This is a genomic window from Pseudoalteromonas sp. NJ631, from assembly GCF_000276645.1.
Lineage (GTDB): Bacteria > Pseudomonadota > Gammaproteobacteria > Enterobacterales > Alteromonadaceae > Pseudoalteromonas > Pseudoalteromonas piscicida.
The window spans coordinates 173,015-230,685 of the sequence record NZ_AKXJ01000003.1 but is presented as its reverse complement, the minus strand read 5'-3'; the positions used below and the strand labels follow the sequence as shown (position 1 = coordinate 230,685).

51 protein-coding genes and 2 pseudogenes (2 of these 53 running past the window's edge) are annotated in these 57,671 nt (G+C 39.4%); 49 read left to right on the top strand and 4 right to left on the bottom strand.

Going from position 1 to position 57,671, the window contains the following annotated elements; all coding sequences use genetic code 11:
- From A587_RS0107880 to A587_RS0107815, 14 genes and pseudogenes are all read left to right on the top strand, one after another.
- Positions 1-197, top strand: the 3' end of a protein-coding gene (locus A587_RS0107880) for a GspE/PulE family protein (RefSeq protein ID WP_017217149.1). The gene continues 1,444 nt to the left of window position 1, outside the view; only the last 197 of its 1,641 coding nucleotides appear in the window; the start codon falls outside the window, past its left edge; its stop codon occupies positions 195-197.
- Positions 197-1,393, top strand: coding sequence for a type II secretion system F family protein (locus A587_RS0107875; RefSeq protein ID WP_017217148.1), 1,197 nt, complete (start codon positions 197-199; stop codon positions 1,391-1,393). Before A587_RS0107880 ends, A587_RS0107875 begins: the two co-directional genes overlap by 1 nt.
- Positions 1,394-1,396: 3 nt before the next feature.
- Positions 1,397-1,822: a prepilin-type N-terminal cleavage/methylation domain-containing protein gene (locus A587_RS24470; protein ID WP_017217147.1), complete on the top strand. Its 426-nt coding sequence runs from the start codon at positions 1,397-1,399 to the stop codon at positions 1,820-1,822.
- A complete protein-coding gene (locus tag A587_RS0107865; RefSeq protein WP_017217146.1) occupies positions 1,809-2,219 on the top strand; it encodes a PulJ/GspJ family protein in 411 nt (136 codons plus the stop codon). The genes A587_RS24470 and A587_RS0107865 overlap by 14 nt, the downstream gene beginning before the upstream one ends.
- Positions 2,206-2,895 (top strand): PulJ/GspJ family protein, encoded by a 690-nt coding sequence (locus A587_RS0107860; protein WP_017217145.1) that lies wholly within the window; start codon positions 2,206-2,208, stop codon positions 2,893-2,895. The genes A587_RS0107865 and A587_RS0107860 overlap by 14 nt, the downstream gene beginning before the upstream one ends.
- A gap of 37 nt (positions 2,896-2,932) precedes the next feature.
- On the top strand, positions 2,933-3,778 hold the full coding sequence (locus tag A587_RS0107855; RefSeq protein ID WP_157234634.1) for a type II secretion system protein GspK: 846 nt from the start codon (positions 2,933-2,935) through the stop codon (positions 3,776-3,778).
- 113 nt (positions 3,779-3,891) lie between these two features.
- Entirely contained in the window at positions 3,892-4,890 is a 999-nt protein-coding gene (locus A587_RS0107850; protein WP_157234632.1) for a hypothetical protein, read from the top strand.
- Positions 4,887-5,456, top strand: coding sequence for a hypothetical protein (locus tag A587_RS0107845; protein ID WP_017217142.1), 570 nt, complete (start codon positions 4,887-4,889; stop codon positions 5,454-5,456). Before A587_RS0107850 ends, A587_RS0107845 begins: the two co-directional genes overlap by 4 nt.
- Before the next feature lie 2 nt (positions 5,457-5,458).
- On the top strand, positions 5,459-6,034 hold the full coding sequence (locus tag A587_RS0107840) for a hypothetical protein (RefSeq protein ID WP_017217141.1): 576 nt from the start codon (positions 5,459-5,461) through the stop codon (positions 6,032-6,034).
- Between the two features lie 5 nt (positions 6,035-6,039).
- On the top strand, positions 6,040-8,103 hold the full coding sequence (locus A587_RS0107835) for a secretin N-terminal domain-containing protein (protein ID WP_036964699.1): 2,064 nt from the start codon (positions 6,040-6,042) through the stop codon (positions 8,101-8,103).
- 435 nt (positions 8,104-8,538) lie between these two features.
- Positions 8,539-10,239 carry a hypothetical protein gene (locus A587_RS0107830; protein ID WP_017217139.1) on the top strand — a complete coding sequence of 567 codons (1,701 nt, stop codon included), beginning with the start codon at positions 8,539-8,541 and terminating at the stop codon, positions 10,237-10,239.
- A gap of 527 nt (positions 10,240-10,766) precedes the next feature.
- Positions 10,767-10,967, top strand: a pseudogene (locus tag A587_RS24465) (transposase); the annotation flags it as partial.
- A gap of 217 nt (positions 10,968-11,184) precedes the next feature.
- Positions 11,185-11,616: pseudogene (locus A587_RS0107820) on the top strand (sulfotransferase family 2 domain-containing protein); the annotation flags it as partial.
- A gap of 11 nt (positions 11,617-11,627) precedes the next feature.
- On the top strand, positions 11,628-13,499 hold the full coding sequence (locus A587_RS0107815; protein WP_017217136.1) for a tetratricopeptide repeat protein: 1,872 nt from the start codon (positions 11,628-11,630) through the stop codon (positions 13,497-13,499).
- A 158-nt stretch (positions 13,500-13,657) separates the two neighbouring features.
- On the opposite strand, the gene A587_RS0107810 is transcribed toward A587_RS0107815, so the two are convergent.
- Genes A587_RS0107810 through A587_RS0107800 form a run of 3 tightly spaced genes read right to left on the bottom strand, consistent with a single transcriptional unit; the run spans position 13,658 to position 16,716 of the window.
- On the bottom strand, positions 13,658-14,329 hold the full coding sequence (locus A587_RS0107810; protein WP_017217135.1) for a sulfotransferase family 2 domain-containing protein: 672 nt from the start codon (positions 14,327-14,329) through the stop codon (positions 13,658-13,660).
- Position 14,330: 1 nt separating this feature from the next.
- Complete coding sequence (locus A587_RS0107805; protein ID WP_026000916.1) at positions 14,331-15,530, bottom strand: lipopolysaccharide biosynthesis protein; 1,200 nt, start codon at positions 15,528-15,530, stop codon at positions 14,331-14,333.
- Between the two features lie 31 nt (positions 15,531-15,561).
- Positions 15,562-16,716, bottom strand: coding sequence for a glycosyltransferase (locus tag A587_RS0107800; RefSeq protein WP_017217134.1), 1,155 nt, complete (start codon positions 16,714-16,716; stop codon positions 15,562-15,564).
- Positions 16,717-16,803: 87 nt separating this feature from the next.
- Here A587_RS0107800 and A587_RS0107795 point away from each other — a divergent pair, with 87 nt between their 5' ends.
- Both A587_RS0107795 and A587_RS0107790 read left to right on the top strand, forming a co-directional pair.
- Positions 16,804-17,451: a sulfotransferase family 2 domain-containing protein gene (locus A587_RS0107795; RefSeq protein ID WP_017217133.1), complete on the top strand. Its 648-nt coding sequence runs from the start codon at positions 16,804-16,806 to the stop codon at positions 17,449-17,451.
- A complete protein-coding gene (locus A587_RS0107790) occupies positions 17,444-18,637 on the top strand; it encodes a glycosyltransferase family 4 protein (protein WP_017217132.1) in 1,194 nt (397 codons plus the stop codon). The genes A587_RS0107795 and A587_RS0107790 overlap by 8 nt, the downstream gene beginning before the upstream one ends.
- Before the next feature lie 52 nt (positions 18,638-18,689).
- Here A587_RS0107790 and A587_RS0107785 read toward each other — a convergent pair whose 3' ends face one another.
- Positions 18,690-20,258, bottom strand: coding sequence for an Ig-like domain-containing protein (locus tag A587_RS0107785; protein WP_017217131.1), 1,569 nt, complete (start codon positions 20,256-20,258; stop codon positions 18,690-18,692).
- A 247-nt stretch (positions 20,259-20,505) separates the two neighbouring features.
- Here A587_RS0107785 and A587_RS0107780 point away from each other — a divergent pair, with 247 nt between their 5' ends.
- The 33 genes from A587_RS0107780 to A587_RS24460 all read left to right on the top strand — a co-directional run.
- Positions 20,506-21,897 carry a lipopolysaccharide biosynthesis protein gene (locus A587_RS0107780; protein WP_017217130.1) on the top strand — a complete coding sequence of 464 codons (1,392 nt, stop codon included), beginning with the start codon at positions 20,506-20,508 and terminating at the stop codon, positions 21,895-21,897.
- 2 nt (positions 21,898-21,899) lie between these two features.
- The gene (locus A587_RS0107775; RefSeq protein ID WP_232288036.1) at positions 21,900-23,072 is read left to right on the top strand and encodes a glycosyltransferase; all 1,173 of its coding nucleotides are present in this window, start codon (positions 21,900-21,902) and stop codon (positions 23,070-23,072) included.
- Positions 23,069-24,634 carry an asparagine synthase family protein gene (locus tag A587_RS23890; protein WP_017217128.1) on the top strand — a complete coding sequence of 522 codons (1,566 nt, stop codon included), beginning with the start codon at positions 23,069-23,071 and terminating at the stop codon, positions 24,632-24,634. Before A587_RS0107775 ends, A587_RS23890 begins: the two co-directional genes overlap by 4 nt.
- A 258-nt stretch (positions 24,635-24,892) precedes the next feature.
- Entirely contained in the window at positions 24,893-25,975 is a 1,083-nt protein-coding gene (wecB, locus tag A587_RS0107765; RefSeq protein ID WP_017217127.1) for a non-hydrolyzing UDP-N-acetylglucosamine 2-epimerase, read from the top strand.
- Positions 25,975-27,051: a glycosyltransferase gene (locus A587_RS0107760; RefSeq protein WP_017217126.1), complete on the top strand. Its 1,077-nt coding sequence runs from the start codon at positions 25,975-25,977 to the stop codon at positions 27,049-27,051. The genes wecB and A587_RS0107760 overlap by 1 nt, the downstream gene beginning before the upstream one ends.
- Before the next feature lie 19 nt (positions 27,052-27,070).
- The gene (locus A587_RS23885) at positions 27,071-27,844 is read left to right on the top strand and encodes a WecB/TagA/CpsF family glycosyltransferase (protein WP_017217125.1); all 774 of its coding nucleotides are present in this window, start codon (positions 27,071-27,073) and stop codon (positions 27,842-27,844) included.
- 7 nt (positions 27,845-27,851) lie between these two features.
- Entirely contained in the window at positions 27,852-29,132 is a 1,281-nt protein-coding gene (gene tviB / locus A587_RS0107750; protein ID WP_017217124.1) for a Vi polysaccharide biosynthesis UDP-N-acetylglucosamine C-6 dehydrogenase TviB, read from the top strand.
- Between the two features lie 16 nt (positions 29,133-29,148).
- Complete coding sequence (locus A587_RS0107745; protein ID WP_017217123.1) at positions 29,149-30,096, top strand: Gfo/Idh/MocA family oxidoreductase; 948 nt, start codon at positions 29,149-29,151, stop codon at positions 30,094-30,096.
- Positions 30,096-30,674: an acyltransferase gene (locus A587_RS0107740; RefSeq protein WP_017217122.1), complete on the top strand. Its 579-nt coding sequence runs from the start codon at positions 30,096-30,098 to the stop codon at positions 30,672-30,674. The genes A587_RS0107745 and A587_RS0107740 overlap by 1 nt, the downstream gene beginning before the upstream one ends.
- A 12-nt stretch (positions 30,675-30,686) precedes the next feature.
- Positions 30,687-31,769, top strand: coding sequence for a DegT/DnrJ/EryC1/StrS family aminotransferase (locus A587_RS0107735; protein ID WP_017217121.1), 1,083 nt, complete (start codon positions 30,687-30,689; stop codon positions 31,767-31,769).
- Between the two features lie 24 nt (positions 31,770-31,793).
- Positions 31,794-32,723 carry a glycosyltransferase family 2 protein gene (locus tag A587_RS23880; RefSeq protein ID WP_017217120.1) on the top strand — a complete coding sequence of 310 codons (930 nt, stop codon included), beginning with the start codon at positions 31,794-31,796 and terminating at the stop codon, positions 32,721-32,723.
- A gap of 2 nt (positions 32,724-32,725) precedes the next feature.
- Complete coding sequence (locus A587_RS0107725) at positions 32,726-33,877, top strand: hypothetical protein (RefSeq protein ID WP_017217119.1); 1,152 nt, start codon at positions 32,726-32,728, stop codon at positions 33,875-33,877.
- 52 nt (positions 33,878-33,929) lie between these two features.
- Entirely contained in the window at positions 33,930-35,096 is a 1,167-nt protein-coding gene (locus A587_RS0107720; protein ID WP_017217118.1) for a nucleotide sugar dehydrogenase, read from the top strand.
- A gap of 74 nt (positions 35,097-35,170) precedes the next feature.
- Complete coding sequence (gene rfaH / locus A587_RS0107715) at positions 35,171-35,650, top strand: transcription/translation regulatory transformer protein RfaH (protein WP_017217117.1); 480 nt, start codon at positions 35,171-35,173, stop codon at positions 35,648-35,650.
- A gap of 1,304 nt (positions 35,651-36,954) precedes the next feature.
- Positions 36,955-38,070 carry a polysaccharide export protein gene (locus A587_RS0107710; RefSeq protein ID WP_017217116.1) on the top strand — a complete coding sequence of 372 codons (1,116 nt, stop codon included), beginning with the start codon at positions 36,955-36,957 and terminating at the stop codon, positions 38,068-38,070.
- Positions 38,071-38,081: 11 nt separating this feature from the next.
- Positions 38,082-38,516: a low molecular weight protein-tyrosine-phosphatase gene (locus A587_RS0107705; protein WP_017217115.1), complete on the top strand. Its 435-nt coding sequence runs from the start codon at positions 38,082-38,084 to the stop codon at positions 38,514-38,516.
- 14 nt (positions 38,517-38,530) lie between these two features.
- Positions 38,531-40,762 (top strand): polysaccharide biosynthesis tyrosine autokinase, encoded by a 2,232-nt coding sequence (locus A587_RS0107700; protein ID WP_017217114.1) that lies wholly within the window; start codon positions 38,531-38,533, stop codon positions 40,760-40,762.
- Between the two features lie 99 nt (positions 40,763-40,861).
- Positions 40,862-41,776, top strand: coding sequence for a sulfate adenylyltransferase subunit CysD (gene cysD, locus A587_RS0107695; protein ID WP_017217113.1), 915 nt, complete (start codon positions 40,862-40,864; stop codon positions 41,774-41,776).
- A gap of 100 nt (positions 41,777-41,876) precedes the next feature.
- A complete protein-coding gene (locus tag A587_RS0107690) occupies positions 41,877-42,224 on the top strand; it encodes a four helix bundle protein (RefSeq protein WP_017217112.1) in 348 nt (115 codons plus the stop codon).
- A gap of 382 nt (positions 42,225-42,606) precedes the next feature.
- A complete protein-coding gene (cysN, locus tag A587_RS0107685; protein WP_017217111.1) occupies positions 42,607-44,052 on the top strand; it encodes a sulfate adenylyltransferase subunit CysN in 1,446 nt (481 codons plus the stop codon).
- Entirely contained in the window at positions 44,049-44,792 is a 744-nt protein-coding gene (locus A587_RS0107680; RefSeq protein WP_017217110.1) for a hypothetical protein, read from the top strand. Before cysN ends, A587_RS0107680 begins: the two co-directional genes overlap by 4 nt.
- A complete protein-coding gene (locus A587_RS0107675; RefSeq protein ID WP_017217109.1) occupies positions 44,785-45,315 on the top strand; it encodes an acyltransferase in 531 nt (176 codons plus the stop codon). Before A587_RS0107680 ends, A587_RS0107675 begins: the two co-directional genes overlap by 8 nt.
- Positions 45,315-46,040, top strand: a complete 726-nt coding sequence (locus A587_RS23875; protein WP_017217108.1) for a glycosyltransferase family 2 protein — start codon at positions 45,315-45,317, stop codon at positions 46,038-46,040. Before A587_RS0107675 ends, A587_RS23875 begins: the two co-directional genes overlap by 1 nt.
- On the top strand, positions 46,019-47,242 hold the full coding sequence (locus A587_RS0107665) for an O-antigen ligase family protein (RefSeq protein ID WP_017217107.1): 1,224 nt from the start codon (positions 46,019-46,021) through the stop codon (positions 47,240-47,242). The genes A587_RS23875 and A587_RS0107665 overlap by 22 nt, the downstream gene beginning before the upstream one ends.
- A complete protein-coding gene (locus tag A587_RS0107660) occupies positions 47,229-48,323 on the top strand; it encodes a glycosyltransferase (RefSeq protein ID WP_017217106.1) in 1,095 nt (364 codons plus the stop codon). Before A587_RS0107665 ends, A587_RS0107660 begins: the two co-directional genes overlap by 14 nt.
- Position 48,324: 1 nt before the next feature.
- On the top strand, positions 48,325-49,575 hold the full coding sequence (locus tag A587_RS0107655; protein ID WP_026000914.1) for a WcaI family glycosyltransferase: 1,251 nt from the start codon (positions 48,325-48,327) through the stop codon (positions 49,573-49,575).
- Positions 49,568-50,686 carry a GDP-mannose 4,6-dehydratase gene (gene gmd / locus A587_RS0107650; protein WP_017217104.1) on the top strand — a complete coding sequence of 373 codons (1,119 nt, stop codon included), beginning with the start codon at positions 49,568-49,570 and terminating at the stop codon, positions 50,684-50,686. Before A587_RS0107655 ends, gmd begins: the two co-directional genes overlap by 8 nt.
- 68 nt (positions 50,687-50,754) lie before the next feature.
- Positions 50,755-51,720 carry a GDP-L-fucose synthase gene (gene fcl / locus A587_RS0107645; RefSeq protein ID WP_026000913.1) on the top strand — a complete coding sequence of 322 codons (966 nt, stop codon included), beginning with the start codon at positions 50,755-50,757 and terminating at the stop codon, positions 51,718-51,720.
- A gap of 10 nt (positions 51,721-51,730) precedes the next feature.
- Positions 51,731-52,204: a GDP-mannose mannosyl hydrolase gene (locus A587_RS0107640; protein WP_017217102.1), complete on the top strand. Its 474-nt coding sequence runs from the start codon at positions 51,731-51,733 to the stop codon at positions 52,202-52,204.
- Between the two features lie 5 nt (positions 52,205-52,209).
- Positions 52,210-53,619 (top strand): mannose-1-phosphate guanylyltransferase/mannose-6-phosphate isomerase, encoded by a 1,410-nt coding sequence (locus A587_RS0107635; protein ID WP_017217101.1) that lies wholly within the window; start codon positions 52,210-52,212, stop codon positions 53,617-53,619.
- 3 nt (positions 53,620-53,622) lie between these two features.
- Positions 53,623-55,038: a phosphomannomutase gene (locus tag A587_RS0107630; protein WP_017217100.1), complete on the top strand. Its 1,416-nt coding sequence runs from the start codon at positions 53,623-53,625 to the stop codon at positions 55,036-55,038.
- A gap of 186 nt (positions 55,039-55,224) precedes the next feature.
- Positions 55,225-56,616 carry an undecaprenyl-phosphate glucose phosphotransferase gene (locus tag A587_RS0107625; protein WP_026000912.1) on the top strand — a complete coding sequence of 464 codons (1,392 nt, stop codon included), beginning with the start codon at positions 55,225-55,227 and terminating at the stop codon, positions 56,614-56,616.
- Between the two features lie 34 nt (positions 56,617-56,650).
- Positions 56,651-57,671, top strand: the 5' portion of a protein-coding gene (locus A587_RS24460) for an oligosaccharide flippase family protein (RefSeq protein ID WP_017217098.1). The gene runs 278 nt beyond the window's last position; only the first 1,021 of its 1,299 coding nucleotides appear in the window; its start codon is at positions 56,651-56,653; the stop codon falls past the right edge of the window.

Genomic DNA, 57,671 nt, shown 5'->3' with positions numbered 1-57,671 from the left:
TTAAAGGTCGGCTTGCCATTATCGAATATTTACCTTGTGACGATTTTATAAGAAGTACTCCAAAAGACAGTAACTTCGTTACAGTTGCAAGACAACATAATTTAGCTTCAGGTAGAAGAACACTTGTTGAAGACGGATTATTAAAAGTTATTAAGGGACAAACGACGATTGCGGAAGTACTCAGGGTTGCGGGTTAATGAACTATATATATCGAGGCTATGATGGCAGTGGTGCAAAGCTTAAAGGGAATGTAGAGGCAGAAGACAAAACTCAAGCCATTGAATTGTTGGAAGCGCAAGATATAACCGTAATTGAATTAAAGGAAGAGCGAAAAGGGATAACTCTTTTTGGAGGCAGTAAAGTTGGCTTGTCAGAACTTGAATTTATGACATCTGAACTCAGCTTACTTTTGGCCTCTGGAGTCAAAATAGATAAGAGTTTAGAGATTATTAAAAACTCTAAATCTGAGCCTCAATTAGTCAGATTAATTGAAAAAATATTAAGCGCAATTAAGTCGGGTGAAAAGCTATCTGAAGCATTTAAAAAAAGTTCACCGATATTTGATGACCTCTATTGTAACCTTATTCAATTAGGTGAAGAGTCGGGGATGTTGAGTGCAGTCTTTAAGGACCTAGCGGACGATTTAAAGTTTAAAAAGCAGCTAAAAGATAAGATCATATCTTCACTTACGTATCCTGCAGTTATTTTTGCTGTCTGTATACTCAGTGTATTTTTTATATTTAACTTTATTATTCCTAAAATGGCAGTGATGTTTGAAGGAATGAAAGAGCTGCCTTGGTATACCTCTCTCATGTTAGATGCCAGTCAATGGATGCAAAATTATCAGTTTTATTTAATTGGTGGAGTTTTGTTATCAGCTTACGGGATAGTTAATTTCACAAAAAAAAACAATGCCTTCAAATCGTGGCTGAACTTAAAGTCTTTAAGAATCCCGGTGCTCTCCCATTTTATCTTATTGGTCGAACGTATTCGCTTTAATAGTGCTTTAACGATGATGATAAAGTCAGGGGTCGTCGTCGACAAGGCGATAGGGTTTGCACAAAAAAACTTACGTAATATCGAGTTAGCCAATCAAATAGAAGTGGCGAGAAAAAAGGTTAATGAAGGTGAAAAACTATCTTCTTCCTTAAATCAAACTGATCTCTATCCTGCATTTTTTGTTTCGTTATTGGAAGTAGGTGAAGAATCCAATAATTTAGAGCTGATCTTTAATGAAATTGCTGATCGTTCAAAAAGTGAGTTTGAATCCTGGACTCAAAAACTGACGTCTTTACTAGAGCCTATTATGATATTGATTATGGGCCTACTCGTTGGGGGAGTTGTAGTTGTGATGTTACTGAGTATGGTATCAATGAATGACATTGGGATTTAGATAATGTCTACGAGCCGTGGCTTTACTATGGTTGAATTGCTGGTCGTCTTAGTATTGATTGGGTTACTTAGTAGTTTTGTAGGTCCAATGGTAATTTCTCAGGTAGAAAAAACAGAAGCTAAAATAGAAGCTGCTCAAATCCTCAAGCTATTTGAGAATGCCAGTCAAACAGCATTTTGGCTTAATGAGAGAGTATTATTTCGCACCGAAGCAAATAACATTCTGGTTGTTAGAGAGATAAGTGGGAAACAGATTGTTAAAAAAGAGTTTAGAGTGCTTCGATTTAAAACTGGAGAAATTGAGATTGGGGCTACAGGGGATAGCAGTGCAAGAAGTTTGAATTATTACGTGAATGACCAAATGCGTACCATCGAACTTGTCTCAATGTGGCCTGAATATAAAGGACTGCCTGTAAATGCATTCAATTAAGGGTTTTACACTGATCGAAGTATTAATTGCGTCCATAATTCTTTTTTCGACTATCGCGTTAAGCACACAAGTTTTTCAAGGGGCAATTATCTCATCGGAGAAAGCTGCGGACCATATAAAAATCTCAGCGATTAAGATGCTATCGTTGGATTTCATTTCAAGTGAAGTTAGGAAAGGAGAAAGAAAAGGAAGCTTTTCGAATATGGGCGTTATGGTGAGCTGGGAAGCTAATGTGATTAAGAAAGGAGCACCTCCGGCGGTATTTAATTTTGACGAAAACCAAATGCAATATTTTGAAGACAAATTTGAAGTGCTAGAAATTTCTGCCACTTTTCAGTTTGGAAGGTTAGTTGACACAATGAAATTCAAAGAGCTGTATTGGCATGAAAAGTCTTAAAGGCTACACACTTGTGGAGCTGCTAATAGCTATGGCGGTTATGTCAAGTTTGATGCTAGTAGGTAGCTTTAGCTATCAGTTTTTTGCAAACCGTTGGAATAAAGAGTTAGGCTCTTTCTCAAAAGTTGAATCACTGTCTTCTGGTCTTATTGCTTTACAATCTATTTTTAAAGGCATATCTCCCTTTGTTATCTATAATACTTCAACCTCACCTCGGACCCCTACTATCTTATTTGAAGGTAACAACGACGCTTTGTTAGGATATACAAAAAGAGGTCTGATGTATGAAGAGGAAATTTTTCGCATACTCATAGAGCCAGAAGGTGAGGGCTTTCAATTAGTTTATCAGTACAATAACTTTAATAAAATGAGGCTTTTAGAGACTACAGATACAATTGAATTTGAGAAAAGTGTTGTATTGCTAAGTAACATAAAGCACGTCACCTTTCAATATTATGGTTGGAATAGCATTACCGAAAAAGTAGAATCGGGAAGTACTGGCACAACCCCTAATTTAATGGAAAAGTACTCTTCAAGTACCACTCAATTGCTGCCTTTATACATCCTTGTGAGCATAGTAACCGAGGAGGGAAGTGCCGTAATAAAGGTGGATACGGAAAAAGGGGCGCATCGACATATCTCTCCTTATATCGGGAGGCTACTGGATGAAGTCTAGAATGTGTTGTGGCATCGCATTAGTACAGGTCCTTATCATGGTAGCCATGATTTCGCTCTTCCTTTTGTACATTCAGCAAGTTAATAGCGCTAAAATCAAGCAGACTGAAAGAGTAAAGCTCAGAGCAAATGCAGAAGCTGCATTGCAATCAGCTAAAGCAGAAGTTGAGTTTCAATTGTTGACGAATTCGAAGCAGTTGGTCGATGCTCACAATAATTTTGACCAAGAAGACAACCGACGAAACTGGAATCTACATGGAAAGAGATTTCCGCTAGAGGGAAATGTGTATGCCTCTATTCAAGACCATGCAGGGTTAATTAGTATACATCACTATAGTTCATTGAGAATGACACGTGCATTAAAGGCTCTAGGGATGAACGAAACTCAAGCGCTAAAGTTAATAAGCGCTCTGCGAGATTGGCAAGATGAAGACTCTTCTACCGCTGATGTCGGTATCGATGGAGTAGTAGACTATAAAATAAGAAATGGATTGGTGAGTCAGATTAGTGAACTAAGCTGGTTTAGTTCTTTAGATGAGAAAATGCTCAAGCAGGTAACTTCGTTATTTACTACCCACTTTAATGGTGAGTTCAATCCGTTAACAGCGCCTGACAACCTTTTGAGAGCAGAGGTGGGCGAAGATTATGGTGATAATATAGTAGCTTTAAGGGATAATGGTCAGCTGACGGTTAATCAATTTCAAAATTTGACTGGGGTCGTCAGGGGGGATGGTATTCGTTTTTCTCCTTCAAACTGGTTTAGCGTTTTATTAGAATATTCTGAACAGGACATCACTATCAGAAGAAAGTATGTATTGAATGTGAGTCCATACAGTAAAAGCAAAAAACCGGTCGTGTTATTAGAAGAGTCCAGCATAAGGTAGTGATTAAGTTGTTAAGCAAAATAAAAAATCTGTGCAATAAATTGCTAAGTAAAGGAGTTTACTATTTTGATGGTGAACTAAAGGCAATTGACTTTAATAAAAAGCAGCTATGTGTGGTTGAGCAAAAAGAGATAACTCCTTTAGTGGTGATCGTGTCTAGTGACCATTACAAAACAGAGTTGAGAACGGTTCCTTTTACCACGGATGCTGACGTAAGAAGAGCATTAAAGCTTAAGCGCAACACAGGGCAATTTTGGACTGTTGGTAAAAAGCTCTCTCAAAAAACTGAGGTAAACTATTGGCGGTTCAGTGAAGCAGTGCCAAAAAGTGTATTCTCTGTACCAGAAGCGCTATTTTATTTGTGTGCAAATAAGCTTAGATTTCTGGAGGTCGAAGGGCATCGCAGCAGTTACTATATGAGCTTTTCAGAAGGAAGTTTTCAGGTTACGAGGAAATTTGGCCTTATTAATTCAGCCGAAAAATTTTTGCTTTCAATCGGTGAACCCCAGCACTTTTCTCAACAGTTTAAATCAGCTGACAACTCACTTTTAATAAATAGTCTTACTAATTTTGCGAGCTTTAACTCACTTAGACTTTGCTTGTCATTTTTTAACAGTCAAGCGGCTGGGATTGACAAGATCAAGCTTACAAATAGCGTTATACTACCGCTTTCTTTGGTTTTGTTTATATATTTGTCTGCATCTAGTTTATATCTAATCGGGAAAGAGCTTTATGTCACTTCTAAATACCAATCGATCGAGTCTTCTGCTTTTTCATTAATTGAAAATCAAAATAAGTTTGATGAAACCAAAACGAAGTTAGATGCAATTAACAGTCTTGTATCTCAAGATGCAAACTATCCAGCTGCACTTTATGTCATGACAAATGTATTTAACAAGGTAAAAATGTCGAACCTATTGTTTGAGTCAGGGCGGTTTGTGTTTAGAGCTGAAGCCGAAAAGGCAACAGATATATTGGCTATTGTTAAAGAGCACCCTAGCGTTCGTGATGCCAAGTTTGATTTACCTGTAGTCCAAAGTCGGGCAAATGAAAGGTTTACTATTAGTTTTACGTTAAGCAACACACATGTTATTGAAAAGGTAAATAAATGAAAGAGTTATATAAATACCGTGTTTCATTAACTATAATCGCGTGTTTGGTTATATTAAACTTCGTTGTGGTGCCAGTATTAAGTTGGCAAGAATCAAAAGGGGAAGCGCTCCTTTTGGCTCAAAAGAAGTTGAACAAGGCAAAATCAGTTATAGAGAATAAAGAACATATTAATGCAACCTCAGAGCAACTCCAAGTTGTTGCTGATGATGTTGAGCGCTTACTGTATAAAGTAGAAAATATAGAAGACTTTAAGTTAGAAGAGCAAACTAGATGGCAGTCTTTAGCTGAAAGTCAAGAGTTGCGAATTAAACGTTTTGGTTGGAAAACGCCTTTTATCGAACCAATTTCTGGACTTGGCCGATTAGATTTAGAGCTTCAAATAGAAGGGGATGGCGATAAAATTGTTGACTATTTGCTCGATATAAAAGCTAAAGATAAGTTAGCAATTGACTCAGAGTTTAGATTATCTTTTCGGGGTCAAAGAGAACAACAGCTTGGCATTTTTAGTGTATACCTTAATCGTAAGTTTTATTTTGATCCCAATAGTGCCGGTTTTCAGGAGTAATCATGGTTCTAGCTAATATGAGTGCCAAAGTGGGCGGGATTTATCCAAAAATTGTTATGCTAGCCATGAGTCTAACCATAATATTTTGTGTTATAGACTTCAGTGATAAAGCCTTTTGGGCATCAAGCGAAGTATCGCCTAATGAAGTGGATATTAGCGCATTGGCACGAGTTCAGTGGGGGATTTCAAACCAAACTATATCTAAGTATAAAGAAAGTTTTGATGGATATAGATATGAAGAAGTCGAATCGTCTGAGCCGGTAGAAAAACAGTTTACAAAAGAAGACGAATACACCCAAAGTGGTTCGTTGACAGAAGTTTTTGTTGATAACAATGTTCTAAAGTTGAAGGCAGTTATCAGTAAAGGCGAAAGTTTTCAGGTTATTATTGAAGTGGAAAATAAGCAAACTGGTGAGTTATCTATTTCACAGGTGACAAATAATAGTGATTTGTTTAGTTTTAAAGTCAGAGTGATCAACTCATTGAGTATAGAACTAACTCGAACAATTGAAAACCGTGAACAAAAAATACAGTTAACGATGTTCCAACTTCCAACAGCTTCACAAGAGGTGCAGTAAAGCTCATGAAACAAATTAATAAGTCATTCTGCTTTAGTATGATCACGGTACTCACTCTTTCGGCATGTAAGTCCACAAATCCCAAAGATGTCGGAGTGTATAATGTTGACAAATCCTATATCGAGCAAAATATTCGTAATACTGAAGTTGAGGGGGCTGAACTTCTTGGCGAAACAAGCGTTAACAATAAAGAAAAGATAGCGGATGGTTCGCTACAATTTTTGCCAAAATATCGTACATACATCAACGAATCAAAAGTAACAGATGATGTTATCGATAGGTTTTCAAATACAGAAATGCTCTCTGTTAGTGCAGAATCGCTTAGGATAATTCACTTTTTACATTATGTTTTAGGCGATCAGCTGAAACTAAATTATGTGTTATCTGATGAGCTTAAAGATGATAATCAAACGATAACGCTTAATATTCAAGATCAAGTGAGTGAAAGAAAGTTATTTCTACTTTCACGCGAGCTGTTGGAAGAAAAAGGCTACGTGTTAAGGTTCCGAGATAATATTTTTTACGTGCATCAAAAAGAAGACAGTAATAGCACGCTTAAAGATGTAGTGTTTGGATATGGAAAGTCTGTAGATGATGTACCTCAAACCAGTAATGAAATTATTCAAATGGTGCCATTCACTTATGGTATGCAAATGGGAATGGCGAACACATTAAGGCAAATGCTCGGTATAAAAGCCTCTTCTGATGTAGAGAGAAATGCCATAAATGTATACGGAAAAAGAAACGAGATCATTAGAGCGCTTGAGCTCATAAATATGTTCGACAGGCCTAGTCTTGCTAACCGTGAAATAGGTGTATACCAATCTGTATATATGCCAACAAAGAAAATGTTAGACAGTTTGACAGAGCTGCTTAAACAAGAAGGGATCACCCTACAGACCGGGAGTTCAACGGCTGGCACCGTAACCGTGGTTAATATAGAGCAGCAGAATCGCTTGATCATGTTTGCGAATGAGCGCTCATTATTAGACAGGGTCGTGTTTTGGGCTGAAGAACTGGATAAACCGATTAATACGGCTGAAAAACAGTATTTTATTTACCAACCTAAATATTCACGTGCAGTGGATATGGGAGAAAGCCTTGAAGCGTTAATTGGTAATGGAGGGAGTTTCTCCAACTCAACTTCTGTCGCCAATGAGGCCTCTTCAAGCGCGTCACGCCCAAGTGTCACAAGCGCATCGAATAAAGACCTGAAAATGGTTATTGACGAACGCTCTAATTCCGTTATTTTTTATACAACGGGGGAAAGCTACCAGCAAATTCTACCACTAGTTAAGCGATTAGATATATTACCAAAACAAGTGATGCTTGAGATGGTAATTGCTGAAGTGTCTATGACGGATGAATTTAAACAAGGGGTGGAGTTTCTACTTAAAGGAAGCAATAATTATAGCTTAAGCACGGAAGGTGCCTTTATGGGGGAAGGCGGCTTTGGCGGATTATCCTATGCCCTGACCGGAGATAGAGGGAAAGTCGCCGTTAATTTGTTTGAGAAAAACTCGCTTGTGAATATTTTATCCCGCCCATCTATCGTTGTAAGAGATGGTGTGCAAGCATCGATCAATGTAGGTAAAGATATTCCAATTATAGGCCAGACAACGTCAGACCCAATTAATGGAGAGCGACAAACCACATCGATTGAATACCGAAAGACAGGTCTGCAGCTTGATGTAAAGCCAACGGTGAACGCGCAAGGTGTTGTACTCATGGAGATATCTCAGAAAGTCTCAAATGAATTACAGCAGACTACCTCGACAAGTGGAAATCCATCACTTTTTGACAGAACCATAAAGACAGAAGTGGTTGCTGAAAGTGGCCAAACTATTGTGCTTGGTGGAATTATCAGTGAAAACCGCTCATTAAATGACTCTGGTGTACCCATACTTAAAGATCTGCCAATTTTGGGCGAATTATTCTCCGCAGATACCAAAGATGGCGATAAGACGGAGTTGGTTATTCTTGTTACGCCACGTGTTATTCAATCTAACGACGAATGGAAAGACATAAAAGAAGCGTTTAGGACTAAGTTTGAGCAACTTTCGTTTTAGGTGTTCACTACTTGTCATAATAATGATCTAGACTTGTCGTAGTATTTTTACGTGTAGAAATACAGATAGCTGTACACATAGGTTCGAATAGCTTCAAAATTAGGAAAATTATATATTTATTACGCTATTTTCGCTTGATAGCTGGGAGAAACTTGAGTACACTCAGTACGATTCTTGTTTTGTTAACTAACTTATAACTAACAAAGCAAATTGAAAGCAACTGAAAAATGGATAATTTAGTAAGTTGTTTACTTTGTAGTCGAAAAGTGGTGCCGATGTTGACTAATTTACAAAACAATGGTTACACTCTCGATTGCTTAATTTGTTTGGTTGTTGCTTAGGCGACGGCCTAAGTACAATAACAAGTAAATTATTTGAAATGATAGAACACTCTAAACTATTATTTCAGTTTCATGAAACTTGGAGAATGGAAATATGTTCAAAAGAACTCTACTAGCGCTAGCAGTATCTGGCGTAGCAGTATCTGCAAACGCTGCAACAATTTACACAAAAGCATCAACATCTGTTCAAGCTGACGTTGAAAAAGCAATCACAGCAAACGCGAAAGGCGAAGCTGGTGAAGCACTAGGTACTGATAAAGTTTTTGGTGGTGCAAACACTGACAACTGTACAGCTTTAGCGTCAGCTTTAGGTGTTTCACTTTCTAATGACGGTAAATTTGCTGTGGCGGCTTCTGGTAAAGCTGGCGATACAGCAGCATTTGCAGCATTAAGCGGTCTTAATAAAACAGAAGTTAAAATGACTGCAGATAATGTATGTACAGCTTCTGTTAAACCAGGTCTATCTACATCAAGCGTTAAAGATGGTCTAGAGTACTCTTCAGTTAAAGCGATTGAAATCAAGCCTGTTATCGTTGCTGGTATCGGTGGTTACAAAGATGAAGATACTATCACTGTAAACCTTTCTGGCGCTAAAGTTGACCTTACTAAGACAACTGCTCCAACAATCACTGTTGGTAACGATGGTCTGAGCACTGCTCCAGGTAACTTCTCTTTTGATATCCTAGATATCACAGCAGACCGTGTACGTTTTACTGTTCAAACAGTAAACGCGAAAAACGACTTTGTTAAAGGTGGTGCAGTACTACAATTAGGTGGTATTTTCCTTGACTCTAAAGGTCTTTCTTCAGACACAGCAGTAAGTGTTGATTCTTTCGCAACTAACACTTCTGGTACTGACTTCGATGTGGCTTCAGCTCGTGTTATTACTACACTTGTGAACCAATACACTGCGTCAGTTTCATCTCTTCTAGATGCAGCTATCGATGTAGGTAAAGATCGTCAAGAGTTTGCTACTGGTACTAGCGATGCACTAGTAGTTGCAATGAAGAAAAACACTGACAACCTAGAGCTTACTCCAGCTGAAGTACATTACACTATCACTGGTGACTTCTCTTGGATGCTAGATGATGACATCGATACCAACAAAGATGGTAAACTAAGCTCTGCTGAACTTGGTAAAGCTGTGAAAGTTGCTGGCTTAACAGACGACGCTGCTAAGTCTTACGCTGTAAATACAGATCTTACTAAACTAACAGTAGTTAGCACAGTAAGTGGTGCAGTTGATACTTCTGCAACAATCACATTCACCGTTCCTGGTCACGATGAAGGCAAACTTGAGAATCTAATGATTCCAGTTCAAGACTTCACTGTTGCTGTTGATGTTAAAGACAACAAAGCATTCTCTACAGCTGCTGTAAACATGCCAGCGCTATCTGCTACAAACGCAGGTGCGTGGACGCTTAATGGTTCTGTAGTTATCGTTCCTTACATGCCGTTTGGTCCGAACACTCAACCAATTCTACGTCACACTAACGCTGGTACTCGTACTGGTGATATCACTGTACGTTACATGGTTGAAGACGAGCACAACGCATGGCAACCACTAGCGGCTGCAGGTGTTAAAGACGCTAAACCAGGTGTAAGAAACATGCTTAACATCGTTACTGATGCACTTAAAGCTGAAGGCTACGATTCAGAAAAGTCTGGCTTCAAAGTAGCTCTAGAAATCGTTACTAACGTTCCTTCAAGAGACGTTCACGTATACGGCGGTGCTAAGGTTGATGTTGACGGTCAAGACCGTATCCACTTAGGTACTTTCAAAACTAACAACTAATATTTGATATTAGTTCTAGTTTATAAAAGGCGAGCTTAGCTCGCCTTTTTGTTATTAGAGAAAAATAAAACTAGGTCATAAATTTAAACAGTTGCTTTTTGCTACAAGATACCTAGCACGGAATAATTACTCGTGCCTGAAACCAATTTAATTTATTGAATTAGTTGAAGATCTAAACAATCTTGCTACCTTTAAATTGCAGCTTTTTTGAATCACACAGCCAAAACATTGCAATTTGAGTGTAAAAATAAAAATAAAAATAAAAATAAAAATAAAACCTACCATGCAAGCACCACAAAAACACCTGTTTCAAGTCGAGCTTATTGATATCGTTTCATCGCGTTATGAACTCGCGAAACTAGTAAAACTCATTGATTGACTGCGCCTAGAGGCCGATTCAAACAGCACTATGGCGATAAAGGTGCTGGTGCTAAGCCTATCCGCCTACTCGGGGCCTCGAGTACCAGAAACAAATTCACAAATTGTCTGATGAAAACACGGTGGCCATGTGATGCGAAAACCCATATTGGCAATATTTCTGTGGCATGCAATTTTTCACCCATGAGCCGCCTTGCTGCCCAAGTTCAATGACACGCTTTCGCAAGCGAATTGGCGAAGATGGGGTTGAATTGGAGTTTTCGTTAACTGCTGAAGCGGGTCTTAAAAGTAATACCATCAAGTCTTCAAGCTTACGAGGGGGGTTGTGTCAACATGATATCAAAGCTTGATAAAACCATATTTATTCATATTCCGAAGACAGAAGGTCAAAGCATTGAGCGTGTATTCCTACGCAGAGTAAACCTTGGTTGGGAACGGTGCGAACGACTTTTGCTCAAAAAATCATAATCCAAAATGCGGACCCCGAGGTTGGCGCATTTTACTATTAGTGAGTATTTTGACTAAGGGTATATTTCTCGAGAACAATAATGGCGAGAGTTCTTCAAATTTGCCTTTGTTAGGAATCCTTGGCAAAGAGCTTGGTCTGAATATTGTTATCGCCAGCATGATTGTAGTCTTGATGACTTCTTGCTAAAAGGGTCTCCAACGGAAACACACGACAATTACGCTAATGGAGGTGATTTATATCGGCATATTATTCCTCAAAGTGAGTTTATATTTGATCACAGAGATGTATTTAAAGTTGATTTCATCGGTCGATTTGAAATGATAAATGAAGACTTTAAGGCATTATCTCTACAACTTTTTGGTAATGATGAACTTTTACCTCATGTAAATAAGTCTTCACCTAATAAAGTGTTAAACTTATGTAATAAGAATAAGGTAGACTATCAGAGTGCATACAGCGATAAAGGGGCTCAGTTTATTGCAAGGTTCTCTGCTCGTGATATAGAGCTGCTCTCTTATCGCTTTGAATAACAGGAAAAAAAATGAAAGATTTAGCCCAGCTAGAGTTGTTAATAGAAAAACAGAAGTATAAAAAAGCACTTCCGCTAGCAAAAAAATTAGTTAATCATGACAGTGGTTTTAGAGTTACAGAGCTGCTTGGCATGGCTCAACATGGTGTGGGGCAATATGGTTTAGCCGCCATAAATCTCAAAAAAGCCGCAGAGTTAGCTGCTACATCGAGCCAAAAAGCTGTTTTGTATCGAAATGCAGGGATTTGTTATCAAAACTTAGGTGATAAGTATCAACTGCAGGCCCTGCAAGCTTTCGAGCTATCACTTCAGTTTGCCCCTGGCTTCGATAATATACAAATGCGGGTCGTAGCTGCGGAGTTAGCTTTTAGCCTAAATCAATACGATTTAGCGCTCTCATTAGCTGCCAAGCTTATGGCCTATTCGGATTACGCTGCATTAGGCTTAGTGATTACGTTAAGAGCACATTTGGCTAAAGGCGATCAAACTAGCTTTGAAAAGCAAATGTTGATTATCGAAGGAGAAAGTAACGCTTTTCCTGAACAAGAGGCAAAAAACCTATTAGTAACGCTAAAAGAGGCTGATAAACAAAGTTGGTTTATGAATATGTTGGGGTTATTTTCCAATAGATTTTCGCATCAAGATTGGTTTCAATATTTGCAAGGCTTGCAAATTCAGCAACAACTCACAGCAGAAAAGCCTGAGGAGTTGATTGTATCCGATAGCAATGAAGTTGCAGAAATCATTAGACAGTTAGTTGAAGAAATCAAGCGTTACGGTGGAAGTGTTTCAGAGGATTTAAGATTAGTTGCCTGCCAAGGTAATTTAAGTATTAAAGCCTTTAATCAGCAACCTAAGGTACTTATTGATATTCCACTGGAATGTATGCCTTTACTAGACGATTTTGAGTTTGAAGTAAATGGAAATACACTAATCTCGATACCAAAAAAAGAGCTATTAAATCCAACAGCGGTCAAAACGATGTCACTGATGGTAGAGCTTTACAACAAAGCAGATAAAGTAACGCAATGGAAGCTATCCTCTCCTTTTTTTACCTTAAGTAAAGATAGAGCTTTATTAGAGAAGCTTTGCGATGGTAAAAAATTAAATACTAAAGTGAATAAAGATAAGCGGCTTGCCTTAGAAGAAAAGTGGGGTGAGTTATTTCTATCGAGCTTTTTCGGCTCGCGAAAATTTGCGTATAAAAATGACTTTTTCAACATAGGAAAAGAGGGCTATACCTCTGGATTATTATCTATAATTGATTTCTTTAACCATAGGTGTGGGGCGTCGCCATATAAATTAAGTAACAAAGGTATATCAGTGGAGGGAACACCGGGTAATGCTGAAGCCGAGGTTTTCGTTAATTACAACCAATTTGACCCGCTTTTAACGTATTTAATTTATGGGTTTGTTGATTGCGCAAGCGACTATTTGTTTTCTATTCCTTGTCATATCTCATTAGCAGAACTCGAGTTTGAAGTATTTGGAAATACAGCAGTACTTGACGTAGAGAATCGATCAAATAGAACATCTCATTTAGCGGCATTTTTGCCTAACATTGCAGTAAAGGAGCAAAGCGTCGGTATCGATAAACTACTTATCACACCGAAGCATCCAGAATTACTAAGAGAAGCTATACAGACCGTTCTCTTAAGTGTAATGGATAAAGATAAAATCAATGACGTAATACTTGCCGACTTAGTGAAGAGTTTCGAAAAGCAGTTGCTGACGCAAAATATTAGCTATTGGCGAGAAGTTGAAGCACTGGCTGCTGAAAGTGCACTAGAGAATAGCGTTATTGATAGTGTCAACCTGCTTTGTAAGGAGTCTAAATCCATGATTCAGAGATATGCGAGTAAACATTCAATAACTTTATTCTAGATAGTTAAATAAGCTAATGATGCGGAATAACATGATGCCAATCGCTCAATAACACCGATTGCGCTCACAATCTCTCACGATTGTCGACCTCGTAAAAATCTAACTGACGTGATTGGCATCAATGTTATTTGGTGATCGCGATGCATAAAAATATGCATTTATTCAAACTGGTACTTAAACAACTCAATATCCCTTTTGTAAAAGTCAGCAACAAATTCAACTGTTTCATTGTCAAAGTAGGATTGGTAAGAAGGTTTTACTTTCTTACCAATTAACTTTTCTAGCAGTGGGTGTCTTTTTGTTGTTTTATTTCTGTATGGCAAATCGACAACATGTCCAAAAACGCGTTGGCTGATAGTTTCAAAATCATTCATTAAGTTTTCGAATTTACCAACAGCATCTACTAAACAATCATTTCCTTCATAGAGAAAACAATGTTGTGGAACTAAGTGCCTTAAGTTCCCTATATGGTTCTGATAATCATCAGAGTCGCAGCTAGGCAGGTAATCCAGTACAAAGTGCTTAAAGCTAAACGGGTGCTGCTTGTATGTATATTCTGATACCAACCTACTCCAAGGGTTGCGCACAAAACTAAATTTATAGTAATCGTGAAATTGCTCAGGAGTTATGTAGCCAAGTTGCACATATTCGCTGGCGGTTAAATGAGCGAGTCTAGGAGGACCTTTCTTGGGGTTACTGTTTTTTTTGAGTAAAAGTGGCGCTCTTTCTTCCCAGGTTAAGGAAAGTTCATTAAGAAATGCACTTTCAATACTTTGACCTGCAACTTTTGGTATGTGAACAAAGATGCAGCGATGTTGGTGAGATATCATGTTAATGATTCCTAAGTATTTTGTATCTTGCGAAGTAATATCCGAGGAGGTTTTGCGTGCTCATTGCAATGGCTGTTGTAATAGCAGCGCCCAGTGGACCATGATTAGTAATGAGGTGCATGGCCAATATAACAGTAATAGCAGCAGTGAATATGCTAATATTTTGGTAGGTTTTTTCTTGGCCACTCATCGTTAACAGTGTGATTGCAGGTCCCGTAATAAGGTTGATAACTTGACCAGCTATAAGTACCAGTAACCATAATTCACCCTGTTTATAATCCTCGCCAAAAATACCTAATAAATATTCTGAATAAAAATAGAACAGTAAAACCGTGATTGCGGCGACGAAAATAGATGTTGATTGACTAAGTGAAAACAGTTGCTTTACTTCATCTAGACGGTGTTGTGAGTAGCTTTTTGCGAACTTTGCGGCCGTTACACTATTTAAGGCAAACAAAAAAATACTTGGGAGCATCGCTAGCTTGGTTACGATGGCATAAACGCCAAGTTGCGAAAGAGATACTTGTGTACTTAGGTATAGTTGGCTCCCTTGTTGCACCACTAAATAAACTAAACCACTAATCCAAAACGCTTTTGCACTTATCCAGAATGAATAGCGTGGTTGGGGTGTCGTGGTGCTAGGGGGACGAAGTTTAATTACAATAAATAGGCTAGTAATAGCTGTAATGCACAGTGTGCTAGTCACAAGATACAATACCAAAGTAAGAGTGCTCAAATGCATGATTGTAGCACCAAAGAGCAGTATACATAGGCTAGCAAATCCACTGAATGTGGTAAATAAGCTGGGTTTTGATAAGCCTTTGAAAATGCATGCGTTTAGATTGATTATTGCAGTGGCAAATGAGGCTATATGCAGTAATGTCCAAAATTGAAAGGTAGAGATACCTGAAATGGATAATAAACTATAAAAGTGACAGAATAATCCAGTTGTCACTACCGTGATAGAAATGCAGGTAAAGAAAACAGCATATACACGCGGTAAAAACCTTGCAATATCAGCCTGTTGCTGTGAAGCAATGAAGCGAACCGCAGCTTGGTCCAGTCCACATTTACTTATTGCTACAATAAACAGAATGAGTAGTTGAAATAAGGCAAATAGGCCAAAATCATCTGTTGATAATTTTTGAGCAAAGTACCAATTAACTAGAAAGCCTAGTGCCGTTGTAAGTAGTTTTAGCAATAGTGGAAGCCTTATTTGGCTTAGGAAATTATTACTTAACAATTGCGTTATACTCTCGTATTAATTGTTGTGCGATTGCGTCTCTACTGAAGTTGCTATCGATGTAAGCGTGTCTTTGATTGTGCTCATTTAAGCCACACGACGTCTTTTTCAGTACTTCAAACATGAGTTTGGTGAGGGTATCAATCGTGGCGTCTTCGGCAACTTTCCCATTTAGCTTCTTAACGACGTATTCAGGCCCTTCACACGGAGAGCTAATGACTTCTAATCCACAAGATAGTGCTTCATGTACAGCAACAGAAAAGGTTTCATATTCGGACCAATTAACATAGCAGTCGCTGGATTGCATCAGTTTAGCGACGGTTTCTCTAGAGCTATCGCCAATAAATTTAACTTGTTTTAATTTTAACGACTCACACAGTGTTTTAAGTTTTTGTTTATCTTCTCCGTCTCCAACTATTAATAGTTTGGCTTTTGGGTGTTCTTCAGTGATGTATGAAAATGCGCTAATAATGCTAGCAACTCGTTTAACTGGCCTTAGGTGTGCCACAGTAATAAAAGTGAAATCATCTTGTATTTTTTCTTTAGGAGTGAATAACTCTGAGTCAACCACATTGCCAATGATCTCAATAGTCCTATCTAACTCAAATCTGTCCCGTAAGATGCTAGCTAGGCTCTCCGAGACGCAAACTAATTGATTTGCCGCACGGTAGGCTTGACCTATTAATTGTGTCTCGAATTTAGGAGTTGTCGATAATTTTGCTGCTGATGCATGTTCTGTAATTATAAAGGGTATCTGATACTGTTGGGCTATTTGTTGTGCTGCAAGACCTGCTGCTCCTCCAGGTCCATAAAAGCAGCTATGGGCATGTAATACATCAGGTAACCCGAAGTCTCGAGTATATTGCTCAAACAGTTTTTGATACTGCACCATTCGTTGTTTTAAGTTTATTCGGTACAGTGCAGGTAAAGTAAAATATCGATTTCTTTTGGTGTTGATTTGTGCATCATTTAATTGAGAAGGTGATGTACAAGTCAAGGCATATTTTATTGAAACCGGCTCGGGATAGATAACGCCCACATTACATCCATGTTCTTTTAACGAAAGTGCCTGCTCTTTGAAAAAAGAGCCTAAGGTTGGCTTTTGACTGGTGTGATACCAAGAGGGTAAAAATAATACATGCATGTTGTAATTCGAGTCGTATTGCTAAACAGCCAAGCGATTGTTCTGGTATAGTATCACCTAATTTTACAGAATACTTTGATATTTTCGATGATTGAAAAGCTAACAAGGCTTCTTAAACGCTGGTTGCCACTTCCTGTCTACCCGTATAAATCTTATATGGTAAGAAAGCGGTGTATTTTTATTCACATTCCAAAAAATGCAGGTACCAGTGTCTTAAAGGCATTTGGCTATAGAGGTTATCGGCTTCATGCTAAGTGGTTTGACTATAATGAATCTAACCCATATCTTTTTGAACGTTATCATAAGTTTGCTATCGTTAGAGCGCCCTTAGCAAGGTTATATTCTGCATATAACTATGTTATAAAGGGTGGTAACCAGAGTGAAGGGGATAGGGCGTTGCAACAGCAGGTGCTAAGTAATGCCAGAACGTTCACTGAATTTGTAGATAAGATATTGACTCCTGAATTTGTGTTGTTTCAACCTTTATTTCAACCACAGAGCTACTATATATTTGATTCTCAATATCAATGTAAAGTTGATACCATTTTACGCTATGAATCTTTGAATCACGATTGGCGTAAGCTTTGTATTTTGAAAGGATGGAAAATGGAGTTACCTTGGTTAAATAAAGGGGCTTCAACATTACCGGAGACTCTCTCCCCGCAACAGCTCGAAAAAATTCAATGTTTATATAAAGTTGATTATGAATTACTAGGTTATCGCTTCAATGAGTAGGAATACTATTATACTCACAAGCAATGCTTACCTTCCTAATATTGGGGGGATCGAAAACTCCTTAATGCAATTGAGTAAAGCGTATCATGAGATGGGTTTTCGAGTTGTGATCATTGTTAGTAACGTTAATACTGTTAATAAACAAACATTACCACTTTGCGAAACTACCGAATACGCAACCATTTGGAGGTATGACGTTTGTTTTCATGGGCAACAGCACTCTAAGTTGAAAGCATCCCTTTTGGGTTGGCAAAATATGCGACGTTGCTTTAGGGCCGCTAGGGTTGAGTTTGGTAACGCTTTGGTCATTAGTCGTTATCATATTACTACTATCCATGCTCGATTAGCTGGCTTTAGTCGAGTGAGCTATTTATTACCCGGTGTTGTTAAATTCCAAAACCAGCCAAGCAATACTCATAAGGTGGAAGGGCTAAGGCAAGTCAAACAATGGTTAGTGCTTTTTTATCATCATGCGATTCAAAAACTTGCTTTACAGGTAACTGAGAAAAATTTTGTGTTTAGCAGTAATATGTTAAACCAATTAGCTCAAATTGGTTTTGATTGTAGCAAGGTGACAATGGTGAGCCCTGGAGTAGATACAAATAAATTTCTTTCTCTTGATGTAAACGCTCAAACCGCCTTGAAAGGCAAGCTGGGATTACCCTTGGATAAAAACTTATTACTCGTTGTCGGGCGGTTTACCGCGGCAAAGGGAGTTGAATATGCAATTCGAGCACAGAAAGAACTTTTACATACACATTTAGTACTTGTGGGTGGTGGGGAGCTGGAGGATTATTATAAATCCTTAGTTGTGAAACTTGGTATTGAGGAATGTGTTACTTTCGTTGGTGCTGTAGCGGATACTTCTCCATTTTATCAGGTAGCGTCACTATTTCTTATGACATCAACTTATGAACCGTTTGGACAAACTATTCTTGAAGCATTAAGTTGTGAAGTGCCAGTTATTGCGTTTCGCGCAGGAGAGACTGTGAAAACCGCAACTTGCGAGATGCTTGGTGACGATGCATGTTTTTATGTGAATACATTAGATGCTAGTGATTTGGCAAAAACTATTTCATGTGCATTAGCAGACGTTGAAAAGCGAGCGCAAATTTCGCGTAACGGCGTGGCTTTTGTTAGGCAAAAATACAGCTGGAATGCATTGGCTAAATCACTAATAAAGTAAGCAAATATTGCTATTTAGGATTTTATCAAAAATAGCAATATGACTCGTAAGATTACTCTGTTGTGGGGTTGTATTGGTATATTCGACTTGTCATTTGGGTCGTAAACGCACCTCCAATTTGGTACTGCTTCTGATCAACTGACTCCATTTTAAAGTCACGCAAGTAGTAAGTTTCAGAGCCTTGTTGCTCCGTAGCACTTGGATTGCTTGATAGGTTACTCCACTGCATAGTTTGAGTATCGTAATTCAAAACGTGTGCTGCGCTATGAAGCTGAATGTTTTGCTCATTATGCGTCAGTGTATAGTAGCTCCCGGAGAGTTCAGCCGGTACCTGCTCATTTAAGAGTATCTGAGTGCTTGAGAGTTGATACTGAATTAAGTGAGCTTGTTGCTCTTGAGTATTGTTAGCCGTTATAAATAATTCGTTTCCGATAAACTGGCAGTCAGTAATCGATAGATTTGGTAGTGATGCCGGTTTGTGAGACCACGTTGTATCAGCGGTGGCCAGCTGGTAAGCATACGTGGTGTTACCTTGTTGGGTGAACGCAACAATCGTGTCATTGTTTGCACAACTCGCTAGAACATTATTTTCAAAAGGGGCAAATTTGGGCGCTGCAATTGATGTCCATTGTTGTGTACTAAAATCAAAGATCTCCATTGTTTCCTTGGGTGTCGATGTGCTTGGGCAGGCCTCTGTTCCACCGAAGAGGAACAACTTATTGTTTGATACTTGAGCTTGGTAATAGTAGCGAGACTCGTTTGCAGAAGGTAACGCTTGCCAATCCGTGTTTGTGGTTGCAAGTGAGTGGATCTCAGGTGCGCTTAAAGGTGCATTTGCGCAGCTCATTGAGGAAGAAAGTGATGCTGCATGACTTGCAATGATGATTTCCTTTCCAAGTGTCGCAGACTGTAAGTGACTACCTAGATTGTTTGGGAACTCTGAAAAAGCTTGCCATGGTTGAGATACAACCTCTATGTCGAAAGGGGGCAGCGATACGCTATGTTCGCCATCTAGTACGGATATAACAATTTGCCGATAGTTACCAAGCTGTTCGATATTAGCTGGCTTTCCACTTAGCTCACCGGTTGTTGTATCAAATTCCGCCCAGCTAGGTTTGTTGGTAATTCCGAATTGATATGTGCTAGTTTCACCGTCAACATCTTCAACAGTTGGCGTGAAATGATAGTTGTCGTTAAGTTTGATAGCTTCGGGCGAGGGGGTTCCTGAAATAGTGGGAGCGTCGTTAATCGCTTCGACTGTGATATCGACGGTCACTTCATTACTTAATACCCCACCTTTTTTAAATTTGTAAGTGAAGCTGTCAGTGCCATTTTTGTTTGGTGCTGGTTGATAAATTAGGCTCAAGCCACTGCTGGTGAGCATGCCAAGAGTGGGGGACTTTATGACTTCAACCGTTAATGTGTCGTTTCCACTTGGTGCGGACTTTGGGCTAACCGCAAGCGTGTAGGTTGTATCTTCTTGGGTGGTAAATGCTGTTGATGTTTCTACAGTAAAGTTTCCTTGGCCGCCGATTACATCATTGTCATTGTTATCTGAACTCCCTCCACAGGCGCTTAACAAAGCACTAGCAATGATAGTAGAGATTATTGACCTTTTCATAAATACCTTCTCCTTGAATATTGTGCTCACCTCTAGTGTGAGTATCTGTTGGACGAAATTCAAGCAATATCTTTTCAATACCTTGAACGCTAATATTATGGCTTACGATAAGGTATTTTGTGGCGTAGATGAGTTGCATTGCTCGTGTTAGAATGGAAGTTTGATGATGAAGTCAAGGTTAATACTTTTCGCGTAGTGACTGGTTTGACTGTTGATGTGTTAATATTGCAAATTAAAAGATACGCGCTTGGCCACAAATAACTTTTTAAAAAATATCCTAACTCTTGTTTCGGGCACTGCTTCGGCGCAACTCATTTTGTTACTGATCTCGCCTGTTTTGACACGACTCTATAGTGCGCAGCAGTTTGGTAACTTCGGTGTGTTCGTCAGTATTATCACTATACTTTTAGTACTCGTCAGCTTGAAGTATGAGCTCGCGCTTCCCCTTGTAAAACAACATTCAATTGCTAAGGTGCTACTACACCTCTGCTTTATCTTGATCATATTGAGCTGCACAGTGGTTGCAGTTGTTGTCTATGCATTTGATTCATGGTTGGTAGAGCATCTCAATCTATCGCTAAATAAAAGTGAGCTTTATCTTATCCCTGTTGCGCTATTTGCTTGTGGTTGTTATCAACTTTTGCATTTTTACGCGATTAAAACAGAATCTTTTCGGGTGTTAAGTGTGTCAAAAGTGACGCAGTCTGTGATTATAGCAATAGCGCAAGTTGGACTTTCGTTGTGGACGGTTTTTGGTTTAGTGCTTGGGCATACTTTCGGGTTTATTGCATCGACTTTGATGTTTTTATTACAAAAGCGAGATACGTTACACTTTAACGGCTACAACCCAAAACGGTTGCTAGCGGTTGCTAAACGCTTTAAAAACTTTCCTAAGTATACGCTTTGGGCCTCATTAGCTAATACCTCAAGTACGATGTTGCCTGTAGTACTGTTCTCCGGCTACTACTCTGCGGCACTTGTTGGGCTCTACATTTTGGCACATAGAATGTTATTTGCACCTGTAACGCTCATCGGAAATGCGGTTGGAAATGTCTTTATGTCAAACGCCAAACATTATTTAGTCGCTGGAACGTTGGCAAAAAATACCCTAGATATTCATAATCGCCTGATACTGATTGCTATGCCTATTATGGCCTTAACTTTGCCTTTTTTACCTGAGATATTCGCAGTGGTTTTCGGGGAAAAGTGGACTGAAGCGGGGGAGATTGCTCAGTTTATTGCTATATGGATTTACTTTGTATTTACTGCGTCTCCAATTAGTACCGTTTTGGTTGCAATGGAAAAGCAAAAGCTAGCGGCTTATTTCGATTTTGGTTCTTGTATCGTTCGTTTGGGTAGCGTAGTGCTGTTATCTTCCATGGCTTTTAAAGATGCAATTATGTACTTTTCAATTATCAATGCACTTGTAGTAAGTGCCTTCATCTTATTGGTTTTTTCTCAGCTCAATATTTCTATAGCAGACTTAATTATGCCGCATTTAAAAGCATTTGCTGTTTTATGTTTGCCAAGCTTTGTGATTATTCGCTTACTTGCCGAGCAAAGTGATTTCATTGGTTTTCTCAGTGCAATGTTTGTCGTGTTGCCATTAACATTACTGATGATAAGGAAAAAGATTTGAAAGTGCTCGTTTTACCTTCTTGGTATCCACCGTACAAAGGGGAGTTTATTCAGCAACAGGCGGAAGCGCTAGCTGAACAGGGACATGATGTCATAGTGCAAAGCGTAGAGCGTATTTCACCAAGAGAGCTACTGCGATGGTTGAGTGCTTGGTGTTGGTTGTTTTCCGGTCGTTATACGTTATCGCAAGAAGGTCCGTTGACTGTTGCACGGGCACCATTACCTGGTATTCCAAAGTTTTATGCATTATATGCTGAGCTGTTTGCATTTAAATCTAAGCAGGTATTTAAACGTTACAAAAAGGCGATGCAGTACCAGCCAGATGTGATCCACGCACATAGTTTAATATGGGCCGGATATGCAGCGAGCAAAATCGCCAAAATGTTTCCGGTTAATTATGTGGTCACAGAGCATCGAGGGCGATTTATTAATAATCAGTACGTAAATGAGAGTGAAAAAAAGGAAATGTCACTGGTGCAGGTTAAAAAAGCGCTGCAAGGGGCTAGTAAAGTCCTATGTGTCTCATCAAAGCTTATTCCTTACCTACAGAAAGTGTGTCCTGAGGCCAAGCTTGAAGTGCTTGCCAACATGGTAGATGTGGATCGTTTTACAATGAAACGTTCAACAGTACACCAAGCTTGTCAGTTTATCTGTGTTGCGCATGTTACGCCCCTAAAAGGTCATGAAACTTTGCTCCAAGCCTTCGCGAACGTAGCATCCAAAGATAAAGATGTCTCATTAACGATAGTCGGTGATGGTTGGTATTTAGACCGAGTCAAGGAGTTGGCTGTAGAGTTGAACCTAGAGAACCGAGTCAACTTTACGGGTAACTTGACGGCGAGTGAGGTCGTGAGTGTGCTTCAGCAGGCTGATGTTTTTGTTCTTCCAAGTCAATACGAGGCCTTTGGGGTAGTATATATCGAAGCAATGAGTGCAGGCTTACCGGTTATCGCCACGAATACTGGTGGGGCTGTGGACTTTGTAAATAAAGAAAATGGCATTTTGGTTGAACCAAATAATATCGAGTTACTTGCAAATACGATGCAGTATATGAGGGATAACAGAGCACAATACTGCAGCCAAACTATTGCAAAGCAAACTAAGCAGCGTTTCTCAACTGTTCACATTGCCAGTCAACTTAGTAAGCACTTACGGAGTGTATCGGAAGTCAAATGATGTATAGCGTAATAACAAACCATGTAAAAGCATTTGATGTCCTCGGAAGTCCCTACTTAGAGCAAAAAGGGCTCGATAGTAGTGAGTTTGGTCGTGAGCTTTTCGAACGACACTCCCTCTCTTCATTATCTGGTTTTTTTGCATTGCTCAGCCATGAAGATGAGTTAGTGAGGCTTGTAGTTGATAGAGTTCGCTCGATTCCATTATTTTATGCAGTAAAGAATGACAAAATATTGTTCTCCTCTGATTATGCTTGGCTGCATTCGGAGTTACAGCAAAATGAAGAGTGTGAGCTGGGGAAGGCTGAGTTCGCATTAACTGGCTATGTGTGTGCAGATAGAACGCTATCTAAGCAAATAAAGCAAGTTGAGGCGGGCCAAGAAGTCATCATTTGTAAGCGCACTGGGAAAGTTAGTAAATCCAACTATTTCCTATTCCAACATCATGAGCCTGAGGTTCAGGCTGAGTCTCTATATGTTGAACAGCTAGACATTGCTGTGAGGGCTGTATTCAAGCGGCTTATAGAATTTGCCGCAGGACGCCAAATTGTGCTGCCGCTTTCTGGTGGGTTTGACTCTCGACTCATCGCTTCAACGATAAAACAGCTTGGCTATCAAAATGTCGTCTGTTTTTCCTATGGCTTAACAGGAAATAAAGAAGCAACGCTGAGCAAGCAAATTGCTACTGGGCTGGGCTTTCAATGGTACTTTGTTGAGTATAACGAAGATAAATGGCGCAATGCTTGGTTTAGTGACGAAGCCGATGAGTTTCGAGAGATGGCCTCTAATGGTGTGTCTTTACCACATATACAGGATTGGTTGGCGGTCAGAGAATTAAAAGACAAACAGTTAATTTCAAGCGATGCCGTTTTTGTACCTGGCCACAGTGGCGATTTTGTCGCAGGCTCTCATATCCCAGACATTGTTTTTGAACAACAGCAGTTCTCAAAGTCTGACCTAACCTCACAATTGCTCACGGATCACTATAAGAATGTGCCAAGACGACTTATTGAAACGCAGACATTTAATCGAATAAAGGTAAGCCTGCAGCAGCAATTATCAGGTGGCGATGTTCTTAATGCAGAAGCGTTCGCTAATCAATATGAGCTTTGGGATTGGCGAGAAAGACAGGCAAAATACATTATCAATTCGGTTCGTGTGTACGAGTTTTTTGGCATGCAATGGTGGTTGCCCTTATGGGATAAGGAATTTGTTGAGTTTTGGTGTGAAATGCCACTGCAATATAGGAAAAAACGCCTTTGGTATAACGCCTATGTTGCTGACAGATTCAAATCAGTAGTTGGAGCCCAAAGTGAAATCGCGGATAAAAATGCGGCGGATTTCAGCTTTGCTCGTAAGTTAGCGCATAGACTTTATCAAGTGATGCCTACACCGCTCAAACAGTTTATCTATGGTAAAAAACTCAGAAAAGACTTTGATAATCACTTTTTGGCATTTGGGGCGTTACTTTCTGATGAGCAAAAAGATGAATATGCTAAGTTTGGTTACACCATGATTGGAGTTTATTCCTTGCTGTTCTTGCAATCTCGCTGGGGGAAATAAAGAGAGCTAGCAGAAAGTATTGTTGATTGCATTCTTTAACAGTTTTATTTCTGATACATGTTATATTCGCTCAACTTTATAAGCAGATTGTGACTTTTGTAGGCAATTAACAGCCTACCGGTTGTATCATTGCTTGGTAATAAGGTAAAATCCGTCGGTTCACGGGCTGTGTAAAGCGCGGTTTTGTAGGAAAAGTAGAAGGCCTTATGAAATAGGTCTCCTACGAGGAATATTCTCAACTAATTTGGCTACATATTTATGAAAGTTGTAACAGTAATTGGGGCAAGGCCGCAATTTGTCAAAGCCGCTACATTTAGTCGCGCAGTCAGAGAGCACAATCAAACCAGCCAAAAAGCAGTGCAAGAAGTGATAGTTCATACGGGGCAACATTACGACGCCAATATGAGCGATATCTTTTTTGAAGAGATGCAAATTCCCAAGCCAGATTACAGCCTCGGAATTGGTGGTGGCACCCATGGACAAATGACCGGCCGTCAGTTGGAAGAGATTGAGAAGGTACTATTAGAAGAAAAGCCTGACTGGGTTTTGGTTTATGGTGATACCAATTCGACACTAGCTGGTGCATTAGCTGCAGCAAAGCTGCATATTCCAGTTGCTCACGTTGAAGCTGGGCTACGTAGTTTTAATATGAGGATGCCTGAAGAGATTAATCGCATCCTAACTGACCAAATCAGCAAAATTCTATTCTGTCCTACAGATACTGCTGTGCAAAACTTAGTACGAGAAGGTTTTAAAGATAAAAGCTGTCAGGTACGCAATGTCGGTGATGTGATGCTTGATGCTGCTAGTTTCTATACACAAAGTGCAAAGCGACCAGCTATCCCAGAATATGACAGTTTCTATCTGTGTACTATCCACCGAGCAGAAAACACCGATGATGAAAATCGTCTCAAAAGCATCATTACAGCACTAAATGAGTTATCGGAAACTCAACCTGTTATTTGCCCTATTCACCCTAGAACACAAAAATTAGCTGAATGCTTGGGTCTTGAGATTAAGTTTGACGTAATACCACCGGTGAGTTATTTCGAAATGGTATGGCTATTAGAGCATTGCGAGATAGTACTAACGGATAGTGGTGGCCTGCAAAAAGAAGCGTATTTTTTCTCAAAGCCATGTATTACAATGCGAGATCAAACTGAGTGGGTTGAACTTGTCAATACAGGCGTGAATCAACTAGTTGGCGCTGATAAACAGGCTATTTTAAATGCGGTTGACGCTGCAAAAGCAACGAACTTTGCTCAAGCTGAGAGCTTATATGGTAACGGTGAAGCCGCGAAGGCGATATTGGCAGCTCTTCTGGAGTTTGAAAGCGCCTAATGAAACATCAGTTTGAATATATCGCTTTTGTAGATGCCGAGAAGACGCCAGGTGTCGCGAAGAAAATAGAAAGTACAGTTGCTTCTGCGCAAAAGTTGGGCTTGAATGCCAAGTCTACGTTGCTTGCGCCAACGATGTCGGGAGCGTGGGGGTTTATCAAGGCCCTGTTGAGCACCAACACAGAAGTATTGTTTGTTCGTTTTTCTAGTTTATTGTTTCCATTTTTGTTTTTTCCTTTTTTGCTCGCGCGACTAAGAGGAACAAAAATAGTAGTGGATGTGCCAACGCCACGAAAGTCGGTGCTGGTAGAGCTTAAAACATCAGAGCCAAGAACGCTTGTAAGAATGTTTAAACAGAGTATCTCATTACTTTCTGCCAGTTGGGTACTAATGCCTGCAAATCTAATAGTGCAATATGCGCAAGAATCTGCATGGTATTTATTCGGCGTTAAGCATAAAACACTTAAAATTGGTAACGGTATTAATATACCTGAAGATTTGCCAGTCGCACTGTCATCTTGGCAAGCCGATGATACCTTGAATTTAATTGCGGTAGCGCAACTCGCAGATTGGCATGGGTATGATAGATTGTTGAAAGCAATCGCAGAGTTAGCAAATAAACCTGATGCGCCGAAAGTCAGTTTGACTATTGTAGGCGAAGGGGAAGCGTTTGAACCTTTGAAGAAACTGGCAAAATCATTAAAAATTGACTCGCAAGTTGAGTTTACGGGATTTTTATCGGGCGCTAGGTTAGATGCACAGTTTAACAATGCACATATAGGCATTGCGAGTCTTGGCTTGTATCGCATTGGGCTTGATGAAGCTTCAGTGTTGAAAGCCAGAGAGTATGTGGCAAGAGGGTTAAGTGTTATTGGTGCTGCCAATGATCCAGACTTCCCCGCGAATTCTGATATTCGCTTGATGGTGAGTAATAGTGATAGCACGAATGACATCACGACGCTGATTTGTGAGTTACCGACTAAAACACTAATGTCACCAAGTGAGTTAAGAAAGTATGCGGAAGAAAACCTGAGCATGGAGAGTAAGCTCAAGCGTATTTTAGATAAGTTAAATTAACAGATAGTGTAGGCGTAATTTGATTCATTCAAAAGTGTTAGATAACAAACTGTCCTCTAAAACAGTCTTTGATAAATTACTAGATGAGAGTACAAAAGGGCTGTCGCGTAGCATCGCTGTGACTTTTGTAAATCCATTTTCATACTCACTATTGAGTAAAAGTGCTCGTCTATTATCGGGACTGGACGTTATTTTTTCAGATGGTTCGTTGCATACAAAATTACATAACACTTTTAACCAAAATAAAATTCAGCGATTAAGCTTCGACTTTTCTTCGATAGCAGTCGATGTTTTACGCTTTGCCAATCAAACAGGAAAACGCATCGCCTTTATTGGCGCAAAACCGACTCTAGTTGATGTCGCCGTCAAAAATTACGTCAGCATGTTTCCGGACCTCAATGTCGTTTATAAGCATCATGGTTATGTAAATGATGCGGCACTTAAGTCACAAGTCATCGCTGATCTTAATCAGCAGCAGCCAGAAATTATTGTTTGTGGCATGGGGACTCCAAAGCAAGATGAATTTATTGTTGAATTAAAAAATGCTTTAGATACTCCTGCGTTACTGTTCACTTGTGGCGGATTTATTGAGCAGTCAGCAATTAAAGCTGACTATTATCACCCTTTAGTAAAAAAACTTGGATTACGTTGGTTGCAAAGAGCGGTATTGCATAAGCATGTTCGTCAAAGACTTGTAAGAGAATACCCTAAGTTTGTTGTTAGCTATCTGCGCACACAAATGAAAAATAAACGCACTCAGTCAATCGAAGAAGCCAACCCTCGCGAGAAATAGGAAAAGTATGTTTTCTCCTTCACCAACAAAAAAAATAGGCATTATTGGCCTTGGTTATGTAGGTCTGCCGTTAGCAGCTGAATTTGGTAAATATTTTGACGTTGTTGGGTTTGACATCAATAAACGTCGAATTGAGCAATTACGTGACGGGTTTGATGCAACGTTAGAAGTGAATAAGACACAGCTAACTGAAGCGGCTAAGCTTTCTTACTCCTGTGACGAAAATGACTTAACCTCATGTAACATCTTTATCGTGACTGTGCCTACGCCGATTGATGATACACATGCGCCGGATCTTAATCCACTTCGTAAAGCGTCGGAATTGGTGGCTCGTCATATCAGCAGTAACGACATCGTCATTTTCGAAAGTACAGTATATCCAGGCGCAACAGAAGAAATCTGTATTCCTATCATTGAGAAAACCTCAGGCCTCAAGTTTAATCAAGACTTCTTTGCTGGATATTCACCAGAGCGGATCAATCCAGGTGACAAAGTTAATACTTTAACAAAGATTACTAAGATCACTTCAGGTTCGACACCTGAGGTCGCCGACTTTATCGACGAGATGTACCGCTCAATTATCACCGTGGGTACGCATAAAGCATCTTCAATTAAGGTTGCAGAAGCTGCGAAAGTGATAGAGAACACCCAGCGTGACTTAAACATTGCTGTGATTAACGAGTTTGCAAAAATATTCAATCGCTTGAATATTGATACGGAAGAAGTACTAAATGCAGCAGGCACAAAATGGAACTTTTTGAAATTTAAGCCTGGACTGGTCGGCGGTCACTGTATCAGTGTCGACCCTTATTATCTGACTTTTAAAGCAGAAGAGGTTGGTTATCGTCCAGAGGTCATACTTGCCGGACGTCGCATCAATGATGGTATGGGCGAATACGTCGCGACACAGCTGGTTAAGAAGCTTTCAAGCCGTAAAATTCATATAGATGAAGCAAAAGTACTCGTACTTGGGTTTACCTTCAAGGGCGACTGTCCTGACGTGAGAAACACTAAAATCATTGACGTAGTGCGCGAACTTCAAGATTTCAATATGTCAGTTGATGTCTACGATGGATGGGCGAGTGCAGAAGAAGTAGACAAAGAATACGGTATACAACTTGTCAATCAGATACAGCACGGTCAATACGATGGTATTATCCTCGCGGTCGATCACTCTGAGTTTAAAGAGTGGGGCGTGGAAAAGATCAGAGCATTCGGTAAAGAAGATCATGTTTTATACGATGTTAAACATGTATTAAACCCACAAGATGCAGACATAAGGCTATAACAGAGCAATGGAAAAGATGAAGAATTTCGCATTAATTGGTGCGGCGGGTTATATCGCACCTCGTCATATGAAAGCCATTAAAGAAACTGGTAATCTGCTGTCGGTTGCCTATGACATCAATGATTCTGTGGGTATCATCGATAGTATTTCACCGCAAAGTGAGTTTTTCACAGAGTTTGAGTGCTTCTATGACCATGCACATCGATTGAAGCGCGATGAAGCGACTAAGCTTGACTATGTTTCTGTTTGCTCACCTAACTATCTACACCACTCGCACATTACCGCTGGTCTGCGTTTGGGCTGTGATGTGATATGCGAAAAGCCTTTAGTACCAACGCTCGCTGAACTTGATGACCTAATTCAGGTTGAGCAAGAAACCGGCAAGAGAGTATTCAACATATTACAGCTAAGACATCACCAAGCTATCTTAGATCTGAAAGATAAAGTCGCAAGTTCGTCAAATACCGACAAGCATGAAGTGGAGTTAACATACATTACTTCTCGTGGTAAGTGGTACATGCAAAGCTGGAAAGGCGATCCTAGAAAATCTTTTGGCGTGGCGACGAATATCGGTGTTCACTTTTTTGACATGCTGCACTTTATTTTTGGTGACTTACAGCGCAACGAATTGCATTTTATGAACAATGACAAAGCGGCTGGTTACTTAGAGTATGAAAATGCCAGAGTAAAATGGTTTTTGTCTATTGATGCTGAAGATTTACCAGAAGTCGTTAAAGGTAAGCAACCGACTTATCGCTCAATCACTTGTGATGGTGAAGAGTTAGAGTTTTCGGGCGGCTTTACCGATCTTCATACTGTTTCTTATCAAGAAATTTTAGCTGGCAGAGGCTATGGCTTAGAAGACGCACGTCACTGTATAGAAACCGTAAATGCAATCCGCCAAGGTAAAGTACATATTGAATCACAAGCGGATGTTCATCCGTTTTTACAAGGCAAGCTCTAATGGCCTACCAGAAGCATGAAAGCGCGATTGTGGATGACGGCGCTCAGATAGGTGAAGGCTCTCGGGTTTGGCATTTTGCACATGTTTGTGGCGGAGCCAAAATTGGAGCCGGCTGTTCGCTCGGGCAAAATGTTTTTGTCGGTAATAAAGTAGAGATTGGTAATAACGTTAAAATCCAGAACAACGTGTCAGTGTATGACAACGTTTTTCTGGAAGACGATGTATTTTGTGGTCCGAGCATGGTATTCACTAACGTCTATAATCCGAGGTCGTTTATAGAGCGCAAAACTGAATACCGAGATACTCGAGTCCAGCAAGGCGCAACGCTTGGTGCAAATTGCACAATCGTGTGTGGCGTTACTATCGGCTCGTATGCGTTGATTGGTGCCGGCGCTGTAGTTAATAAAGACGTTCCTCCTTTTGCGCTTATGGTCGGAGTACCAGCGAAGCAAATCGGTTGGATCAGTAAATATGGTGAGCAACTAGACTTGCCCCTTGAAGGTGAAGGTCGTTGTGTTTGTCCGCATACTGGCGAGCAGTATGTACTAAACGGAAACCAACTTAGTCATCAATTTTAACGGAATGATGTAATGCAATTTATCGACTTAGCTGCACAGTATCAGCATTTAAAAACAAAAATAGATACACGGATCGCAGCGGTATTAGAACATGGTCAGTACATTATGGGGCCAGAAGTACAAGAGCTTGAAGCCGCATTGTCTGATTATGTAGGTGTAAAGCATACTATCACTTGTGCTAACGGTACTGACGCGCTGTCTTTAGCTCTGATGGCATTAGATGTGAAAGCAGGGGACGCCGTCTTTTGTCCAACCTTTACATTTTTCGCTTCTGCTGAGACTATCGCTTTTGCGGGAGCGACTCCCGTATTTGTCGATTCTGATAAAAAAACATTCAATATTTGTCCAATCGATCTTGAAAACCGAATTAAGCAGGTAATAGACGCTGGTGAATTGACACCAAAAGTGATTATGGCTGTGGATTTATTTGGCTTACCTGCTGATTATCCAGCGATTAGAGAGATTGCGGATAAATATCAACTAAAGATTATTGAAGATGCAGCGCAAGGGTTTGGTGGTGAGATTGATGGCAAACGTGCAGGCTCTTTTGCCGATATAGCTACAACCAGCTTTTTCCCTGCTAAGCCATTAGGATGCTATGGTGATGGTGGGGCGCTATTTACCGATAACGATGAATATGCTGCATTATTACAATCATTACGAGTTCATGGTAAAGGTAAAGACAAATACGATAATGTTCGCATCGGCATGAATAGCCGATTAGATACAATTCAAGCCGCTATTTTATTGGAGAAGCTTGCTGCTTTTCCGACCGAGTTGGAAAATCGTAACCGCGCTGCCAAAAATTATACCAAAGATCTACAGTCGCAGTTTGTTACGCCTTTTGTGCCTGAGGGATATTTAAGTTCATGGGCGCAATATACTATCCAAGTAGATAATCGTGAACAGGTAATGCAATCATATAAAGAACAAGGTATTCCGACCATGATTTACTATGGCACCTGTATGCACCAGCAAAGTGCTTTTGAGCATTTAGGTCATAAGAGAGGTGACTTTCCGATTGCTGAAAAACTGGCTAAGTCAGTACTGAGTCTGCCTATGCATGGATATTTATGCGCCGACAGTGTCGAATAATTTTGCTTGTGAGTGCTTAAAAGAATGAATATTTCTGTAGTTATTCCGCTTTTTAATAAAGCTGAATATATTGAACGAGCTGTTCATTCTGTACTATCTCAAAAACATCCAGCGAGTGAGATCATCGTCGTAGACGATGGCTCCACTGATGCTGGAGCGAGTGTAGTTGAAAAAATAAACAGTAGTAAGGTGAGATTATTACAGCAGGCTAACAAAGGCGTTTCTGCTGCAAGAAATGTTGGTGTTCGTGCTGCTAACGCTGAGTTTGTCGCATTCTTGGATGCTGATGATGTTTGGCATGATGACTTTTTGTCTAATATTCAATCTCTTTATCAAACCTTTCCTGATGCACGTATTTTTTGTACTGGCTATGAGTTCAATACAGTGGAAGGAAAGCGAGCAGCCAAAAACCAACATTTGCTAGAAAATAGAGGGTTGCTGAAAGATTATTTTTTAGCGTGTTGTAATGCTGATTTACCAATAACCTCATCATCTGTTTGCATTGCAAAAGATAGCTTGCTAAAAGTCGGTGGGTTTAAAGAAGGATTAAGCCTAGGTGAAGATCAGGCCGTATGGGGTAGCGTTGCTTGTCAGTGGCCAATTGCTTACGATAAGTCAGTGTCTGTGATGTATGATTTAACGGCTTCTAGTGTTGGGCAGTCGCCGTCGGATTTTGAACAGCCATCTCCACATATTTTTGAATTTCAGCGTTTGCTGGATGATGGTATTGTGCCTACTGAGCTTATTGGAAGTGTAAAATACCTACAACATCTTACCGTGATGAGCAGTGTAAAAAGTAATTTACTCATTGGTAATCGCATGAAAGCATTAAAGCTTCTGCTAACCCATCCTTTATTGCAATGGGATAGGTATCGCGTAGCTGCTTTTTTCTTACTAATAATGCCAAAGAGCTGGATCGCTCGTAGCTATATGGCTTTAAAGCATCGGAGATAAGCATGGTTAGAAAGCAGTTTCTGTTTTTCTTTCTAACATTAGCAATCATGAGTATTGGTATTATTGGTCAATACCATGTGCTGCCAACTAATGCTATTTTCGAATTGCTGGTTTTATGTACTTTTTTGTTTGTTGCAAAGCGCATGTGCCCAAGCGCATGGCTTGTGTTCAGTTGTAGCCTGCTTTATTTAATTATTACGTTAGCCTTAGCTAAGGTTCGCGGTATCCATCCTGTTGATTACTTTATTGCCTATAAAACTTTTTTTTATCTCGCTTTATTGTCATTTTTTTCCTCTAAAGTGTTATTCGAAGAAAAGCTACTGCGACGTTTTTGGCATATTCTTTTGGTACTATTTTTCATCAAATACGTTATATGGATTGGCCTTGGGCAAGAAGGTCGGCCAGGTATTTTTACCGAAAATAACTATGAAATCATGTTTGTACTGCTATTAGGGTGTGCAATATGGGGCTTTAATCGCTCTTTGTCATTATTCGACTGGATTGCATTAGGTGTGGTTACTTTTCTTTCCGGTTCTCGTTCTGGTGTGATCTGCTTTCTTGCAATGTTCACCATTTTCTATATTAAAGACTTTGGTTGGAAGACCATCATTAAGTTGCTTATTGTTGCTATAATCGCAGCTGGTGTTGCTGCAACCTTTATTAGTCGTTTGTCGGGCGGTGATATTGAAGCAATCGATAGGGTGGTTTTTTTCCAAGGCTTTTTGAAAGCGATTTCAGGTTGGGGATGGCAGGAATATTTGATTGGTTCGCAAACACTTACAGCAATGCCCGAAAGTGTGTGCACAAGGCTTCAGTATTACCAATCACTATTTAGTGCAGGCAAGCCAGGAGTGTGTTACTCGGTTATATTGCACACTTACCTAACTAGAGCGATATTTGACCATGGCTTTTTAGGATTGTTATTTATCTTTTTGGCAGTGAATCAGCTACTCAAATTGAGCGATGTTTCACCACGAGCAAGACTTGTCTGTATTAGTATTTTATTTTTAAATGGAGCATCAGTCAGCTCGATGAATAGTGTATATGCGATTGTTGGACTGATTATCGTTATGACAGCGTTATATCCTGAGCGGTTGAAATATTATGGTTCTTCAAGTGCTAAGTCAGCTAGAGAGCTAAATGCGTCCACTTAACTGTCATCTTCTTTACTTATAGTAAGCTGAGAGTTGAAAAGAGGCTAAAACTATGAAGATAACAGTTGTTGGTGCAGGTTATGTTGGGCTTTCCAACGCAATTCTTCTCGCGCAGCATAATCAAGTTACATTGCTAGATATAAACGAGTCCAAGGTGCGCTTGGTGAATGATAAGATTTCGCCTTTCCATGACCCTGAGATTTCAGAGTATCTGCTTTTGAAAAAGCTCGAATTAGTAGCCACAACATGTGCAAAGAGTGCTTTTGGTAACGCTGAACTTGTTATAATTGCTACACCAACTGATTATGATCCTAAGACAAACTTTTTTAATACAAGTAGTGTAGAAAATGTAATCGGTGAATTGCTGTCTATCAATTCTCAGGCGAAGATCGTAATAAAGTCTACAGTTCCTGTGGGTTTCACTCGTAAAGCTAGGGAGCAGTTTAGCTATGAGAGCATTATATTTTCTCCTGAATTCTTAAGAGAAGGTAAAGCGCTCCACGATAATTTATATCCATCACGGATCATAATTGGTGCTAAATCAGAATATGCACAAGTTATAGCTAACCTTTTTCAACAGGGGGCATTAAAAGCGGATATAGATGTGCTTTTTAGTGGGTCAACAGAAGCCGAAGCGATCAAGTTGTTCTCGAATACTTATTTGGCGATGCGTGTAGCCTACTTTAATGAGTTAGACAGCTATGCTGAATCTCATGGTTTAAACGCTAAGCAGATAATTGAGGGGGTGTGTTTAGACCCCCGAATCGGTAGCCATTATAACAATCCCTCATTTGGCTACGGTGGCTATTGTTTACCAAAAGACACGAAGCAGCTTTTAGCCAACTATAAAGACGTACCTAATAATATAATCCAAGCAATTGTTGATGCAAACACAACAAGAAAAGACTTTATTGCTGAGTCAATTTTGCAAAAAAAACCTAAGGTGGTGGGGATCTACCGATTAATTATGAAAGCGGGATCAGACAACTTTAGAGCTTCTTCTATTCAAGGTGTGATGAAAAGAATAAAAGCGAAGGGAGTCGAGGTAGTGGTTTATGAGCCAGTACTGAAAGAGGCAACTTTCTTTAATTCGAGAGTAGAAAATAACCTAGATGTATTCAAACGTAGCTGTGATGTAATCATCTCTAATCGTATGGTCGAAGAGTTACAAGACGTTACCGAAAAAGTCTACACAAGAGACCTTTTTGGCAGTGACTAGGCTAGACCTAATTGAGAATATACGTATAATAGTAGGCCTAATTCGTTAGGCTTATTTTTTAGGGAACGCAACGCATGGAATGCTGGTATTTGCTCTACTGTAAACCAAAACAAGAACACAGAGCACAGTCAAATCTTCAAAATCAAGGCATAGAGTCTTGCTTCCCTACTTTCGTAAAAAGAAAAACCTCTGGCTCAAGAGCTGTGGAGCAACCGCTGTTTCCACGATATTTATTTGTTAAGCTAGATCCACATTCTTCACACTTTTCTGCTGTAAAAAACACTCGCGGTGTTTCTGACTTTATTCGTTATGGTACCGATCTGCAAATGGTACCAGATGAACTCGTCGCTCAACTAATGAATAAAAATGAAATCGCGGACGAGCTCGATCTTCAAGAAGGCGATTTGGTTCAGTTAACAGACGGCTGTTACAAAGATATTCACGCCATATATCAACAACCTGATGGAGAGCTTCGTAGCATTTTATTAATTAAACTGCTTAACCATTACGCACAAATCGTTGTTGATAACTGTACAATAAAAAAGGTACAATGAAAACTTCATCCTTTATTCTTATTTAATTGTTATAAAAAGGGTGTACTCTGGTTTGGCTGTAAATATCTTCACGTTGTTAGAAGATTACACTTTCATAGAGGAACGTTTGCAATTCTGTAGCTGTAATTTAAAAGCTCAGACTTATTTCGTAGCAGCGACTTTATGTCGCGACAGAATTGTTCAGGCGCGGCTTTACGCTGCGAGGACATAATCACCCTGGGTCAACGTGGTAGGAGCGAGTTTACCTCGCGATCTTTCACTAAAACTAAAACAGCATTTAGGAGCTGCAACCTAAGGGCGGAAGCGTGCCTGAATGCCGTAGCAGCGGCTTTACGCCGCGAAGATATAAACACCTTGGGCCAATGTGGTAGGAGCGAGTTCATCTCGCGATCTTTTACCAAAACTAAAACCAGCATTTAGGAGCTACAACCTAAGGGTGGAAGCGTGTCTGAATGCCGTAGCAGCGACTTTATGTCGCGACAGAATGGTTCTAGTGCGGCTTTACGCCGCGAAGATATAAACACCTTGGGCCAATGTGGTAGGAGCGAGTTCATCTCGCGATCTTTTACTAAAACTAAAACAGCATTTAGGAGCTGCAACCTAAGGGCGGAAGCGTGCCTGAATGCCGTAGCAGCGACTTTATGTCGCGACAGAATGGTTCAGGCACGGCTTTACACCGCAAAGAGATAAACACCTTAGGTCAACGTGGTAGGAGCGAGTTCACTTCGCGATCTTTCACGTAAACCGAAACCAGCATTTAGGAGCTGCAACCTAAGGGCGGTAGCGTGCCTGAGTGCCGTAGCAGCGACTTTATGTCGCGACAGAATGGTTCAGGTGCGGCTTTACGCCGCAAAGACATAAACATCTTGGGTCAATGTGGTAGGAGCGAGTTCACCTCGCGATCTTTCACGTAAACCTAAAACCAGCATTTAGGAGCTACAACCTAAGAGCGGAAGCGTGCTTAAGTGCCGTAGCAGCGACTTTATGTCGCGACAAAATGGTTCAAACTCAGACGTAGCAGCTTTATGCCACCACCAAGGACCAAAGATTAAATTGCAAATTAAGAAATAACAAAAACAACAATCTAAAAAATGAATTCAAACTTGATAAAGGTTTTTAACCACATCTCTAGGTAAAAACATAGAATATAGAGTGAGATCTTGCGCAAAACCTAGTACTCACTTGCGATTAACAATCGTGCATGCTTTAATTAGCCCACGAAATTTTTATTGTCCCTCTACTATTTAATAAAGGGCAATAAAAGTAATGAAAAGAAAAGATTACAACACTTTTGGGAAGAAACAATGGCGCTACGCTGTAAAACTATCATTGCTGCAGCCGTTCTGATGACAATGAGCGGCTGTACACTTGTTCCTGGTGGCCATTTTGAAGGAATCGGCTCTGGCGAACAAACCGCAAATCTAGAACGCGACTTAGAAAAAGTAAATATTCACATCATCGACTCTCAGTTAGTTCAAGAACACAAAATCAAACAAGCCAAAAAAATTGACCGTTCGTCACTTGCTGGTATCGATATCTCAAACTACGAATATCGTTTAGGCGTTGGGGATGTCATTACAATTGGCGTTTGGGATCACCCTGAACTTACGATCCCGGCTGCGGTACAAAGAACAGCTGAGTTCGATGGTTTTCGCGTTCAATCTGATGGAACTGTTAACTTCGCTTATGCGCCGAAAGTTCCAGCAGCTGGGAGAACCATTAATGAGTTGCGTGATGAGCTAGTCAAAAGGCTAAGTCGAGTTATTGAAGAACCCCAAATCGATGTCAAAGTGGTTGGTTTTAGAAGTCAAAAAACATACGTAACCGGCGAAGTAACAAAACCGGGTGTATACCCAATCACGGAAACGCCAGTCACGCTAATTGATGCGATCAACCAAGCTGGCGGCCTGACTGAAAGTGCTGATTGGGAAACCGTAACATTTACTCGCGGTGAGAAAACAGAGGTTATTCAACTCGATGATTTCTATGCTGAAGGTGATATTTCACAAAACCGTTTGTTGCAACATGGCGATATTATTCATATCAGCCGCAATGACAAACGTAACGTGTATGTGTTAGGCGACGTAATTAAAGCAGGTAAAGTAGACGTAAACCGCTATGGCTTGAGTTTAGCCGAAGCACTTACTGATGTAGGTGGCTTTAATGAGCGCACAGCTGATGCTAATGGTGTTTTTGTACTGCGTAAACGCGACCTACAAAAAGACGGCGTGCTTGCAGATGTATATCAACTACACGCAAAAAATGTTGCCTCATTGGTACTTGCAGAGCAGTTTGAACTGCAGCCTCAAGATATTGTGTACGTTACCAGCGCACCACTTGCTCGCTGGAACAAAGTTATCAGCTTAATATTGCCTTCGCTATCAACTGTGGATGCAATTCAAGATATTGAAAATCAATAGTGTGATTGCTCATGTTTGATAGTGTATTAATGGTTTGCGCTGGCAATATTTGCCGCAGTCCAACCGCAGAATATGTATTAAAAAGCAAATTGGCGGGTAAGAATATTAAGGTGTCGTCGGCGGGCTTGACCGCGTTAGAAGGTAAATCTGCTGATTCAATGGCACAAGAACTTACTAAGGCGCAAGGTATCGACATGAGTGAGCATCAAGGGCGCCAGCTCAGTGGTACGCTTGTTGCGCAAAACAGTCTCATTTTAGTAATGGAGCATAGGCATCTTGACGACTTATGCAGCCGTTACCCTCAAGCTCGCGGTAAAACCTTTTTACTCGGTAAATGGGTTGGCGATAAAGAAATCCCCGATCCTTACCGCCAATCTAAAGAAGCGTTTGAACACGTGTATGAGCTTATCGATAGCGCCTGCAGCGCTTGGCAACAGTATTTATAAGGAATTAAGAGTATATGAATGCTCAGCCAAATCTAATTTCTCCGCAAAAAACACAAAAAGACGACGAACAAGAAATAGATCTAATCGCATTATTTGGTGCGCTACTTGATGCCAAGTGGTTTATAACGAGCGTTACCGCTTTGTTTATGCTCTTAGGTGTTGCATACGCAATATTTAGTACGCCAATTTACCAAGCTACAGCTATGGTACAAGTCGAAGAAAAGGGAGGTTCCGTCCCTGGTTTTGATGACATGGCAAGCATGTTTGAGAGCACATCCGAAGCAGTGACTGAGATTGAGCTACTTAAATCAAGAAGCGTAGTAGGTGAAGCGGTTGACACACTACAATTAGATGTCGTCATAGAGCCTAAACTATTCCCTTTATTTGGTAACCGAGCTTTTCGTAACTTTGTAGCGCTAAGTGAAGGTGAAGTTGCTGAACCAAGTTTAGGGGCTGAGTCTTACGCTTGGGGTGGAGAAAAAGTCGAAATTCACCGATTCCGAGTCCCTAAAAGTGCCGAGGAATTGGAGTTTACTCTTAAAGCACAATCTCAAGAAGGCTTCTCGCTCTACGATGAAGATGGGGAAGAGGTGCTTTCTGGTAAAGTGGGACAAGAAGTAAAGTCAGGAGAATTTGAGCTAGTTATCAAAACTTTGGTTGCACGACCTGAAACTGAGTTTAGTATCGTAAAGCGTAATCGCCTGCAAACGATACTGGATCTGCAGAAAGAAATTTCTGCATCTGAAAAGGGCAAAGATTCAGGGATCATTAACCTCGCGCTGCAAGATAAAAGCCCTGAATATGCAGAAAAAGTGCTAGACAAAGTGGCAAGTATTTACGTGCGCCGTAATGTTGAGCGTAACAGTGCAGAAGCGCAACAATCACTAGAGTTTTTAGAAGTACAATTACCTGAGGTTAAGCGTAGCTTAGAGCGTGCTGAAAAGGCTTTTAACGATTACCAAATTCGTCAAGAATCCATTGATATTAGCCTAGAAACGCAAGGTGTTTTAGAGCAAATTGTAGCGCTAGAAACAAAACTACAAGAGCTAGAATTAAAGCGCTTAGAGCTTGGCCGTAAATTTAAACGTGAACACCCCTCTTACCGTGGGGTTGTTGAGCAAATCGATACGGTCAAGCAACAAAGAAATGAATTAACTGGAGAGGTGCAAGGGCTACCTGAGACTCAGCGAGAGTTGCTACGCTTAAAGCGTGATGTTGAAGTAAATAATGAAATCTACACTCTGCTACTAGGCAAAACTCAAGAGCTGGATATTGTTCGAGCCGGTACGGTAGGTAATGTTCGTATTGTTGACTATGCAGAGGTAAATACAACAGAACCTGTGAAGCCGAAAAAAGCTCTAATAGTGGTTGTTGCAACTTTACTAGGTGGTATGCTTGCTGTTGCCATTGTTTTGGTCCAAAAAGCGATGCACAAAGGGATAGAGGACCCTGCTGAAATAGAAGCATTAGGCTTGCCTGTTTATGCGAGCGTACCTTTCTCTGAGTACCAAGTTAAGCTAACTGGTTTTGCCAAGGCTCGACAAGGGAAGACTGCAAAAGCAAAATCAATTTTAGCCATCGATAACCCTGCGGATCTCTCTGTTGAAGCATTACGTAGCCTACGTACGAGTCTTCACTTTGCGATGCTAGAAGCTAAAAACAATGTAATCGCTATCTCTGGTCCAAGCCCTGGTGTTGGAAAGTCATTTATCACAGTAAACTTAGCGACAGTGCTTGCTCAAAGCGGCAAAAAAGTGCTGGTGATCGACGGTGATATGCGTAAGGGCTATCTACAAACCCAGTTTGGTATGAAATGGGATAATGGTTTGAGTGATTACCTATCTGGACGTTTAAACCTGAGTGAAACTATCAAGAATACGCAACTTGTAGGTCTTGATGTGATGACTCGTGGCCAGATACCACCAAATCCGTCCGAGCTTTTAATGCACCAAAATTTTACCAAACTAGTAGAAGAAGTGAGTAGCATATACGATTTGGTGATTATTGATACACCGCCTATTTTAGCAGTAACAGACCCTGCAATAGTTAGCGCACATGCCGGTACTACGTTGTTGGTGACGAGGTTTGGTCAAAATCATGCAAAAGAACTAGAGATAACGCGTAATCGTTTTGAACAAAATGGTATTGATGTTAAAGGCGTTGTGTTTAATGGTGTTGTTCGTAAGTCAATGAATGCTTATGGATATTACGGCTACTACAACTACGAATATAAGAGCGATAAATAAATTATTATAGGCTGCAGGCTCGAAGCTCGAAGCCCGAAGCCCGAAGCTCGAAGCCCGGAACTTGCAGCTTACAGCTTAAAACTTATAAATGGAGTAACAATGGAAATCTCCCAAGCCCGTATGACTCACCTAAAGCAACTAGAAGCCGAGTCAATTCATATTATTCGCGAAGTGGCTGCAGAATTCGATAATCCAGTAATGCTTTACTCTGTCGGTAAAGACTCGGCAGTAATGCTGCACTTAACAATGAAAGCGTTTTACCCTGCTAAACCGCCATTCCCTTTAATGCATGTTGATACAACATGGAAGTTTAAAGAAATGATAGAGTTTCGCGATAAAATGGCTAAAAAGTTGGGTTTTGATTTGCTAGTACATATTAACCAAGAAGGTGTAGATGCCGGTGTTGGACCATTTACTCACGGCAGTGCTAAGCATACGGATATCATGAAAACGCAAGGCTTAAAGCAAGCGCTAGATAAATATCAATTTGACGCTGCTTTTGGTGGAGCACGCCGTGACGAAGAAAAGTCACGTGCTAAAGAGCGTGTTTACTCATTCCGCGATAAAAACCACCGCTGGGATCCTAAAAATCAACGTCCAGAATTATGGAATACCTTTAACGGCAAAGTAAATAAAGGCGAAAGTATTCGTGTTTTCCCGCTGAGCAACTGGACCGAGCTTGATATTTGGCAATACATTTACCTAGAAAACATCGACATTGTAACACTTTACCTAGCGGCAGAGCGTCCAGTGGTTGAACGTGATGGTACTTTGATTATGGTTGATGATGAGCGTATGCCACTGAATGAGGGGGAAGTGCCAATGAAAAAAATGGTCCGCTTTAGAACCCTTGGTTGTTACCCTCTAACTGGTGCCGTTGAGTCTAACGCCACAACGCTGCCTGAAATTATCCAAGAAATGTTACTCACCAAAACCTCAGAGCGCCAAGGCCGTGTAATCGACCACGATTCATCAGGCTCAATGGAGAAAAAGAAAATGGAAGGGTATTTCTAGAGCGCATAGTAGTGCTTCGTGCCTCAAGCTATGAGCTGCGAGCTTAAGTATATAGTTAGGAACTTTAAGTGAGTAGCAAAATTGATTTACAGGGATAGTGATGAAATACGAAAATTTAGAGGTATGGCAGCGTAGCTTTCGCCTAAGCATAGAAATTTATAAAAAATTTGAGCTGCTAAAAGATTCTGGCCTGAAAGATCAAATGTGTAGAGCAGGCGTTTCTGTTCCTAGTAATATCGCGGAAGGTTTTGAAAGAGAGTCTGAAAAGGAAAAGGTTCGCTTCCTGATTATAGCAAAGGGGTCTTTAGGTGAATTAAAAACACAGTTAATGATTGCAACTGAAGTAGCTTATATTTCAAAAGAAGATAGCTTACCAATTATTGATGAGTGCGAATTAATTGGAAAAATGCTAGGTGGCTTAATTAGAACAATCAAGAATTGCTCATAGCTCATAGCTCATAGCTCATAGCTCATAGCTCATAGCTCATAGCTCATAGCTCATAGCTCATAGCTCATAGCTCATAGCTCATAGCTCATAGCTCATAGCTCATAGCTCATAGCTCATAGCTCATAGCTCATAGCTCATAGCTCATAGCTCATAGCTCATAGCTCATAGCTCATAGCTCATAGCTCATAGCTCATAGCTCATAGCTCATAGCTCATAGCTCATAGCTCATAGCTCATAGCTCATAGCTCATAGCTCATAGCTCATAGCTCATAGCTCATAGCTCATAGCTCATAGCTCATAGCTCATAGCTCGTAGCTCATAGCTCATAGCTCATAGCTCATAGCTGGTAGCCCGTAGCTCGTAGCTTAAGTAAGGACTTAAAATGACCGACCAAACCAAACCAAACCTTCTTGAAACAGATATCGAAGGTTACTTAAAACAACATGAAAACAAAGATCTACTGCGCTTTTTAACCTGTGGTAATGTTGATGACGGAAAATCAACATTAATTGGCCGTTTATTACATGACTCAAAATTAATTTTTGAAGATCACATGGCGGCAATCAAAAGCGACTCAAAAAAATTTAACACCACAGACGAAGAGTTCGATTTAGCATTACTCGTAGATGGCCTACAGTCAGAGCGTGAGCAAGGCATCACCATTGATGTAGCATACCGCTATTTTGCAACCGAAAAGCGTAAGTTTATTATTGCTGACTGCCCAGGACACGAACAATACACGCGTAACATGGCAACCGGTGCATCTAACTGCGACCTAGCTATTGTGATGATTGATGCCCGTAAAGGTGTACAAACACAAACTAAACGCCACAGCTATATAGCATCACTACTTGGCCTAAAACATGTAATAGTCGCCATTAATAAAATGGATTTAGTTGATTATAGCCAAGATGTTTACCGCCAAATCAAAGCAGATTACAAAGCCTTTGCTGAGCAATTAGACATACCAGATGTGCGCTTTGTACCAATCTCGGCACTTAAAGGCGATAACGTGGTAGATAAAGGCAATAACCTTGATTGGTACCCAGGTGCTACATTAATGCAGTTGCTTGATACAGTAACCATTAGCGATGATAAAAACCTAGATACCTTCCGCCTACCTGTACAGTATGTTAACCGCCCTAATTTAGACTTCCGTGGTTTTTGTGGCACCATTGCCAGTGGTATTATTAATGTTGGCGACCAAATTACCGCATTCCCATCGGGTAAAACATCATCGGTAGAGCGTATTGTTACAGCTGATGGCGATTTACCAACTGCTTTTTCAGGTCAAGCTATTACACTTACTTTAAAAGATGAAATAGATATTTCGCGTGGTGACGTTATTGCAAAAACATTGGCTGTTAAATCAAGCGCAGATCAAAAGTTGCTACCCACAACCAGCTCAAACTTTGCAGCAACGATTGTGTGGATGGCCGATGCCGCATTGCAACCAGGCAAAGAGTATGAGCTTAAGATTGGTACTAAAAACACCTTTGGTAAAATCAGCAATATTAACCACCGTATTGATGTAAATACCCTAGAGCAACTTGATGCTAGCGAATTACAATTAAACGAAATTGCTAATTGCACAATCGAAACATCAGCACCTGTGGTTATTGACCAATATGAACAAGTAGTAGGAACAGGGTCATTCATCATCATTGACCGCTTAACTAATGTAACAGTGGGTGCGGGTATGATCACAAATACGATGCTCGAAGCCCTCAGCCCACAGCCCACAGCCCGTACATATACCGATGCTGAAATTGCGTTAAATAAATATATTCGCGAATACTATCCTGAATGGGAGTGCAAAAAAATATGAAAAAAGTTTTCCTTTGTAATGGCATGGTCAGATCTGGAAGTACTTTACAGTTTAACTTACTAAAAAGTATTTTAAAAAATGAGAAAAACTACATTGATGCTGGTTTTATAGATGATGAAAGATCTTTTCAAGAGTTTATAGATACAGTAGATGATGGTGCAGTTGTAATTATTAAAGCTCATACCTTGTATGCTGCACCTTGTAAAGATAGTAGCGGTATCGATTTAGAGATAAAAAGGCTATATATCTATAGAGATATTAGAGATGTTGCAGCTTCTCTGAGAAAAAAACTAAGTTTAGACGAAAAAGAACTATTGAGTACATTAGATAATGCAATAAAACAATACAATGCCTTTAAAAATATTGACACACCTACATTAACTCAAAAGTATGAGAACCTTTACTCCAATATACCTTTAGGTATTGAACAAATAGCTAACTTTGTAGATGTTACTCTGTCCTCAGAAGAAAAAAAGGTGGTATTTGAGGGGAATAAAATAGAAAGTGTTGAAAGTGATATGAAAAAAGTTAATAAAGGGATGTTCAATAAAGTTATAATTTTATTGCATAAGGTCGGTTTTAAAAGGCATCAATTATATAACGAGAACTTAATTCATTATAACCATATCTCAGAAACAAAAGGTCAGAACGGTGACTGGGAAAGTGTCCTGACAAAAAATGAAATAAAGACTATTAGTGATAGATATCAGGCTTATCAATCAGGTAATAGCTATGTTTAAAATGTATTTAGGGGCGCTTTACCAAGCTTTAGTGAGAGCTTACTCATTCATTCCATCACGTACTTTGCGTTACATTTGCTATGCAAAAATATCTCAAATGAAAGTTGACCGCAGTGCAACTATACACATGTTTACTGAAGTGCGTTCTCCAAAAAATATAACAATTGGAAGAAAAGCTATAATTGGTAACTATTGTATTATCGATGGAAGAGAGGGACTTGAAATTGGTGAAAATGTAAATATAAGTTCGGGTGTATATATTTGGACCCAACACCATGATATTAATTCACCGTGTTTTTCTACAGTCGGAGAAAGAGTTACCATATCTGACTATGCCTGGATTTGTAGCAAAGCTATAATTTTACCTGGAGTAAGAGTGGGAAAAGGAGCTGTTATTGCTTCAGGTGCAGTTGTTACTAATGATGTTGAGGATTGGAGCATTGTCGCAGGAATACCAGCAAAAAAAATAGGTGAAAGGTCAACCGTATCATATGAACTACCTCGTGGGATGGCATTTTATTAATGAAAGTTTCAATAATTACAGTTTGTTACAATGACTTGGAAGGCTTGAAGAAAACTGTTCATAGTGTGAAATCGTTGAGCTATGCCGATAAAGAGCTAATAGTTGTTGATGGTCTATCTAAAGATGGAAGCCAGGATTTTATAATTAATAATAAAGTGATTGATAAAAAAATTATAGAAGCTGATTCAGGTATTTATAATGCAATGAATAAAGGAGTCTATTCTGCAGATGGTGACTATCTAATTTTTATGAACGCAGGAGATACTTTTGCTGATAGTAATGCTCTTGATGATATTGATAAATTTCGTGAGGATATTATATATGGGAGTGTTTACGAGGGGGGAGCTAAAGAGAGTAATTTGGTTAGACCCTTATGCATTGACAATATTTGGAGAGGTATGATTTTTTCTCATCAGAGTGTTTTTATAAAAAAAAGTTTACTAGAATTGAACCCTTATAATGAAAAAATGAAAATTGCAGCTGATTATGATTTTTTTCTTAAAATGTATATAAAAAAAAGAAGTTTTAAAGAGCTGGAAAGACCTATATCTATAGTAGATATAGGTGGAGTTTCTAGATATTATCAAGTGTTGAGTACTAAAGAAAGAATTGAAGCTCTAAAAGAAAGTAAAATGCTATATGGTAAAGTTTATATATATTATAAATTATTACTTCCCTATATATATATTAAAAGTGCAGTAAAGTGTTTGATAGAAAAGAAATAAATTATACGCTTGTATGTTTTTTTATTTTGACAGGCTTTCTGTTTAACCTTAGTATAATAAACTTCGGCGAGCGAGGTGTTCCTGCTTATATAGCTGTGGTTTTTATGTCTACAATTATTTCTGCCTCAGCTTTCCTAAAAATGCCGCGTTTTATCGGATATTTATGGGTGTGCCTCCTTTTATTTTTATCAGTTTTCTTCATTCAATCGGTCTTGGTTGTGGGAAGTTTATCGACCAATTTTCTACAATTAATATCTAGGGCTTCTTTGGTTTTCTACGCAATTGCGATGTTTACATTGTCATGGAGACTTCCTAACTCTAAAAAGGAAAAATTTTTAAATTTTATTACAATGTTGTGTATTTTGACAATTCTTTTTGGGATTTATGAAGCCTTTGCAATAAGGATAGGCCTGCCTGTATATCACCATATTTTTGCAAATAATCCTTCTTTCTCTCAAGCTATTGTTGGTGTAACTAACGGCTGGAATGAGTCATATCGTATTCGTGGTGTTTGGGGAGAGGCTAGCTATTCTTCACCTTTTGTTTTTTTGGTTGGAAGCTTAATAATATTTCATCTAAAAAATATTAATAGTAGATTTTATTGTTTCTTTCTGTTGATTTTGTTGGGGTTCTATAGCTTCTTTACATTTTCTAGATCAGTCTGGTTTGTTTATACAGTTGTTTTCACTTATTACTGGTTTTACCCTAGGATTTTTAGCTTAATAAATAGTTCTCCTAAGTCTTTTTTGTATATATACTTAATGATAAGTATATTAGTGCTTCACTCTTGGGTTTTTTTGATTGGCTACTATTTTGATGATATATCAGCCTCTGGCAGAGCCTCTAGTGTAATAATTGGATTTCAAATTTGGATGGATAATTTTTGGGTTGGTACAGGATTCAACTCATTTTTGGAATACTCACACATGTACTCTACTTCAAACGTTGATGCTGGGGTTGAACCTGTTGTTCATAACTGGTTTTTTGCAATGACGCAACAGTTAGGTATATTTGGTTTACTGATAATAATGATTTTATTTAAATTCCTGTATAAGGTATGCACAAAGAATGTGTTTTTTTATATATCATTCATGTGGATTTGTATAGGTAGCTTACAAGATGATATCTCTTATTTTTCTATTTTCTGGTTAAGTATATTTGTAGGTTATCTTTTAAAGGAGGATGTGTATGTTGCTGATTAATTTTATAAGGGTTATTCCAGGAGGGAATTTTGTTTACACTTATAATTTAATAAAATATATTGCAAATTCTAGCTTTTGGTCAGGGAAAGTAATATTGGCAATATCCAGTGCTAACTTAGAGGGAATTGATTTTGATATAAGTAACCTCAGGGTTGAAGTTGTAGATGTCGAAGGTGGGCTATTTTCTACTATTTTAAGCGAGAGAAAATCCATTAAAAAAATCTATAAAAAGTATAAATGCGAAGTCAAATGCTATCTGAGCCCTAATACATTGTTCCCTTTTTATCATTTTCCAAAGGTAAAGATGGTTAGTGTAATACATGACTTAAATTTTGTTGAATTAAAGGTACCGCTAGCTAAGAAAATTTATAAGTATCTACTATATAACTATACCGCTCTTGTTGCTGATAAGCTAATTTGTATCTCGCAATTTACTCAAAATGTATTAGAAAACACAGTTTTACCTAAGATTCAGAGAAAAAGTATTGTTGTATATAATGGTGTTCAAGTCCCCCCTGCAACCACCTGTAATGAACAACCTTTAACAGAGAAGGCGTATGCTCTTTCTTTTGGACATCAGGAGCATAAAAACTTAAATGGTAGTATAGAGTTAATAAAATCTTATAATAAATCTAATCCAGAAGCTCGTCTTAGGTTAAAAGTTATTGGCTCAAGCCATGCAATTGAAGATCTTAAAATGAAAGAGTATTCATTCATTGATTTTTTGGGGAGAGTTTCAGATGAAGAAGTTGAATTATATCTGAAAAATGCCAAATTTCTAGTTTTTTTATCTGACTATGAAGGATTCGGGTTACCTGTATTTGAGGCTTTCGCTTCAAAAACAGCTGTCATAATTAGTGCACAACAAGCTTTAGTTGAAATAGCCAGTGGGCATGCTTTTGTTAACGAAAACTGTGAAAATACAGTTTCCTATATGGAAAAAATATTGAGTGATGATGCCGAATATAATTTAGTTGTTGAAAGTGCATTTGATTATGTAAGTAACTATACTTGGAATGAAACCTTTAATGTTATTTTAGATCTTAATATTAAAAACTATTTGTTTGAGAGTGCGTGTTAAAATGAAGTTTCTACTTTATAGTTTGAACTTTTCACCTGAGCTTACAGGTATAGGAAAGTATAATGGTGAGATGTGTGCGGCTATTGAAAGTAGTAATGAGAATAGCATTACGGCTTTAGTCGCACCTCCATATTATCCAGAATGGAAAATTAATGTAAACTATAGCCGTTACTTATTTCAGAAAGAAATAATAAATGGGGTTTCAGTAATTAGGTGTCCGCTTTATGTCCCTTCTAAGGTTACATCATTAGCGAGAGTCATTCATTTGATTTCGTTTTCAGTAACATCAGGATTAGCTTTATTTTTAACTCTAATTAAAAAAAAACCGGATGTAATTTTTTTGGTACAGCCTACTTTATTTTGTGCACCATTAACACTGATATTTTCTAAGCTTTTTCGAGTTAAGACTATTCTACATATTCAAGATTTTGAAGTGGATGCAATGTTCGGCCTCGGTATGGTAAGCGAAGGAAAATTTGCGCGCGTAATAAGGCGAATCGAGTCTTGGCTAATGAAAAAGTTTGATGTAATCTCGAGTATTTCTTACAGTATGCTTGAAAACGCAGAGCGTAAAGGAGTCGATAAGTCTAAGTTACTTTTTTTCCCTAACTGGGCTGATACCAGTTTTGTAACACCTGCGACTGATGGCTCTGCTTTACGCAAAGAGTGGGGCTTTACTCAAACAGATAAAATTGTGCTTTATGCGGGTAATATTGGCCAAAAGCAAGGCCTTGAAATTGTGATAGAGGCAGCTAAAAGCTTTGAAAATGACAAATCAATTAAGTTTGTTTTTGTTGGGGCCGGTACTTATGTTGATACTCTTCAAGAACTCGCTAAAGCTAGTAATTTAGACAATGTATATTTTAAACCTCTTCAAAACTGGGAAAATGTACCTGCAATGTTGTCTATGGCAGATGCTCATTTGGTTGTACAAAAAAAGGGAGCTGCAGATGCTGTGTTACCTTCAAAATTAACCAATATATTATCAGCAGGCGGCCACGCTCTAGTTACAGCAGAGGTATCTACTGAGCTTGGAAAGATAGAACAAGCCAATCCTGAAATTTATACAAGAGTTGAACCTGAAAATACAAAAGAGTTTGTTGCTGGTTTAAAAACAGTATTAGCAACAGATACAAGTAAACCAAATATGATTGCCCGTAACTATGCGGTCAAAAATTTAGATATTAATAATATAATAGAACGCTTTGTAAGCGATATAGATAAGGTAGTAAAGGGAAAAGATAATGACTAAGGTGGCCTTAATAACGGGTGTAACGGGACAAGATGGATCATATTTAGCGGAGTTCTTGCTAGAAAAAGGCTACGAAGTGCATGGTATTAAACGTCGTGCATCGAGCTTTAATACAGAGCGTATAGATCATATTTATCAAGATATCCATGAAGATAACCCTAAGTTCTTTTTACACTATGGTGATTTAACAGATACATCAAATCTAACCCGTATTTTAAAAGAAGTACAGCCAGATGAGGTTTACAACTTAGGTGCCCAAAGCCATGTAGCTGTATCGTTTGAAGCGCCAGAATATACAGCAGATGTAGATGCTATTGGTACGTTACGTCTATTAGAAGCAATTCGTTTTCTTGGATTAGAGAAAAAGACTAAGTTCTATCAAGCCTCTACGTCCGAGCTTTATGGTGAGGTACAAGAGATTCCTCAAAAGGAAACTACGCCTTTTCACCCTCGCTCACCATACGCTGTAGCGAAAATGTATGCGTACTGGATTGCGGTAAATTACCGTGAGTCTTATGGTATGTATGCATGTAATGGTATTTTATTCAACCACGAATCTCCTCGTCGTGGTGAAACGTTTGTAACGCGTAAAATCACACGCGGTCTTGCGAATATCTCACAAGGTCTAGAGAAGTGTTTATATCTAGGTAATATGGATGCGCTACGTGACTGGGGTCATGCAAAAGATTATGTTCGCATGCAGTGGATGATGCTCCAGCAAGATACTCCTGAAGATTTTGTGATCGCGACAGGTAAACAAATCTCAGTAAGAGAATTTGTGTCTTTATCAGCAAAAGAGTTGGGTGTTACGCTTGAGTTCAGTGGTAAAGGTGTTGATGAAATAGCGACAGTGGTTGCGATTGAAGGTGATAACGCACAGGCACTATCAGTAGGTGATGTGATTGTGCGTGTAGATCCGCGTTATTTCCGCCCTGCAGAAGTTGAAACATTGCTAGGCGACCCAACCAAAGCGAAAGAGAAGTTAGGTTGGGAACCAGAGATTACTGTAGAAGAAATGTGTGCAGAGATGGTTCAACGCGATTTAGCTAAAGCGAAGCAGCATGCATTATTAAAATCTCACGGCTATGATGTGAGCGTTGCAGTAGAGTAATCTCAGAGCTGTAAGTCAGAAATAAAATGATAACCCAGCTTATGCTGGGTTTTATAATGGATAAAGAAATGAGTTCTAAAACAGTTTTTGTCGCAGGCCATAATGGTATGGTTGGCAGTGCGATTGTTAGAAAGTTAAAGCAATCTGATGATATTAAGGTTATTACAAAAAGCAGAGCGGAGTTAAACCTGTTGGATCAGCAGGGGGTTCGTACATTTTTTGAAGAGAATCAAATAGACCAAGTATATCTTGCTGCGGCAAAAGTCGGTGGTATTGTAGCGAACAATACTTATCCCGCAGAATTCATTTATGAGAATTTAACGATTCAAAATAATATCATCCATTGCGCGCACTTGTCTGGTATTAATGATTTGTTGTTTTTAGGGTCAAGTTGTATCTACCCTAAATTTGCAGAACAACCTATGACAGAAACAGCACTGTTAACTGGGGTGTTAGAGCCTACCAATGAGCCTTATGCGATAGCTAAAATTGCAGGTATTAAACTGTGTGAATCTTATAATCGTCAATATGGTCGTAATTACCGCTCTGTCATGCCAACTAATCTGTATGGTGAAAATGATAACTTCCATCCAGAAAATTCTCATGTTATTCCAGCACTGATACGTCGCTTTCATGAGGCAAAGTGGGCAGGTGATGACAAAGTGGTTGCATGGGGTACAGGCAAGCCGATGCGAGAGTTTTTGCATGTAGACGACATGGCTGCTGCATCAATATACGTAATGAACTTAGATTCAGAAACATACAGTGCAAATACACAAGAGATGTTAAGCCATATAAATGTAGGTACAGGCGTAGACTGTACAATTAGAGAGCTTGTTGAAACCGTTGCGAAAGTAGTTGGTTTTGAAGGTGCTATAGAGTTTGACGTGACTAAGCCTGACGGTACACCGCGTAAATTGATGGATGTGTCTCGTCTTAAGTCGTTGGGATGGGAATATAGTATTTCCCTAGAGGCAGGTCTAAAAGATACATATGAGTGGTTTTTAGCAAACCAAGATAATTTTAGAAAATAGAGAACATAGGATGTTTCTAGATAAAAATACGTTTTCGACAGTAATAGAAAGCGCGCCACTTGTTTCAATCGATTTGGTTATATTAGATGAGAATAACCAAGCACTGTTGGGTGAGCGGCTAAATAAACCAGCACGAGGGAATTGGTTTGTGCCTGGCGGACGGATTTTAAAAAATGAATCGCTTGCAGATGCATTTGAAAGGTTAACTAAGGAAGAGCTTGGTGAGGCATTTCCACTTTCAGAAGCTAGTCTTTTAGGGCCTTATGACCATTTTTATGATGACAACGTTTTTGGTGATGGCTTTAGCACACATTATGTTGCCATTGCTTATATCCTAAGGCTGAGCAATCCGCTAAATGACTTACCACACAATATTCAACATGGTAAATACCAATGGTTCGATATAGACAGCCTATTAAAAGATAAAAAAGTTCATAAGCATACTAAATGGTACTTTGAAGCATTACAGAATATACAGGGATAACAAATATGATACTTCCTATCATCATGGCAGGCGGCTCAGGCACGCGTTTATGGCCATTGTCACGCGGTAACTACCCAAAACAATTTTTAAAATTGCATGGTGAAAATACCATGCTGCAAGAGACTATTTTAAGATTAAATGGTCTTGAACATGCACCTGCGATGTTAATTTGTAATGAAGAGCATCGTTTTATTGCTGCTGAGCAAGTTCGTCAAATAGGTGTGGCGCATAGTGGCATCTTTTTAGAGCCTGTAGGCCGTAATACCGCCCCTGCTATTGCATTAGCAGCCTTTAAAGCAGTTGAAAACAATCAAGACGCATTATTACTTGTTTTAGCTGCTGACCATGTAATTGAGAATCAAATCGCATTCCAAGAAAGCGTGAATAAGGCAAAATTGTTAGCGGACCAAGGCAAACTAGTAACTTTTGGTATCGTTGGTAACACCCCTGAAACGGGTTATGGCTATATTAAGCGTGGTGCTGAGGTTGAGCACGGCTTTGTTGTTGATAGTTTTGTTGAAAAACCAAACCTTGAAACAGCGCAAGAATATATTGTCAGTGGTGACTATTACTGGAATAGCGGCATGTTCTTATTCAAAGCAAGTCGTTATCTTGAAGAGCTAAAAGCATTTCGCTCAGATATTTATGAAGCGTGTGAAAAAGCAGTTCGAGTACAAAATAATGATATGGACTTTGTACGTGTAGATAAAGAAGCATTTGAAGCATGCCCAGATGAATCTATTGATTATGCAGTAATGGAACAGACACAAGACGCAGTTGTGGTACCGATGGATGCAAACTGGAATGATATAGGCGGCTTTGCAGCTTTGTGGGAAGTGTCTGAGCAAGATGAAAATGGCAATGCTTTCATTGGTGACGTTAAATCTGTAGATACAAAAAACACTCTAGTATTTGGTGAAGACAAGTTAGTGACAACAGTAGGTGTTGAAGACTTAGTTATCGTTAACACAAAAGATGCTGTACTAGTTGCGCACAAAGATGAGTCTCAAAAAGTAAAACAAATCGTTAGCCAATTAAAAGCGGACGAACGCTCAGAAGTCACATTCCACCGTGAAGTATATCGCCCTTGGGGTAAATACGACTCAGTAGATAACGGTGAGCGCTTCCAAGTAAAACGTATCACGGTTAAACCAGGTGCAAAACTATCTGTGCAAATGCACCACCACAGAGCAGAGCATTGGATTGTGGTTTCTGGTACTGCAAAAGTACAAATTGATGATACAGAGCAATTCGTCACTGAAAATGAATCAGTATACATTCCTATTACTGCGGTTCATGCATTAGAAAACCCAGGTAAAGTTGATCTCGAGCTTATTGAAGTTCAATCGGGCTCTTATTTGGGTGAAGATGATATTGTGCGCTTTGAAGACCGCTACGGAAGAGTGAAAGGTTAAGTAATGAATACAAAGTCAGTAATTCAAACAAGTGGTATTGCATTTGGTACCAGTGGTGCTAGGGGTCTCGTTGTCGACTTTACACCAGAAGTGTGTGCAGCCTTTTCAATTGCATTTGCTCAGAGCATTAAAGGTGAGTTCGCATTTAATAAAGTGGCCATTGCGATAGATAACCGACCAAGCAGTTTTGATATCGCTAAAGCCTGCGCAGCAGGTTTAAAACAACTTAATATAGAGGTTGTTTATTATGGTGTGGTACCAACACCAGCACTTGCTTATACAGCGATGCAAGACAATATGCCTTGCATTATGGTTACAGGTAGCCACATTCCATTTGACAGAAATGGTTTAAAGTTCTACCGCCCCGATGGTGAAATCACCAAACAAGATGAACAAGCTATTCTTTCTACTGATTTTAATTTTTTTGAATTGAATCTAGCCGATATCAGTTTACCAACAAGTGATAAAGCAAAAAATGCTTACACCGCTCGATATACAAATCTATTTGATAGCGAGATACTAGCTGGTAAAAGAGTGGGTATTTATGAGCACTCGAGTGCGGGTAGAGATATTTATAAATCACTCTTCGAGCAACTGGGTGCAGAAGTTATTTGTCTGGGGCGTAGTGACGAGTTTATCCCAATCGATACCGAAGCTGTATCTGATGAAGATAAACAAAGAGCCAAAGAGTGGGTAAGTAAATACCACTTAGATATGTTGTTCTCAACTGATGGTGACGGTGACAGGCCGCTAGTTGCAGGTGAAAACGGTGAGTGGTTAAGAGGTGATATTTTAGGCCTGCTTTGTAGTCAAGCACTTTCAATTGAAGCGCTTGCAACACCTGTTAGCTGTAATACAGCCATTGAGTTGTCAGGTAGCTTTAAAACAGTGAGCAGAACAAAAATTGGCTCGCCATATGTAATAGAAGCCTTTGCAGAGTTAGACAAAACTTACAAGCGAGTAGCGGGTTTTGAAGCAAATGGTGGTTATTTACTGGCGAGTGACTTTGAATTTAATGGTAAAGCACTTAAAGCGCTGCCAACAAGAGACGCGGTATTGCCTGCGCTGATTGTAGCAACAATGGGTAACAGCATAGCAAGCTTGCTAGTAGGCTTACCACAACGTTTTACTGCAAGTGATAGGCTAAAAGATTTTGCGACAGAGAATAGTAAAACATTAATTGCCGAGCTAAGTGCAAATCCAAATATACTGCTAGCCAAGCTGGGACTGGGGGGAGCTCAGTTAATCTGTACTACAGATGGGTTGAGGCTCTGTGCAGAGAATGGAGGTATTGTGCATTTGAGGCCTTCAGGGAACGCTCCTGAGCTGAGATGTTACGCAGAATCGACTTCTGAAAAAGAAGCAATTGTGTTGGTTGACGGAGCTTTAAAATATGTAAGATCAAGAATAAAATACTAAAGAATAATAGTATTCGCTGAAGGTGCCCCCTTCAATCATAGATAAATAGTAGTAAAGGAACTATCTTCTACTATATTTTCTGTTTTACTTTATGTTTAAGTAAAATAATAGGCAATCAAGCAAGAAGGCTAGCTATGTTCCATGGTTAACTTCTATTCCATTGGTGGATCAGAGATTTGCGCAAAAATGAATAAAGGTATTTTGCAAAATAATTCAACTGTAATCGCATTTGTTCAGCGAGTATTAGATATTGTAATAATAGTAAGCTGCTTATGGGTAGCCGTCACGCTTGAAGGTTTACCTTGGCTAATTCAACATACTACCGCTGCTTTACTTGCCGTTTTTTTGTTTCACTTTACCAGTGAGTTAGATGAGCTCTATATTTCATGGCGAGGCTTATCAATTATCAAAGAGCTTAAAAAGGTGGTTTCTCATTGGTGTGTGTGTGTGGCAACCTTATTTTTAAGCGTTTACTTCTTAGCGCCCCAACACCTTGAGCCTGCAGGACTACAACTCAGTTGGTTTGTACTTGTAATCCTGAGCCTCTCTACATATAGAGTAATTTTGCGCTTACTATTGAGGTTATTAAGAGCTCAGGGAATCAACACTCGAACTGTTGTTATCGCTGGCGCGGGACATTTAGGGCAGAAATTAGCAAATACTATTGTTACGCACTCTAGTTTTGGTTTGGTTTTCAGCGGGTATTATGACGATAATCTCTCGGAGGACAATGTTGTAGCTGCTCAAACGCTCGGTAACTTGGAGCTACTTATTAAAGAGTGTAAAATAGGGGGGGTTGACCGTGTTTATATTGCCTTGCCCCCACATGCTTATGAAAGAAGAAACTGGTTGGTCAAAGAGTTGTCTGATAGCACCGCAAGTGTTTATATTGTACCTGATATTTACACTTACCAGTTGCTTCATGCGAGAAGTGATTCAATCGTTGGCATTCCTACCATAAGTATTTATGACTCTCCTATTGATGGTAGCAATGCCATTATTAAACGTATTGAAGACATTGTACTCTCTATGCTTATTTTAATACTTATATCACCTGTTTTATTCGGTTTAGCGCTTGCGGTTAAGTTTACCTCTAAAGGTCCAATATTCTTTAAGCAAAATCGTTATGGAGTTGATGGTAAACCCATAAAAGTTTGGAAGTTTCGTTCAATGAATGTAATGGAAGACGGCGCTAAAGTGACTCAAGCAACCAAAAACGATGAGCGTTTTACCCCTATAGGTCAATTTATTCGTAAAACCAGTTTAGATGAGTTGCCTCAGTTTATAAACGTACTGCAAGGTAGTATGTCAATTGTAGGGCCAAGACCCCATGCTGTTGCCCATAACGAAGAATATCGTAAACTGGTCGATGGTTATATGCTACGTCATAAGGTAAAACCAGGCATTACTGGTTGGGCACAAGTCAATGGTTGGCGTGGCGAAACTGACACACTTGACAAGATGGAAAAACGCGTAGAATTTGACTTAGATTACATTCGTAATTGGTCCTTGTTACTTGATTTAAAAATAGTGTTCTTAACTATATTTAAAGGTTTTGTAAACAAAAACGCGTATTGATAACTAGGTAACGGGTCGGATAAATGAGAAGTACATGCTTATCAACGTAAAATCCATTTTTAGTAATGCCGAACATCGCCACACGGCTATTAACGCAGCTTTAGCTTTAATTATTCGTATTGTAGGTGCAGGTACTGCATTTCTGTTTAATTTAATCATTGCAAAACAGTTGGGGGCAGAGCAAGCAGGTTATTTTTTCTTGGGCTTTTCATTTGTTATGCTGTTATCAGCAATTGCAAACCTTGGCTTTGAAAATACGATATTACGTTTTACTTCATTAAATGCTTGCTTTGGTCATACAGTCAGAGCAATTTTGAACTTTTCTCTGAAGTATGTTGTCGCGGTTTCATGTGTACTTGCGGTAATAAGCTATCTTTTGGCACCATGGCTCTCAATAGTTGTGTTTAAAAAGCCTGAGTTTAGTGAGACACTGCAATATATAACGCCAGCGATAATTGGGCTAAGTTTTGTACTTTTAATAGCAATGAGTTTGCAAGCTCGCCATAAATTGATTGCAAGTATCTCTTGTCAAAACATAGCTCATTTTATGCTGTGTGGTGCGGCGGTTATTGTGTTTTCTGTAAAATCAGCCAGTACCGCAGCACTTTATTTGAGTTTATCGCTAGGAGTAACCTCCTGCTTTTTTTACTGGGTTAGCATAAAAAGCTTGAATAATAATGGCGAAAAGCCTGACCCTAATGAGCTGTGGCACAGTGCGAGACCTAATTGGGTGATTATAATAATGAGTCAGTCAGCTCAATGGGCTACACCAATAATTATTGGAATCTACTTAGTCTCTGAGCAAGTCGCATATTTTAGCATAGCTCAGCGTATCGCACTTCTAACCTCATTTATTTTAATGGCAGTAAACTTGGTTGTAGCACCAAAATTCTCCATGCTTCATGCTAAGGGCGATAATGTTGGTATTCGTAAAACTGCTTTGTTTTCGGTGCGGTTATTGGTATTAAGTGCATTACCCATAGTGCTATTCATGTTGGTATTCCCTGAGTTTTTAATGGGTTTGTTTGGCGAAGAATTCAAACAAGGGGCCGCTA

Coding starts and splice junctions, on each gene's coding strand:
- A587_RS0107720 (WP_017217118.1), top strand. CDS start 33,930: ATGAAGATAACAGTTGTTGGTGCAGGTTATGTTGGGCTTTCCAACGCA.
- A587_RS0107700 (WP_017217114.1), top strand. CDS start 38,531: ATGAATGCTCAGCCAAATCTAATTTCTCCGCAAAAAACACAAAAAGAC.
- A587_RS0107830 (WP_017217139.1), top strand. CDS start 8,539: ATGTTCAAAAGAACTCTACTAGCGCTAGCAGTATCTGGCGTAGCAGTA.
- A587_RS0107655 (WP_026000914.1), top strand. CDS start 48,325: ATGAAGTTTCTACTTTATAGTTTGAACTTTTCACCTGAGCTTACAGGT.
- A587_RS0107740 (WP_017217122.1), top strand. CDS start 30,096: ATGGCCTACCAGAAGCATGAAAGCGCGATTGTGGATGACGGCGCTCAG.
- cysN (WP_017217111.1), top strand. CDS start 42,607: ATGACCGACCAAACCAAACCAAACCTTCTTGAAACAGATATCGAAGGT.
- A587_RS0107785 (WP_017217131.1), bottom strand. CDS start 20,258: ATGAAAAGGTCAATAATCTCTACTATCATTGCTAGTGCTTTGTTAAGC.
- A587_RS0107800 (WP_017217134.1), bottom strand. CDS start 16,716: ATGCATGTATTATTTTTACCCTCTTGGTATCACACCAGTCAAAAGCCA.
- A587_RS0107635 (WP_017217101.1), top strand. CDS start 52,210: ATGATACTTCCTATCATCATGGCAGGCGGCTCAGGCACGCGTTTATGG.
- A587_RS0107725 (WP_017217119.1), top strand. CDS start 32,726: ATGGTTAGAAAGCAGTTTCTGTTTTTCTTTCTAACATTAGCAATCATG.
- A587_RS0107660 (WP_017217106.1), top strand. CDS start 47,229: ATGTTGCTGATTAATTTTATAAGGGTTATTCCAGGAGGGAATTTTGTT.
- tviB (WP_017217124.1), top strand. CDS start 27,852: ATGTTTTCTCCTTCACCAACAAAAAAAATAGGCATTATTGGCCTTGGT.
- A587_RS0107855 (WP_157234634.1), top strand. CDS start 2,933: ATGGTAGCCATGATTTCGCTCTTCCTTTTGTACATTCAGCAAGTTAAT.
- A587_RS0107790 (WP_017217132.1), top strand. CDS start 17,444: ATGAGTAGGAATACTATTATACTCACAAGCAATGCTTACCTTCCTAAT.
- A587_RS0107865 (WP_017217146.1), top strand. CDS start 1,809: ATGCATTCAATTAAGGGTTTTACACTGATCGAAGTATTAATTGCGTCC.
- A587_RS0107705 (WP_017217115.1), top strand. CDS start 38,082: ATGTTTGATAGTGTATTAATGGTTTGCGCTGGCAATATTTGCCGCAGT.
- A587_RS0107875 (WP_017217148.1), top strand. CDS start 197: ATGAACTATATATATCGAGGCTATGATGGCAGTGGTGCAAAGCTTAAA.
- A587_RS0107835 (WP_036964699.1), top strand. CDS start 6,040: ATGAAACAAATTAATAAGTCATTCTGCTTTAGTATGATCACGGTACTC.
- A587_RS0107710 (WP_017217116.1), top strand. CDS start 36,955: ATGGCGCTACGCTGTAAAACTATCATTGCTGCAGCCGTTCTGATGACA.
- cysD (WP_017217113.1), top strand. CDS start 40,862: ATGGAAATCTCCCAAGCCCGTATGACTCACCTAAAGCAACTAGAAGCC.
- A587_RS0107845 (WP_017217142.1), top strand. CDS start 4,887: ATGAAAGAGTTATATAAATACCGTGTTTCATTAACTATAATCGCGTGT.
- A587_RS23875 (WP_017217108.1), top strand. CDS start 45,315: ATGAAAGTTTCAATAATTACAGTTTGTTACAATGACTTGGAAGGCTTG.
- A587_RS0107630 (WP_017217100.1), top strand. CDS start 53,623: ATGAATACAAAGTCAGTAATTCAAACAAGTGGTATTGCATTTGGTACC.
- A587_RS0107625 (WP_026000912.1), top strand. CDS start 55,225: ATGAATAAAGGTATTTTGCAAAATAATTCAACTGTAATCGCATTTGTT.
- A587_RS0107735 (WP_017217121.1), top strand. CDS start 30,687: ATGCAATTTATCGACTTAGCTGCACAGTATCAGCATTTAAAAACAAAA.
- wecB (WP_017217127.1), top strand. CDS start 24,893: ATGAAAGTTGTAACAGTAATTGGGGCAAGGCCGCAATTTGTCAAAGCC.
- A587_RS23880 (WP_017217120.1), top strand. CDS start 31,794: ATGAATATTTCTGTAGTTATTCCGCTTTTTAATAAAGCTGAATATATT.
- A587_RS0107760 (WP_017217126.1), top strand. CDS start 25,975: ATGAAACATCAGTTTGAATATATCGCTTTTGTAGATGCCGAGAAGACG.
- A587_RS23890 (WP_017217128.1), top strand. CDS start 23,069: ATGATGTATAGCGTAATAACAAACCATGTAAAAGCATTTGATGTCCTC.
- rfaH (WP_017217117.1), top strand. CDS start 35,171: ATGGAATGCTGGTATTTGCTCTACTGTAAACCAAAACAAGAACACAGA.
- A587_RS0107675 (WP_017217109.1), top strand. CDS start 44,785: ATGTTTAAAATGTATTTAGGGGCGCTTTACCAAGCTTTAGTGAGAGCT.
- A587_RS0107640 (WP_017217102.1), top strand. CDS start 51,731: ATGTTTCTAGATAAAAATACGTTTTCGACAGTAATAGAAAGCGCGCCA.
- A587_RS0107680 (WP_017217110.1), top strand. CDS start 44,049: ATGAAAAAAGTTTTCCTTTGTAATGGCATGGTCAGATCTGGAAGTACT.
- fcl (WP_026000913.1), top strand. CDS start 50,755: ATGAGTTCTAAAACAGTTTTTGTCGCAGGCCATAATGGTATGGTTGGC.
- A587_RS0107860 (WP_017217145.1), top strand. CDS start 2,206: ATGAAAAGTCTTAAAGGCTACACACTTGTGGAGCTGCTAATAGCTATG.
- A587_RS0107815 (WP_017217136.1), top strand. CDS start 11,628: ATGAAAGATTTAGCCCAGCTAGAGTTGTTAATAGAAAAACAGAAGTAT.
- A587_RS0107745 (WP_017217123.1), top strand. CDS start 29,149: ATGAAGAATTTCGCATTAATTGGTGCGGCGGGTTATATCGCACCTCGT.
- A587_RS24470 (WP_017217147.1), top strand. CDS start 1,397: ATGTCTACGAGCCGTGGCTTTACTATGGTTGAATTGCTGGTCGTCTTA.
- A587_RS0107795 (WP_017217133.1), top strand. CDS start 16,804: ATGATTGAAAAGCTAACAAGGCTTCTTAAACGCTGGTTGCCACTTCCT.
- gmd (WP_017217104.1), top strand. CDS start 49,568: ATGACTAAGGTGGCCTTAATAACGGGTGTAACGGGACAAGATGGATCA.
- A587_RS0107690 (WP_017217112.1), top strand. CDS start 41,877: ATGAAATACGAAAATTTAGAGGTATGGCAGCGTAGCTTTCGCCTAAGC.
- A587_RS0107810 (WP_017217135.1), bottom strand. CDS start 14,329: ATGATATCTCACCAACATCGCTGCATCTTTGTTCACATACCAAAAGTT.
- A587_RS0107840 (WP_017217141.1), top strand. CDS start 5,459: ATGGTTCTAGCTAATATGAGTGCCAAAGTGGGCGGGATTTATCCAAAA.